The 56,637-nt window shown below is 62.4% G+C and carries 55 protein-coding genes and 1 pseudogene (1 of these 56 only partly in view); 35 read left to right on the top strand and 21 right to left on the bottom strand.

Going from position 1 to position 56,637, the window contains the following annotated elements:
• Positions 1 to 237: the 5' portion of a TetR/AcrR family transcriptional regulator gene (locus EU811_RS07265; RefSeq protein WP_142937821.1), read on the bottom strand. Its footprint begins 507 nt before the window's first position; the window shows 237 of its 744 coding nt (coding positions 1-237); its start codon is at positions 235 to 237; its stop codon lies off the left edge, out of view.
• A 134-nt stretch (positions 238 to 371) separates the two neighbouring features.
• Between EU811_RS07265 and EU811_RS07260 the strand changes: the two genes are divergently transcribed.
• The gene (locus EU811_RS07260; RefSeq protein ID WP_142937820.1) at positions 372 to 1,304 is read left to right on the top strand and encodes an NAD-dependent epimerase/dehydratase family protein; all 933 of its coding nucleotides are present in this window, start codon (positions 372 to 374) and stop codon (positions 1,302 to 1,304) included.
• 217 nt (positions 1,305 to 1,521) lie between these two features.
• Here the strand turns inward: EU811_RS07260 and EU811_RS07255 are convergent, their stop codons facing one another.
• From EU811_RS07255 to EU811_RS07245, 3 genes are all read right to left on the bottom strand, one after another.
• Positions 1,522 to 2,778, bottom strand: coding sequence for an AGE family epimerase/isomerase (locus EU811_RS07255; RefSeq protein ID WP_142937819.1), 1,257 nt, complete (start codon positions 2,776 to 2,778; stop codon positions 1,522 to 1,524).
• Positions 2,779 to 2,993: 215 nt separating this feature from the next.
• Positions 2,994 to 3,776: a DeoR/GlpR family DNA-binding transcription regulator gene (locus EU811_RS07250; RefSeq protein WP_142937818.1), complete on the bottom strand. Its 783-nt coding sequence runs from the start codon at positions 3,774 to 3,776 to the stop codon at positions 2,994 to 2,996.
• Between the two features lie 73 nt (positions 3,777 to 3,849).
• Positions 3,850 to 4,992: a Gfo/Idh/MocA family protein gene (locus EU811_RS07245; RefSeq protein WP_142937817.1), complete on the bottom strand. Its 1,143-nt coding sequence runs from the start codon at positions 4,990 to 4,992 to the stop codon at positions 3,850 to 3,852.
• A 136-nt stretch (positions 4,993 to 5,128) separates the two neighbouring features.
• Here EU811_RS07245 and EU811_RS07240 point away from each other — a divergent pair, with 136 nt between their 5' ends.
• The 9 genes from EU811_RS07240 to EU811_RS07200 all read left to right on the top strand — a co-directional run bounded on the left by EU811_RS07240 (position 5,129) and on the right by EU811_RS07200 (position 14,056).
• Complete coding sequence (locus EU811_RS07240; protein ID WP_142937816.1) at positions 5,129 to 6,028, top strand: carbohydrate kinase family protein; 900 nt, start codon at positions 5,129 to 5,131, stop codon at positions 6,026 to 6,028.
• A 16-nt stretch (positions 6,029 to 6,044) separates the two neighbouring features.
• Complete coding sequence (locus tag EU811_RS07235) at positions 6,045 to 6,929, top strand: aldolase (RefSeq protein WP_142937815.1); 885 nt, start codon at positions 6,045 to 6,047, stop codon at positions 6,927 to 6,929.
• Between the two features lie 78 nt (positions 6,930 to 7,007).
• On the top strand, positions 7,008 to 8,297 hold the full coding sequence (locus tag EU811_RS07230; protein ID WP_142937814.1) for an ABC transporter substrate-binding protein: 1,290 nt from the start codon (positions 7,008 to 7,010) through the stop codon (positions 8,295 to 8,297).
• Positions 8,294 to 9,250 (top strand): carbohydrate ABC transporter permease, encoded by a 957-nt coding sequence (locus EU811_RS07225; protein ID WP_142937813.1) that lies wholly within the window; start codon positions 8,294 to 8,296, stop codon positions 9,248 to 9,250. The genes EU811_RS07230 and EU811_RS07225 overlap by 4 nt, the downstream gene beginning before the upstream one ends.
• Positions 9,251 to 9,254: 4 nt before the next feature.
• The gene (locus EU811_RS07220) at positions 9,255 to 10,070 is read left to right on the top strand and encodes a carbohydrate ABC transporter permease (RefSeq protein WP_142937812.1); all 816 of its coding nucleotides are present in this window, start codon (positions 9,255 to 9,257) and stop codon (positions 10,068 to 10,070) included.
• A gap of 58 nt (positions 10,071 to 10,128) precedes the next feature.
• A complete protein-coding gene (locus EU811_RS07215; protein WP_142937811.1) occupies positions 10,129 to 11,568 on the top strand; it encodes an NAD-dependent succinate-semialdehyde dehydrogenase in 1,440 nt (479 codons plus the stop codon).
• Positions 11,569 to 12,312: a sulfite exporter TauE/SafE family protein gene (locus EU811_RS07210; RefSeq protein WP_142937810.1), complete on the top strand. Its 744-nt coding sequence runs from the start codon at positions 11,569 to 11,571 to the stop codon at positions 12,310 to 12,312. It abuts the gene before it with no gap.
• A gap of 48 nt (positions 12,313 to 12,360) precedes the next feature.
• Complete coding sequence (locus EU811_RS07205) at positions 12,361 to 12,564, top strand: hypothetical protein (RefSeq protein WP_142937809.1); 204 nt, start codon at positions 12,361 to 12,363, stop codon at positions 12,562 to 12,564.
• Positions 12,565 to 12,661: 97 nt separating this feature from the next.
• A complete protein-coding gene (locus tag EU811_RS07200) occupies positions 12,662 to 14,056 on the top strand; it encodes a phosphomannomutase/phosphoglucomutase (protein ID WP_142937808.1) in 1,395 nt (464 codons plus the stop codon).
• A gap of 155 nt (positions 14,057 to 14,211) precedes the next feature.
• Here the strand turns inward: EU811_RS07200 and EU811_RS07195 are convergent.
• A pseudogene (locus EU811_RS07195) lies at positions 14,212 to 14,535 on the bottom strand (DUF1016 N-terminal domain-containing protein); the annotation flags it as partial.
• A gap of 110 nt (positions 14,536 to 14,645) precedes the next feature.
• Here EU811_RS07195 and EU811_RS07190 point away from each other — a divergent pair.
• Positions 14,646 to 17,075 carry an HAD-IC family P-type ATPase gene (locus EU811_RS07190; protein WP_142937807.1) on the top strand — a complete coding sequence of 810 codons (2,430 nt, stop codon included), beginning with the start codon at positions 14,646 to 14,648 and terminating at the stop codon, positions 17,073 to 17,075.
• On the opposite strand, the gene EU811_RS07185 is transcribed toward EU811_RS07190, so the two are convergent.
• Complete coding sequence (locus EU811_RS07185; RefSeq protein ID WP_223941032.1) at positions 17,057 to 17,467, bottom strand: hypothetical protein; 411 nt, start codon at positions 17,465 to 17,467, stop codon at positions 17,057 to 17,059. The two genes, EU811_RS07190 and EU811_RS07185, sit on opposite strands and share 19 nt — an antisense overlap.
• 122 nt (positions 17,468 to 17,589) lie before the next feature.
• Between EU811_RS07185 and EU811_RS07180 the strand changes: the two genes are divergently transcribed.
• The 3 genes from EU811_RS07180 to EU811_RS07170 all read left to right on the top strand — a co-directional run bounded on the left by EU811_RS07180 (position 17,590) and on the right by EU811_RS07170 (position 21,276).
• Positions 17,590 to 19,185, top strand: coding sequence for an alkaline phosphatase D family protein (locus EU811_RS07180; RefSeq protein ID WP_142937806.1), 1,596 nt, complete (start codon positions 17,590 to 17,592; stop codon positions 19,183 to 19,185).
• A 147-nt stretch (positions 19,186 to 19,332) separates the two neighbouring features.
• Positions 19,333 to 19,992, top strand: a complete 660-nt coding sequence (locus tag EU811_RS07175; RefSeq protein ID WP_142937805.1) for a hypothetical protein — start codon at positions 19,333 to 19,335, stop codon at positions 19,990 to 19,992.
• Between the two features lie 48 nt (positions 19,993 to 20,040).
• Positions 20,041 to 21,276, top strand: a complete 1,236-nt coding sequence (locus EU811_RS07170; RefSeq protein ID WP_142937804.1) for a pyridoxal phosphate-dependent aminotransferase — start codon at positions 20,041 to 20,043, stop codon at positions 21,274 to 21,276.
• 24 nt (positions 21,277 to 21,300) lie between these two features.
• Here the strand turns inward: EU811_RS07170 and EU811_RS07165 are convergent, their stop codons facing one another.
• From EU811_RS07165 to EU811_RS07155, 3 genes are all read right to left on the bottom strand, one after another.
• On the bottom strand, positions 21,301 to 22,338 hold the full coding sequence (locus tag EU811_RS07165) for a zinc-dependent alcohol dehydrogenase family protein (RefSeq protein ID WP_142937803.1): 1,038 nt from the start codon (positions 22,336 to 22,338) through the stop codon (positions 21,301 to 21,303).
• Between the two features lie 185 nt (positions 22,339 to 22,523).
• A complete protein-coding gene (locus tag EU811_RS07160; protein ID WP_142937802.1) occupies positions 22,524 to 22,955 on the bottom strand; it encodes a hypothetical protein in 432 nt (143 codons plus the stop codon).
• Positions 22,956 to 22,974: 19 nt separating this feature from the next.
• The gene (locus EU811_RS07155; RefSeq protein WP_142937801.1) at positions 22,975 to 24,957 is read right to left on the bottom strand and encodes a primary-amine oxidase; all 1,983 of its coding nucleotides are present in this window, start codon (positions 24,955 to 24,957) and stop codon (positions 22,975 to 22,977) included.
• Positions 24,958 to 25,079: 122 nt separating this feature from the next.
• On the opposite strand from EU811_RS07155, the gene EU811_RS07150 reads away from it, so the two are divergent.
• Positions 25,080 to 25,670: a TetR/AcrR family transcriptional regulator gene (locus EU811_RS07150; protein WP_142937800.1), complete on the top strand. Its 591-nt coding sequence runs from the start codon at positions 25,080 to 25,082 to the stop codon at positions 25,668 to 25,670.
• Here the strand turns inward: EU811_RS07150 and EU811_RS07145 are convergent, their stop codons facing one another.
• Positions 25,671 to 26,312, bottom strand: coding sequence for a LysE family translocator (locus EU811_RS07145; RefSeq protein ID WP_142937799.1), 642 nt, complete (start codon positions 26,310 to 26,312; stop codon positions 25,671 to 25,673). It lies immediately after the preceding gene.
• A gap of 161 nt (positions 26,313 to 26,473) precedes the next feature.
• Here EU811_RS07145 and EU811_RS07140 point away from each other — a divergent pair, with 161 nt between their 5' ends.
• Together EU811_RS07140 and EU811_RS07135 are read left to right on the top strand one after the other, a co-directional pair.
• Positions 26,474 to 27,886, top strand: a complete 1,413-nt coding sequence (locus EU811_RS07140; protein WP_142937838.1) for an aldehyde dehydrogenase family protein — start codon at positions 26,474 to 26,476, stop codon at positions 27,884 to 27,886.
• Between the two features lie 144 nt (positions 27,887 to 28,030).
• Positions 28,031 to 28,888: a prephenate dehydratase gene (locus tag EU811_RS07135; protein ID WP_142937798.1), complete on the top strand. Its 858-nt coding sequence runs from the start codon at positions 28,031 to 28,033 to the stop codon at positions 28,886 to 28,888.
• Here the strand turns inward: EU811_RS07135 and EU811_RS07130 are convergent.
• The 4 genes from EU811_RS07130 to EU811_RS07115 form a co-directional block, all read right to left on the bottom strand.
• Complete coding sequence (locus EU811_RS07130) at positions 28,885 to 30,267, bottom strand: NAD(P)-binding domain-containing protein (RefSeq protein WP_142937797.1); 1,383 nt, start codon at positions 30,265 to 30,267, stop codon at positions 28,885 to 28,887. The two genes, EU811_RS07135 and EU811_RS07130, sit on opposite strands and share 4 nt — an antisense overlap.
• Positions 30,268 to 30,296: 29 nt before the next feature.
• Entirely contained in the window at positions 30,297 to 31,274 is a 978-nt protein-coding gene (gene trxB / locus EU811_RS07125; protein ID WP_142937796.1) for a thioredoxin-disulfide reductase, read from the bottom strand.
• Between the two features lie 24 nt (positions 31,275 to 31,298).
• Positions 31,299 to 31,721 carry an arsenate reductase ArsC gene (locus EU811_RS07120; protein WP_142937795.1) on the bottom strand — a complete coding sequence of 141 codons (423 nt, stop codon included), beginning with the start codon at positions 31,719 to 31,721 and terminating at the stop codon, positions 31,299 to 31,301.
• Between the two features lie 135 nt (positions 31,722 to 31,856).
• On the bottom strand, positions 31,857 to 32,549 hold the full coding sequence (locus tag EU811_RS07115) for an arsenate reductase/protein-tyrosine-phosphatase family protein (protein ID WP_142937794.1): 693 nt from the start codon (positions 32,547 to 32,549) through the stop codon (positions 31,857 to 31,859).
• A gap of 45 nt (positions 32,550 to 32,594) precedes the next feature.
• Here EU811_RS07115 and EU811_RS07110 point away from each other — a divergent pair, with 45 nt between their 5' ends.
• The 3 genes from EU811_RS07110 (at position 32,595) to EU811_RS07100 (ending at position 34,263) form a co-directional block, all read left to right on the top strand.
• Positions 32,595 to 33,332, top strand: a complete 738-nt coding sequence (locus EU811_RS07110; RefSeq protein ID WP_142937793.1) for an aquaporin — start codon at positions 32,595 to 32,597, stop codon at positions 33,330 to 33,332.
• Positions 33,333 to 33,406: 74 nt separating this feature from the next.
• Positions 33,407 to 33,757 (top strand): ArsR/SmtB family transcription factor, encoded by a 351-nt coding sequence (locus EU811_RS07105; RefSeq protein ID WP_142937792.1) that lies wholly within the window; start codon positions 33,407 to 33,409, stop codon positions 33,755 to 33,757.
• 17 nt (positions 33,758 to 33,774) lie between these two features.
• Entirely contained in the window at positions 33,775 to 34,263 is a 489-nt protein-coding gene (locus tag EU811_RS07100; protein WP_238703330.1) for a GNAT family N-acetyltransferase, read from the top strand.
• A gap of 3 nt (positions 34,264 to 34,266) precedes the next feature.
• Here EU811_RS07100 and EU811_RS07095 read toward each other — a convergent pair whose 3' ends face one another.
• On the bottom strand, positions 34,267 to 36,441 hold the full coding sequence (locus EU811_RS07095; protein ID WP_142937790.1) for an MMPL family transporter: 2,175 nt from the start codon (positions 36,439 to 36,441) through the stop codon (positions 34,267 to 34,269).
• Positions 36,442 to 36,607: 166 nt separating this feature from the next.
• Between EU811_RS07095 and EU811_RS07090 the strand changes: the two genes are divergently transcribed.
• The 5 genes from EU811_RS07090 to EU811_RS07070 all read left to right on the top strand — a co-directional run bounded on the left by EU811_RS07090 (position 36,608) and on the right by EU811_RS07070 (position 40,691).
• Positions 36,608 to 37,120 carry a MarR family winged helix-turn-helix transcriptional regulator gene (locus EU811_RS07090; protein WP_142937789.1) on the top strand — a complete coding sequence of 171 codons (513 nt, stop codon included), beginning with the start codon at positions 36,608 to 36,610 and terminating at the stop codon, positions 37,118 to 37,120.
• 69 nt (positions 37,121 to 37,189) lie between these two features.
• Complete coding sequence (locus EU811_RS07085; RefSeq protein ID WP_142937788.1) at positions 37,190 to 38,005, top strand: methyltransferase domain-containing protein; 816 nt, start codon at positions 37,190 to 37,192, stop codon at positions 38,003 to 38,005.
• A gap of 100 nt (positions 38,006 to 38,105) precedes the next feature.
• Entirely contained in the window at positions 38,106 to 38,465 is a 360-nt protein-coding gene (locus EU811_RS07080) for a YciI family protein (protein ID WP_142937787.1), read from the top strand.
• Complete coding sequence (locus EU811_RS07075) at positions 38,466 to 39,689, top strand: sigma-70 family RNA polymerase sigma factor (RefSeq protein WP_187697095.1); 1,224 nt, start codon at positions 38,466 to 38,468, stop codon at positions 39,687 to 39,689.
• An 18-nt stretch (positions 39,690 to 39,707) separates the two neighbouring features.
• Positions 39,708 to 40,691 (top strand): aldo/keto reductase, encoded by a 984-nt coding sequence (locus EU811_RS07070; protein WP_142937785.1) that lies wholly within the window; start codon positions 39,708 to 39,710, stop codon positions 40,689 to 40,691.
• Between the two features lie 37 nt (positions 40,692 to 40,728).
• On the opposite strand, the gene EU811_RS07065 is transcribed toward EU811_RS07070, so the two are convergent.
• Positions 40,729 to 41,802 (bottom strand): DNA polymerase IV, encoded by a 1,074-nt coding sequence (locus tag EU811_RS07065; protein WP_446698042.1) that lies wholly within the window; start codon positions 41,800 to 41,802, stop codon positions 40,729 to 40,731.
• 169 nt (positions 41,803 to 41,971) lie between these two features.
• On the opposite strand from EU811_RS07065, the gene EU811_RS07060 reads away from it, so the two are divergent.
• Positions 41,972 to 42,595, top strand: coding sequence for a LysE family transporter (locus tag EU811_RS07060; RefSeq protein WP_142937784.1), 624 nt, complete (start codon positions 41,972 to 41,974; stop codon positions 42,593 to 42,595).
• Positions 42,596 to 42,637: 42 nt separating this feature from the next.
• A complete protein-coding gene (locus EU811_RS07055; protein WP_142937783.1) occupies positions 42,638 to 43,003 on the top strand; it encodes a hypothetical protein in 366 nt (121 codons plus the stop codon).
• Here EU811_RS07055 and EU811_RS07050 read toward each other — a convergent pair.
• A complete protein-coding gene (locus EU811_RS07050) occupies positions 42,987 to 44,030 on the bottom strand; it encodes a LacI family DNA-binding transcriptional regulator (RefSeq protein WP_142937782.1) in 1,044 nt (347 codons plus the stop codon). The two genes, EU811_RS07055 and EU811_RS07050, sit on opposite strands and share 17 nt — an antisense overlap.
• 199 nt (positions 44,031 to 44,229) lie before the next feature.
• Between EU811_RS07050 and uriH the strand changes: the two genes are divergently transcribed.
• From uriH to EU811_RS07035, 3 genes are read left to right on the top strand one after another with little or no spacing between them, the layout of a single operon-like run.
• A complete protein-coding gene (gene uriH / locus EU811_RS07045; RefSeq protein WP_142937836.1) occupies positions 44,230 to 45,243 on the top strand; it encodes a uridine-preferring nucleoside hydrolase UriH in 1,014 nt (337 codons plus the stop codon).
• The gene (uriT, locus tag EU811_RS07040; protein ID WP_142937781.1) at positions 45,243 to 46,688 is read left to right on the top strand and encodes a uridine transporter UriT; all 1,446 of its coding nucleotides are present in this window, start codon (positions 45,243 to 45,245) and stop codon (positions 46,686 to 46,688) included. The genes uriH and uriT overlap by 1 nt, the downstream gene beginning before the upstream one ends.
• A complete protein-coding gene (locus tag EU811_RS07035) occupies positions 46,685 to 47,641 on the top strand; it encodes a ribokinase (RefSeq protein ID WP_142937780.1) in 957 nt (318 codons plus the stop codon). Before uriT ends, EU811_RS07035 begins: the two co-directional genes overlap by 4 nt.
• Positions 47,642 to 47,720: 79 nt before the next feature.
• Here EU811_RS07035 and EU811_RS07030 read toward each other — a convergent pair whose 3' ends face one another.
• A complete protein-coding gene (locus tag EU811_RS07030) occupies positions 47,721 to 48,041 on the bottom strand; it encodes a hypothetical protein (RefSeq protein WP_142937779.1) in 321 nt (106 codons plus the stop codon).
• A 100-nt stretch (positions 48,042 to 48,141) separates the two neighbouring features.
• On the opposite strand from EU811_RS07030, the gene EU811_RS07025 reads away from it, so the two are divergent.
• The 3 genes from EU811_RS07025 (at position 48,142) to pabB (ending at position 51,454) form a co-directional block, all read left to right on the top strand.
• Positions 48,142 to 48,747, top strand: a complete 606-nt coding sequence (locus tag EU811_RS07025) for a TetR/AcrR family transcriptional regulator (RefSeq protein ID WP_142937778.1) — start codon at positions 48,142 to 48,144, stop codon at positions 48,745 to 48,747.
• Between the two features lie 110 nt (positions 48,748 to 48,857).
• Positions 48,858 to 49,418, top strand: coding sequence for a low molecular weight protein-tyrosine-phosphatase (locus tag EU811_RS07020; protein WP_142937777.1), 561 nt, complete (start codon positions 48,858 to 48,860; stop codon positions 49,416 to 49,418).
• Entirely contained in the window at positions 49,415 to 51,454 is a 2,040-nt protein-coding gene (pabB, locus tag EU811_RS07015; RefSeq protein WP_142937776.1) for an aminodeoxychorismate synthase component I, read from the top strand. Before EU811_RS07020 ends, pabB begins: the two co-directional genes overlap by 4 nt.
• Positions 51,455 to 51,512: 58 nt before the next feature.
• On the opposite strand, the gene cls is transcribed toward pabB, so the two are convergent.
• The gene (gene cls / locus EU811_RS07010) at positions 51,513 to 52,985 is read right to left on the bottom strand and encodes a cardiolipin synthase (RefSeq protein WP_142937775.1); all 1,473 of its coding nucleotides are present in this window, start codon (positions 52,983 to 52,985) and stop codon (positions 51,513 to 51,515) included.
• Positions 52,986 to 53,083: 98 nt separating this feature from the next.
• Between cls and EU811_RS07005 the strand changes: the two genes are divergently transcribed.
• Entirely contained in the window at positions 53,084 to 54,025 is a 942-nt protein-coding gene (locus tag EU811_RS07005) for an aminodeoxychorismate lyase (RefSeq protein ID WP_142937774.1), read from the top strand.
• A 252-nt stretch (positions 54,026 to 54,277) separates the two neighbouring features.
• Positions 54,278 to 55,732 (top strand): amino acid permease, encoded by a 1,455-nt coding sequence (locus EU811_RS07000; protein ID WP_142937773.1) that lies wholly within the window; start codon positions 54,278 to 54,280, stop codon positions 55,730 to 55,732.
• A 143-nt stretch (positions 55,733 to 55,875) separates the two neighbouring features.
• On the opposite strand, the gene EU811_RS06995 is transcribed toward EU811_RS07000, so the two are convergent.
• Entirely contained in the window at positions 55,876 to 56,358 is a 483-nt protein-coding gene (locus tag EU811_RS06995) for a carboxymuconolactone decarboxylase family protein (protein WP_142937772.1), read from the bottom strand.
• Between the two features lie 9 nt (positions 56,359 to 56,367).
• Positions 56,368 to 56,637: hypothetical protein (locus tag EU811_RS24105; protein WP_238703328.1), on the bottom strand; the 270-nt coding region annotated here is incomplete at its 5' end.

The following is a 56,637-nucleotide window of genomic DNA, read 5'->3' as shown; positions in this document are numbered from 1 at the left end:
GTCGATGAGCAGCAGCGTGAGGAGCTCGTCGCGGTTCTCGACATACCGATAGACGGCAGAGGATACGACGCCTAGATCCCTCGCCACGGCTCGCAGGGAAAGAGCCGCTGCGCCGTGGACGGCGAGGTGCTCACGGCCCAACCGGATGATGTCCGCGATGGTTTGCGTGCGTGCCCGCTCCCTCGGAGTTGGGGGCTTTGCCTTGGCCTTGGCTGCGATGGGTTGGGCTGACGTCATGCCAATAGCTTGCCATAACAGAGAGCGCTGTCAACAAACGAGAGCACCGCTCTTGACTTTCATGGATAGTGCGGTCATTCTGTTTTAGAGAGCACTGCTCTTGTTTTAGATTTCCGAACTATAGAAGGAACCTCATGTACGTCGTCACAGGAGCAGGTCCCGTTGGTTTCACTGTCGCGGAGCAGTTGGCAGAGCAGGGTCACCAGGTGCGCGTCCTTACCCACTCGGGCAGCGGCCCGGATCATCCACTGGTGGAGCGCCTGCGGGTGGACGTTTCAGATCGCGCTCAACTGACTGGCGCCATCACCGGAGCTACCGCGGTTTTCCATTGCATCCACGGCTCCGCTTACCGTGCAGCAGCGTGGGCCGCCGAACTTCCCCAAGCCGAGCAAGTGGTGATGGACGCAGCGGCAGCCGCGGGCGCCGTCGTCGTCTTCCCGGAAAGCCTGTACTCGTACAGCGAGCCGGAGCAGATCATGACCGAATCGAGCCGCCGGGAAGCTTCAGGCGGTAAGCGCGGCATCCGGACAGCACTGCTCGCGGCACGGCAGGCGCATGCGGCCAACACTGTGAGCGTGGTTGCCGGTGATTTCTTCGGGCCTCGCGTGACGATGGCGCATGCCGGCGAGCGCATGGTGAAGCCCATCCTGGCGGGCAAGGCAGTGCAGTTCATCGGGTCCACCAAGCAGCCACATTCCTTCACTTACGTTCCGGACCTTGCCGCTGCCATGATTGCGGCAGCGCATAAACCCGAGCTGTGGAACACCGTACTGCACGCCCCCACGGGCCCGGCCGTAACGCAGCGGGACATGGCCGCAGCGCACGCATCAGCCGCCAGTGTTGCCGCGCCGAAAGTCAGCGCCGTACCCGGGTGGGTGTTCCGGGCGGCCGGCGTCTTCTCCACTGACATGCGCGAACTGGCGGAAATGCTGTACCAGTTTGAGCGCCCGTTCGTGATGGATTCCTCCGACAGTCAGCGGCTGTTGGGGCTTGAGCCCACTGCCCTGCCGGAAGCCGCAGCGGCCACCGTTGCGTGGTGGCGGGGCGCTGCGCTGCAGGCCAAGTAGCGGCAGCTCAGGTGAGGACCGCGAAACAGAAGCGCTCGACGGCGGTGCGAACCCGCCGTCGAACGCTTCTGTTTTAGCCGCGCAGGTCGGTCCCTTGGCAGGGGTTAGTCAAAGTGCTCCCCCGGTCCGCCTTCTCCTTTATTGATGTCAGTGCTCGGAGTTGACGCAGCAGCCTATGGGTCGACTCAAAGGGATCCCTTGGATTCCCTGCGATCCGTTATTTTCCCTGGGCAGCCAGGAGACGTGAGTCCAGCAGTCCTGCCGCGACTGCCGGAGCGAGCCCAGGAGCCAGCGGAAGCCTCGGGACCACAAGGCAGTGCCACAAGTGGTAGATGTCAGCTTTGCCAGACCAGACGGTGGAAGCGACGTTGCCGCGCTCATCCAGCTCCTGTTTCCAGGAACCGTGCTCGTAGTCGATGAACCAGTCCCTTGCGTGGTCCCAGATTCGCTCGTACCACTCGGCGTATGCTTCGTCGCCGGTGGCCATGTACAGCGCGGCCGCGCCCCCGATTGCCTCCACCGGCACCCAGCGAATCCGCGACGTCACCACCGGCTTTCCATCCCAATCCACCGAGTACACGAATCCAGGGTGGCCATCGGGCTCCCATGCGTCGCGGATGGCAGCGTCGAAGAGGCCCCTGGCATCCTCCATCAGCCAGCCTGGAACGTCCATGCTGCGGGCTTCCAGGCCAGCGCGGAGGTGCAAGAGGAGCCGGGCCCATTCCACCCAGTGGCCGGGTGTTCCGCCGTAGGCGCGGAACTGGCTGGCGCGGTCGTCGGTGTTGTACTCAGGGATCGGGTTCCACTGGGAGTCGAAGTGCTCGAAGACCCGGTAATTGTTGTTGCGCGCAAATTTGTGGATGAGCACCTCAGCGATGTGGAGGGCCCGCTCAATCCAGCGGTTTTCGCCAGTTACATCGGCTACGATCAGGTAAGCCTCAACAGAATGCATGCTGGCGTTTCCGCCGCGGTACGCCTCAGTTTCGGTGAACTCCCGGTTCCACGAGTCGAAGCACATGTTGGCGTCGTGGTCCCAGAACTTCGAGTCCGCTATGCGCAATGCCTCGCCCAGCAGTTCCTGGGCGCCAGGACGTTTGGCTGCGACGGCGCTTGCGGCTGCCAGGAGCACAAACGAATGCTGATACCCGGACTTTGTGTCGTTCACCGGACCGTTGTCGTCGACCTCCGCGTACCAGCCGCCGAACTCGTCGTCATGGAACACTCCATTCAGAGCGGCAATACCATGGTCCACCATGGACGCAGCACCCGGGCGCCCCATCAAAGCCGCTACCGCAAAACTATGGACCATACGTGCCGTGATCCAGAGATGGGTTGGTTTGTCGGCCATGACCTTCCCGTAGTTGTCCAGCCAACCAAAGCCCGTGGGGACCTTCGCGCCGGAGGCGAAATTGATGAGCCGGTCTGTTTCCGTTTCGAGCCAACGTGCGTGAGCGGCGCTGTTCAACCACGTCATGTGCATCTCCTCATTAAGTTTGCGGCCACAAGAGGTAGGGCCTGTTCTTATGCTAATCCTTGGTGAGTGAATTCCACCAGATAAAGTTTGTTTTCAAACACTGATTTATTGATGGCGATGCCCAAACGAACGTTTGAGGGCAGGCAGAGCAGAGCTGTTATCAGCGGGTAAACGAATGCCCGGTTGACCGCTCCGTTACGAACGGGGCGGGGGTGTCAGTCAGCGACGATCAGACGGACGTTTGAGGCTGACAAGGCCTCCGCCACTTCCCGCGGCGGCTGAGCGTCCGTAACGAGGATGTCCACGGCATTGAAGGACGCCAACCTGGCCAGCGCGTACCTCAACATTTTTTGGTGGGTGGCAACCACAACCACTTGCTCCGCCGAACCCATCAGGGCCAACTTGGTTGCCCTTTCAACATCACGTTCAATATAGAAACCCTCATCATGGATCCCGCTTACCCCGATGAACGCCGTCTTGGCCCGAAGCCCCTGGACGGCGTTGACCGTCATGGGTCCGTTGAACGCCTGGCTATCCAACAGCAGTTCACCGCCCAGGCAAATGGTCCGGGCAGACGTCAGCTGCAGGCATCTTTGAATCGCAGGAGCGGAATGGGTAATGACGGTGCCCATGAAAGCGGCCGGGAGCTCCTGGGCTATCTGGTAGGTAGTGGTTCCAGCGTCCAGGATAATCGCGTCGCGCTCTGAGATCAGGTCCACACAGGCCTTCGCGACCCTCTGCTTCGCGTCGGCGTCCTCCCGGACGCGTGCCGCGAAATCAGCATTTTGGCCGTGGCCCTCAATGGCACTGACCCCGCCGTGAACCACCTTGACCAGTCCGAGCTTGGACAATGCACGCGTGTCACGGCGGACCGTCATGTCCGACACGTCGAATGTACCGGCAAGATCTGCGGTGGAAAGGAACCCTCGCCTGCCAAGCTCATCCAGAATGGTCTGCTGACGCGGTGTCAGCGGCGCCTCTTCCCGTGCGATGCTCATGGCTTCCCCTTTCCTGACACCCCCCGGCCCATGATCGGCGTGGGAAAGTGTTGTAATTCCAACACAATCTTACTTACTTCTGCGCAAAGACTTCCGTAGCCGTCAATTCAATGGGCCGGCCTTCCACGATGGAGCGCTCCGCCGCCAGGCCCATGCGCACCGACTGCAGCCCATCGGCGACAGTTACATCCACGGGCCCCTCACCCAGAATGGCTTTCCGGTAGCCGAGGTGCTCGTAGTAAGTGGAACCGTGATGTGCCCCGGCAGCCAGGACGGCCTCATCCACGGGTACTTCATGCTTCTCCGGCCCCAGCGGCGAACGCGGGCTGAACTCGACCGTCGCCTCGCTTTCGTCCCCCTCAATCCAGTGACTAGCTGCCACAGGGATCAGTGTTTCGATCTTTGCCGCGTCGCCCACAATGGAGATTCGCTCCTGGAACTTGGACCCTTCGGCGAACATGGACAGCTCCAGCATGGCGCGTCGGCCACCAGCGAAGTCAACTATCACGTAGGCGTTGTCCACCATGTCCGATACCCGGCCATCATAAACCTCATCCAAGTGGTTCACATCGTGTCCCCCACTGGCAAAGACGCGCGTGGGTTCGTCCTGCAAGATGAGGCGCATCAGATCGAAGAAGTGGCAGCACTTTTCCACCAGGGTTCCGCCTGTGCGCTCGGCGAACCGGTTCCAAGCATCCACCTTGTGCAGGAAAGGGAAACGGTGCTCAACGATTGAGAGCATGCGGATGTTACCCAGCTTGCCGCTATGTGCGGCTTGGATGACTTCCTGCACCGGCGGCATATAGCGGTACTCCATTGCAACCCACACGGGTGCCGGGTAAGCGGCCGCCAGCCCCTCGAGCTCGTCGGCTTGCTCTGCACTGGTACACACCGGCTTTTCCACCAAGACAGGAAGGTTAGTGCCGCTGGCAAAGATGTCCTTCAGGATGCCCAAATGTGTGTCGTTGGGGCTGGCAATTACCAGGGCGTCCACAAGCCCCGATGTCAGCAGATCCTGGTGCGAGGAGTAGGCCTGGACTTCGTATCCGATTTCACGTGAGGTCTCTTCAAGCGAGGAAGGAGTGGGGTCAGAGACCGCAGTGATCCGGCTTCCCGGGATGAGCGCGAGATTCCGGACGTGTTCGCGGGCCATGTGGCCGGCGCCGATGAGGCCATAGCGAATGGTTTGGACCGTTTCTCCAGAAGGCAAAGACATGAACTGCTCCGTTTCTCAGCGTTGAGTGAAAGGGATCGACGTTGCATCCCGAACATCACTATACCGAATGTGTTGTTTTTCACACATAGCGTGTGTATATTTTTTCACTACCAGCCCAACTACAACGAGGTGGAACGTGCCCCAACCGTCATCCGGAACCCTGCTTTTCGTCGGGTGTGCCACTTTGGACTCCATTGCCCTGGTACAGGAATACCCCGCCGCCGATAGCCGGACCGTCGCAGAGGACTTTGCTACAGCGGGCGGCGGACCTGCGGCCACGGCGGCTGTGGCTGCAGCCCGAGCCGGAGCCAAAGTCGCCTTTGCCGGCGTCCTTGGTGCCGATGAAGAGGGCGACCGGATCATCGCCGGACTCGAATCCGAAGGCGTGGACACCTCTGCTGTCATTCGCGACCCTCACGTCAACACAGGCGCGAGCGTCATTGTTGTCAGCAGGGCTACCGAGAGCCGGGCGATTGTCACCCGGCCCGTACCGCCAGTCCGTTTTCCTGCAGACGCCCGCTTCCATGAACTCCTGCGCACCGCCGACTGGGTCCACGTTGATCACTTGGGGTGGAACGCCATAGCAAATTCAACCGGCCTAAAGATCAGTGTGGACGCCGGAAACCCTATTCCATCCTTCAGCCCACAAGGCATTGAGCTGTACGTGCCCACCATCGAACGCCTGCGGGCCGAGTACGGAGCCCATCTCACGCCTGAAGTACTGGTGCAAAAAGCAATAGACGCCGGCGCTTCAACCGTGGTTGCCACTGCGGGGTCGGAAGGCGCCTGGGGACTTGAACGGGGCGGCATCCCCTTCCACATCCCCGCAACGCCAGCCCACATCGTCTCAACGCTCGGCGCCGGCGACGTCTACCACGGCGCCATCCTTGCAGCCGTGGCAGCAGGCCTGCCCCTCGCAGAAGCCGCATCATTCGCCGGCCGCACTGCCTCGGCGTCCTGCGCAGGTTTGGACGGGCGTTCCATGATCCCCCGCAAGACCATTTCCCCTGTCCTTACCGCTAATCCCACTCTCTAGCTGAAAGAAGCAGCCCATGAGCAACACAGACCTATCCTCCCTCCAGCGCCCGTCCGGTGCGTTCGCCATGCTCGCCGTTGACCAGCGCGAAGCCATGAGAAACATGTTTGCCGAACACACAGACCAAGCCGTCACTGACCAGGACCTCCGCGACTTCAAACTCGCAGCTACCCGCATCCTCACTCCATATGCTTCCGGCGTCCTCATTGACCGCCAGTTCGCTCTGGATGCCGCCATTGAGGCCAAGGTCGTGGCTGACGGCTGCGGACTCATCGCTTCCGCCGATCATTTCGAGTCTGCCCACGGCGAGCTCGTGGGGGAAGTGACCATAGACAAACTGGTTGATCCCAAGAAGTACGCCGCACTGGGCGTAACCGCCCTCAAACTGCTGGTTCTCTACCGCCCGGACGAGGCCGCCGAAGGGCGCGTCGCGATGGTCCGCGAATTCGTGGAAAGCTGCAAATCCGCCGGACTTATCAGCATCATTGAACCCGTTTCCCGCGCGCCACTGGCAGGAGGCGACTTCGACTGGAACGCAGGAATTCTGGCAGCCGCCAAGGAACTGGGCGATCTTGGAGCCGACCTCTACAAGGCTGAGGTCCCCTTCAAGGGCCAAGCGTCCGAATCAGAGGTCCGCTCAGCTTGCGCCGAACTTACCAAAGCCATCAACGGTCCATGGGTAGTGCTCTCTTCGGGTGTGCCGGAGGAGAATTTCCCGGACGCCGTCCGGTGGGCTTGTTTGGAGGGCGCCAGCGGGTTCCTGTCCGGACGCGCAGTGTGGGCGTCCTGCATCGGTTCCAGTGATGTCACTGAATCCCTGTCCACAGACGCCGTCCGCCGTCTGCAGCGGCTCTGCGAAGTGGTGGACGAAGTGGTCTCTGCACAGCGGACCACCGCCTGACCCGGCGGGGGCATCATGGGTGCCCCTCCCCGATTACCCCAATAACTAGGCACAGCAACACTCAACGAGGAGATTATTGTGAGTCAGATTTCACGCAGGCAGGCCATGGCTGTTCTCGGAGCTCTGGGTTTTGGCGCAACCGCCGCAGCATGCGCAGGACCGGGTGGTTCCACAGCCCCGGGCGGCGCCACGGGTCCGGCCGCTCCTGCCACCGGCGATATCACCGGGAGGGTTTCCTTCGCCCACTGGCGCGGCGAAGACAAGGCAGTGTTCGACGAACTCATCAAACGCTTCGCTGCAATGAATAACGGGGTGGAAGTGGTTCAGGACATCTCCACTTCCAACGATTACAACGCCCAGGGCTTGCAAAAGGTCCGAGGCGCCGCCATCGGTGACGCATTTGCCACCTTCCGCGGTGCTCAGTTCAACAACTTCAGTGAAGCCGGGATCTACACGGAGCTGAAGAACAGCAAAGCAGTTGGGCATTACCAAAAGGGCCTGCTGACGGCAGGGCAGTCGGGTGACAGTCAACTGGGTCTGCCGTATCAGGTGGTCTTCCCCATGCCCATGGCCAATACGGACCTCTTTGACAAGGCCGGCGCGGAGCTGGCTCCAAAGGACTGGGACGCTTTCCTGGCCATGTGCGAGAAACTTGCCTCGTCCGGCGTCGTCCCCATCTCCTGGCCCGGCGGCGACGTGGGAAATGGCGGTCAGCTGTTTAACTGCATGATCGCCAACAACGCTCCCGTAGATGACATGTGCTCGCAGATCGAGCAGGGCAAGCTCAAGTGCACTGATGACTGGTTCATCAAGATGTTGAACCAGTACAAGGATCTGGTTCCATTCCTTCAGCCCAATGCCACCGGCACCGCAGTGGAACCTGCACAAAACCTGTTCTCACAGGGCAAAGCCGCAATGCTCGCCACAGGTTCCTACCACATTGCTGCCGTCCGCAACCTGGGTGCGGCCTTCCCCATCGAACTGGTCTTTCCCAACACCTCCACGGACGGCAATGCCAAGTTTGAGGGCGTCTACAACGCCACGTTCATCCTGGGCGTCAATTCCGCCAGCAAGAATCAGGCAGCCTCGGCAGCATGGATCGATTTCCTGTCCGAACCTGAGAACGCCGGGTACTACGCCAACGAAACGGCACAGCATGTATCCGTCAAGGACGTTCAATACACCAATGCGGACCTCAAGCGTTTGAGTCCATGGCTGGACAAGAAAACGGCCCTGGCCGCCCGCTTCCAGTTCCAAAACCTGGACGTGCGCAACGCCGTCGAAGCCAGCGCGACGGCGGTTATCTCGGGCTCCAGCCCCGAACAAGCAGCTGAAGCAGCCCAGAAGATTGTTGACGAACGGCTATGAGCACCCATACCGGCATGGCTGCCAAACGAAAGGCGCCGGACACCACGACTCCGGCCGCAGCGAAAAAGAGGCGTTCACCTACCCGTGTGAACCCTGCGCTTTACCTGTTCCCGCTGCCCGCGGTTGCCATCATCGCCTTTTTCCTGGTGATGCCCACCCTTCAGGCTTTTCAGTACGCCGTCACGGACTGGAATGGATTCTCCGCGACCTTCAACTACGTAGGCGTGGACAACTTTGTTCGGGCATTCACCAAGGATTCACTGTTCACCAACGCCCTGACCAATAACCTGAAGTTCGTTTTGCTGGTGGTCATCGCACAAACTGTGTTCTCATTGCTGCTTGCGCTGCTGCTGACAAAGAATTCCCGGGGAAACGTGGTGCTTCGTGCCTTGTTCTTCTTCCCCACCATCCTGTCATCGGTGTCTGTGGCCTTCATCTGGAAGTTCATCTACGATCCCAATTTCGGTCTCGCCAACTCGGCTCTGGGCGCAATTGGCTTGGAGGGCCTTCAGGGCTCATACCTCGGCAACAACTCCCAAGCACTGTATTGGGTTGCCGTGACCCAAGTGTGGTTCCACGCAGGCCAAATGATGGTGGTTTACATCGCCGGCCTCCAGTCCATTCCGCGCGAACTGTATGAAGCGGCCGAGATGGACGGTGCCAATAAATGGCAGCAGTTCAAATCCATCACCTGGCCGTTCGTTGCCCCGGCCACGTCCATCGTGGTCGCCTACACCACGGTCCAGTCGTTCAAGGCCTTTGACCTGATCCTGGGTATCGCGGGCAACCCTCCCAAAGGGTCCTTGGACATTCTCTCCACGCGTATCTACAGCACTTTCGCCAACTCGGAGTTCGGATATGCCGCCGCCCAGTCAATCATCTTCATGGGGATGATCGCCTTGGTCACCTGGCTGCAGCGCCGGTTGCTCCGTCTGACCCCGAAGGGGGAATGACAGCATGCTTGCATCAATCAGCCGCCGCGGAATCCTTGCCATCTATGCGGTCATCATCATCGTCCCCATCACCGTGGTCCTGTTCGGCAGCTTCAAGTCCACGCAGGAACTCTTCGAGGGTCCCTTCAGCCTTCCACAGTCCCTTGCTCCCGATAACTTCGCGGAAGTCATTGGCGGCCAGGATCTCGGCTCGTCCTTCCTGAACAGCGTCATTGTCACCGGGATTTCCGTTCCTGTCACGCTCTTCATCGCCAGCTTGGCTGGTTATGCCGTGGCCCGACTGAGGGGCTTCGCGTCGTGGGCCATCTTCGGATTCCTGGTGTTGGGAATGGCCATCCCGGCCCAAGCCAACATGGTGCCGCTGTATGTACTGTTCGGCCGCATCGGCCTGCTGGATAACCTCACCGGACTCATCGTGGCCAACATCGTCTCCACGCTGCCCATTGCCGTATTCATCCTGGGCGGCTTCATGCGGACGCTACCAAAAGAACTCTACGAAGCATGTTCCATTGACGGCACCGGGCCATGGCGGACCTATGTTTCCATAGCGCTCCCGCTCTCGGCGCCCTCGATTGCTGCTGCTGCCATCTTCCTGTTCGTCATCCACTGGAACGAGCTGTTGTACCCCCTCTTGTTCATCCAGTCGCCCGGAAACCGAACCCTTCCCTTGGCATTGCTGAGCTTCCAGGGTGAGTTCCAAACCAATTACCCGCTCTTGTTCGCCGGCGTCATCCTGGCATCGCTGCCTGTTGTGGTGGCCTATGTCTTCCTGCAGCGTTACTTCGTTGCGGGCATTACCGCCGGTGCCAGCAAGGGATGAGGCACCATTCCGGCCGCCGGACAACGCACCTCTCCCAGCCAACGAAAGGCAATCTCAAGTGAACCTGAAATCAGCGCAACACCTGATTAACGGAAGCTGGCACTCCGCCGGAACATTCAAGGACGTAACGGATCCCGGAAACGGGAGCACGGTAGGCGGGGTGGCCTGGGGAACCGCGGAGGACGCGAGCAAAGCCGCTGACGCCGCTGCCGAAGCTTTTGTTCACTGGTCCCGGACGACGGCCCGCAACCGCGCCGACCTTCTCCGCAACGCCGCTGCGCTATTGTCGGAGCGCCGCGACGAACTGGCACATACCCTGGCGTTGGAAGCGGGCAAACGACTCCCCGAGGCGCAAGGCGAAGTGGACTTCTCCGTGGAGTACTTCCGCTGGTTCGCCGAGGAAGTACGCCGCACAACGGGCACCGTCAGCCCACCCGAGCTCCGGGGCCGCCGACACCTCAGCACCAGCAGACCCATTGGGGTAGCCCTTAGCCTCACGCCCTGGAACTTCCCTGTTTCCATCCAGGCCCGCAAACTCGCCGCCATGCTCGCCGCCGGCTGCACCGTGGTTGGCCGTGTCTCCGAGAAGGCACCGCTTGCCGCGACCGGCCTTTTTGAGATCCTGCACGATGCCGGGTTCCCCGCCGGAGTGGTCAATCTGGTGCACGGTCCCTCTCGCGAAGTCACCAGCGCCCTGCTCAAGCACCCCGCGGTCCGCGCCGTCAGCTTTACTGGTTCCACCGGTGTGGGCCGTCAGATTATGGCTTCAGCGTCCGAACGTGTGGTGAGGCCGTTGCTGGAACTTGGCGGCAATGCACCGTTCATCGTCTTTGAGGACGCAGACCTGGACGCCGCCGTTGAGGGAGCAGTACTCGGAAGGCTCCGTAACACAGGGCAGTCCTGCGTCGCTGCAAACCGGTTCCTGGTCCACGACAGCATCGCGGACGAATTCGGCCGGAAACTTGCCGCGAAATTTGATGCCATGACCATCGGACACGGCGTGCCCGATGGTGACGCGCCCGTCCCGGATCTTGGTCCTGTCATCGACGCTGAGCGCGTTACAGCCGTGCAGGCACTGGTGGACGATGCCCTGGGCCGCGGTGCCCGCCGCCTCACTGAACGCACTGTAGTTCCTGAAGAAGGCTCCTTCCTGGCGCCCACACTCCTGAGCGATCTTCCCGACGATGCACCCTTGGTGAGTGAGGAAGTCTTCGGCCCCGCGGCGGGCATTCTGACGTTCTCCACTGAAGAGGAAGCAATCAGGAAAGCAAATGCCACCGAGATGGGACTTGCCGCCTACGTCTGGAGCAACAGCCCCAAGCGTGCATGGGACATCCCCGAACAACTTGAAGCAGGCATTGTTGGAGTCAACGATCCCCTCCCATCCGTGGCCTTCGCACCAATGGGCGGAGCCAAGCAGTCAGGCCTGGGCCGGGAAGGATCAAGCCTCGGCCTCGAGGAGTTCGAGGAGGTCCAGTACGTGGCCTGGAAACCCTAAATGCTGACCACCGGGCTGGTGCTGGGCGCAGTGGTCATCGGCGCCGGGATGCAACGCGTTACCGGCATGGGATTTGCGTTGGTGGCAGCCCCGTTCCTGGTGCTTCTCCTCGGCCCCGTGGAAGGGGTGGTGCTGGTCAACGTCTGCGGAGCCGTGACGGCCGGCGCCATCATTTTCCGCGTGGTGCGGGACATCGACTGGAAGCGATACATGGCGCTGGCCGCCTCGGCGCTTTTGGGGATTGTCCCCGCGGCGTTCCTCATCAGGTACCTGCCGCCGTCGGTCCTGGAGATTTCAATCGGGGTGACCCTGGCCCTTGGCCTGACAGTCCTGCTGGTCATGAAATCTGCTGTCCTGCCCCAGCGTCGTCGCTATCTCTTCACTGCCGGGGGCCTCAGCGGCTTCATGAACACAGCCGCAGGAGTGGGTGGACCGGCCGTCAGCATCTACTCCATGGCCACCCGGTGGCAGCATAAGTCGTTTGCAGCCACCATGCAGCCCTACTTTTTCACCATCGGAGCTTTGTCCCTTATTTCCAAAGCAGTTACCGCACCAGCTTCGTTTCCGGTCCTGCCGCTGACAATGTGGCTAGCAGTCGCCGCTGCCTGTTTGATCGGACTCGTCCTGGGTGATCTCGCTGCCAAACGGGTTTCCACCAGGGCAGCCCAAATTCTCCTGATTATCCTGGCCTATCTAGGAGCAGCAGCCACCATAGTTCGCGGTGTGCTAGACGCCATTGGCTGACCGCCGCTCCAACTGACAGGCCACTCCATCACCATCGAAAGGACCGTCATGTCCCCCGTTTCATCAAAGATCGATTCAGCAAAAGAACGTACCCTGCGGGTCTCTGCTACCAAGGGTGAACCCGTCGCTCTCACGATTGAAGCCTCCGATCCGTTGGCCGTTCGGCTTGAAATTGACAACAACTGCGGCTGCGCCGAAAGCCCTGCAAGAGGCGTGGGCTCGTACACCGATACGGACTTCGGTGGTCGCTGAATTCCGGTGGGGTGGCCCGCCGGCCAACCTGATATTGTTGGTTTTCCAACATCATCCGTTCGCTTCCTATCATTGAGGCGTGCCCGCAAGGAGAACAATGGATCTTTCCTCATCTTTCAAGGCGTACGACGTCCGTGGCTTGGTGGGTGTTTCCCTCACCGATGACGTTGCAGAGGCCATCGGGGCAGCATTCGTGGACGTCCTGGGCCGTGCGGGCAAGACTGTGTTCTGCGGCGGAGACATGCGTCCGTCCTCCAAAGGGTTTGTCTCCGCGTTTTCGCGGGGTGCCGCGGCCCGGGGCGCCAATGTCCACGACCTCGGGCTCATTGCCACCGACGAGCTCTACTTTGCCTGCGGCGCCATGAACGCGGCTGGTGCCATCTTCACAGCAAGCCATAACCCTGCCCAGTACAACGGAATCAAGATGGCCAAGGCCGGAGCTGTTCCCATCTCTTCTGACTCAGGACTGTTCGATATCCGGGACCTCGCCCAACGCTATCTGGACCACGGGTATCCCAAGGCAGAATCAGCGGGGACCGTTTCGCCGCTTGAGGTCCTTGGTGAATATGCGCTCAAGCTGCGTTCGCTCGTGGACCTGACGGGAGTGAGGCCGCTAAAAGTTGTAGTGGATGCAGGCAACGGCATGGCCGGCCTAACAGTTCCCGCGGTGTTGGGCAGCCAGATTCTGGAGGACTTGCCCTTGACTATCGTCCCCTTGTATTTCGAGCTGGATGGCACCTTCCCCAACCACCCGGCCAACCCCTTGGAACCGGAGAACCTTCGGGACCTGCAGGCAGCCGTACTTGCCCACGGCGCTGACCTTGGGCTGGCATTCGACGGCGACGCTGACCGCTGCTTTGTTGTGGACGAGACCGGTCAACCCGTGACACCGTCGGCCATTACCTCCATGATCGCGGTGCGCGAGATTTCAAGGGTTCAAGCAGCGGGCCAGGGCAACCCCGTAGTGATCCACAATTTGATCACGTCCCAATCGGTGCCCGAGTTCGTGACGGCGGCCGGTGGCCGGCCAGTCCGTACACGAGTAGGCCACTCGTTCATCAAGGCACAAATGGCTGAAGAAGACGCCGTCTTCGGTGGGGAACATTCGGCGCACTACTACTTCCGTGACTTCTACAACGCGGACACCGGGATGCTGGCGGCCATGCACGTCCTTGCTGCCCTGGGCGAGCAATCAGCGCCCCTCTCCACGCTGGCACGGCAATACGAGCCGTACTCGGCCAGCGGCGAAATCAACTCAACCGTGGTGGATGTTTCCCAAGCCATTTCGGACGTGCGCGAAAGGTACCAACAAGCGCAGGGTGTCCGCATTGATGACCTTGACGGGCTGAGCGTGATCGCTGAGTCAGGCGAATGGTGGTTCAACCTCCGGGCCTCAAATACAGAAGAACTGCTCAGGCTCAATGTTGAAGCGACCGATGAAATGACCATGGGCCGCATGCGGGATGCTGTCCTGGACATGATCCGGAAGTAGCAACAACTAACAGAAGCGTTCGACGGCGGCCGCGCACCCGCCGTCGAACGCTTCTGTTTGCTTGCTGTGCTTCGTGCGCTGTTAAGCCTGGCTGATGTCGATCCCTGACGCTTGGCGCGTGGTGGCGGGAGTGACCGAAACTGTTGGCGTACCGCCTAAGTGGGCTCGGCCCGCGCCTCGTCAGGTTCTGCCCAGTCGAGGGCAGCCACCAGGTGGTCTTCGTGGTTGTTTGCCTTGTCCAATAGAACGGTGGCGTGACCCCACGGCAATTGTGCAACGGCTTGTTGCACAATTGGATCCGTCCAGGCGGTTGCGAATCCCCGCATATAAAAGAGGTTCCGTCGAGAGAGGCCCTTCATCTCCGGGAACTCTGCACGGAGGTCCTCGGCCAGGCGTCCCATGACCCCGCTCCCCCATTGCTCCACCTGCTGTCGCTCCAGGACAGTCTTCCCGATCGACCAATACAACTCGATCAACTGTGTGTTGACAGAGCAAACCCGCTACTCCCAACACCGGCGACGGCGACATAACCCGCCGCGGCTGGCATACTCAGTCCCATCGCTCCACCGGCTCAACAATGGGGGCATGAGTGCCAAACGATAAAGAACATTCAGTGGCGGCCATCCGACCGGTGGGGTCCTCCGTGCAGGGCCTGAGCACTGCCGAGGTCGCCGAGAGGGTGGCCGCAGGGCAAACCAACGCGTTCGTCCAAGACACCAGCCGCAGCGTCTGGAGCATCGTCCGCGCCAACGTTCTCACCCTGTTCAACGGCATCATCCTGGCCTGCTTCATTGTTCTGTTCGCGATCGGCCGCTGGCAGGATGCCCTCTTCGGTTTCAGTGCCATCGCCAACGCCGTGATAGGCAGTGTCCAGGAGTACCGGGCCAAGCGTGCGTTGGACCGACTGGCCTTGCTGAACGCCCCGCATGCCCGGGTAATGCGTGATGGATCAGAGGCAGACATCGCCCTCGATGACGTTGTGCTGGACGACACCCTTGTCCTGAGGGCCGGGGACCAGGTGCCGGCGGACGGTTTGGTGTCTGGATCACGCGGACTCCAAGTGGACGAATCCATGCTGACGGGCGAATCCGATGCGGTGGAGAAGGAAATCGGGGATCGCGTGTTGTCCGGCTCTGTGGTGGTCGCCGGTGAAGGCTCAGCGGTGGTGGATCGGGTGGGCGCAGATTCCTTCGCCAACTCGCTCGCCGCGGAAGCCAAACGATTCTCCCTTGTAGCGTCGGAGCTCCGCTCCTCGATCGACCGCGTCCTGAAATGGGTCACCTGGTTCGTCGGTCCCGTGGCGTTATTGGTTCTGAACGCACAGATGATTGCCCAGGGCGGGTGGGCAGAGGCCTCGGCAAGTGGAACGTGGCGGGACGCAGCGACGGCGACTATTGCCGCCGTCGTCGCCATGGTCCCACTGGGCCTGGTGCTGATGACCAGCATTACTTTCGCTGTGGGGGCGGTAAAGCTGGCCCGCCAGCAGGTGCTGGTGCAGGAACTGCCCGCGGTGGAAGGCCTTGCCCGGGTGGATATCATTTGCCTCGACAAGACCGGGACACTTACCCAGGGCGACATCGTTTTCGACGACGCGCACCCGCTCACCGCACGTCCTGGTTGGAAGTCGGTGCTGTCCTGGTATGGCGTGCAGAAAGATGCGAACGCAACGGCCCGCAGCCTCGCCGGCCACTTCAACGAGCCAGCCAGCCTCCCGCTTGACCGGGTGCCTTTCTCGTCCGCCCGCAAATGGAGCGCGGTGATTTTCGAGGACGGGATGTGGATCCTGGGCGGCCCGGAAATGGTGTTCCCGGACCGCGACTCCAGCGATCCCGCGAAGCGGCAACTTGCCACCCAAGCCGCAGAACTCGCCACAACCGGCCGGCGCACGCTGGTCCTAGCCCACGGCACGCCCACCGACGACGAGACTGTTCCGCCAGATGCTGTCCCAGTGGTCCTCCTGACGTTCAAGGAGAATATCCGTCCCGACGCTGCGGAGACACTCACGTATTTCGCAGCACAGGATGTGGATGTCCGGGTCATTTCCGGTGACAACCCACAAACGGTGGCCGCGATCGCCCGGGAAGTGGGGCTGAATGCACCTCACGGCTTTGATGCCCGCGAATTGCCCGACGACGACCAGGATTTGCTGGAAGTCATCAACAACAACGTGGTCTTTGGCCGGGTGACTCCAGACCAGAAGAAAAGGATCGTCGTTGCGCTGAAGGGTGCGGGCCGCACGGTTGCCATGACCGGCGACGGCGTCAACGATGCCTTGGCCATCAAGGAAGCCGATATTGGTGTGGCCATGAATTCCGGTGCCGCCGCCACCAAAGCGGTGGCCCGTCTGGTGCTCCTTGACGGCAAGTTCTCGCACCTGCCCAGCGTGGTTGCCGAGGGCCGTCAGGTCATTGCCAACATTGAGCGCGTCTCCATGCTGTTCCTGACTAAAACCGCGTACGCCACCTTCCTTGCCATCGCGTTCGGAATCCTGCTGCTGCCGTTCCCGTTCCTTCCGCGTCAGCTGAGCGTGACTGACGGCCTGACCATCGGCATCCCTGCCTTCTTCCTGGCGCTGCTGCCCAATGCTCAGCGCTACGTTCCCGGTTTCCTGCGGCGCTCACTCACTTTCGCCGTCCCTGCGGGAGTCTCCGTAACTTTGGGGCTGGCCTCCTACGCCCGGCTTGCCGCGAACATGCAAATTCCGGAAGCGGAGATCCGGACCGGGTCCACACTCATCCTGGCGATCATAGGCATCTGGATTCTGGTGGTGCTCTCGCGTCCCGTCACCCGTTTCAAGGGCATGGTCATCGGCGCCATGATGATCGGGCTGGTACTCGTGTATTCGGTGCCGATTGCCCGTGACTTCCTGCAATTCACGGATCCGACGCTGCCCACGGCAGTACTGATCCTGGGAACATCCGTTGCCTGCATCGCACTGATCGAGGTTGTCCGCTTCGTTCACCGCCGTGTTGCCTACCGGGATGCCCAGGAAGCACTACATCAGCGCGTCTCGAAGTAGCGGCGTCCCCGGCCTGCCCACAGCGGCACCAGCACAGCCACCGTTGCGATGGATTGTGAGATCACAGCGGACCAATCTCCGTCCGCGGCAATAATGAGGTCCAGCACGGCAAAAGCCAGTCCGAGCAGCATGACTGCTGTGGCGCCGCGACGGGCTGCTTCGCTTCCCCGCGCAACTCCGGACGCCAGCCCGATCACCAACAAGCCGAACAGGATCATGCCTGCACCCAGCAACGTGATGGGCAAAGCAATGCCGCCGGATTGGGCTTCCGGGGTGTAGCGCAGGAAAATTGTCAGGATTCCCAAGAGGATTTGCGCGATGCCGCCGATGTACATCAGCACCACTGAGAACGTCACCACTCCGGGCCGCTGACGGCTCTCCCCCGTAGTCATGAACTGAGCATAGACGAGCCCTCCTCCACCCCAACCCGGAGTTACACTTTTTGTCACACAATTAACCACTCATTCACGTCTCCCTTGAATCCAGTCAACCCGGGCTTCCTAGGCTCGGTCGTATGGAAAACATCTCCCGCCGATCCCTCATCACCGCCGGACTCGGGGCCGGACTCGTCGCCGCCCTGCCTGGCACCGCCGTCGCCAGTCCCGCCGTAGCGGTTTCAACAGCGGACGACGCCGGTCTCCGCACCCATCCGTTCACACTTGGCATCGCATCAGGCGAACCGTGGCCCGACGGCTTTGTGATCTGGACCCGGCTGGCAGTGAACCCCGTGGCCGAAGATGGCTTGGGCGGCATGCCCTCCCGCAACGTCGCCGTCGCCTGGGAAGTCGCAGAAGATCCGGCGATGCGCCGGGTAGTAGCCCGCGGCGTCGAACATGCCAGAATCGAAACCGCCCACTCGGTGCACGTAGAACTCAAAGGTCTCCGACCCGGCCGGGAGTACTTCTACCGCTTCCGGACAGGACGGCACCTGAGTGAAGTTGGCCGCACCCTGACAAGCCCCGCACCCGGCGAGACCCCTGCTGCGCTGGCCATGGCATTCGCCAGTTGCGCACAGTACGAGCACGGCTACTTCACCGCGTACAAGCGGCTGGCCGAAGACCACCCGGATCTGGTGCTGCACCTCGGCGACTACCTCTACGAGTACAAAAAGGACAGCTACGTGATCGGCGGCGGCAACCCCCGTGATCATGAGGGCCCGGAGACAGTCAGTCTCGCGGGTTACCGCCAGCGGCACGCCCAATACAAGGCCGACGCCGATCTGCAGGCTGCGCACGCAATCGCGCCTTGGCTGGTGGTGTGGGATGACCACGAGGTGGACAACAACTGGGCGGACGAGATCCCCGAGAACAGCGACCCCGGCCAGCTCAACGACACCACGGAGCACTTCCGGCAGCGCCGCTCCGCAGCCTTCCAGGCGTACTACGAAAACATGCCGCTGCGCGCGTCATCGGTTCCGGCTGGATTCGACATGAAGATCTACCGCAGCATCCAGTGGGGCCAGCTGGCCAACTTCCACATGATGGACACCCGCCAGTACCGGGACGACCAGCTCGCCGGGGACGGCTGGAAGAAGAACGTGGCCGAGCGTCTGGACGAGAACCGCACCATCACCGGTGCTGAGCAGGAAAAGTGGCTGCTGGACGGATTCAAGAACTCCACGCAACGCTGGGACATCCTGGGCCAGCAGGTCTTCTTCGCCGAACGGGACCGCGACAAGGCGCCGAACATCGACGACGTCTCCATGGACGGCTGGGACGGCTATGCCGCTTCCCGCCGCAGGATCACCCAAGGCTGGTTGGACGCCAAGGTGCGCAACGCCGTCGTACTCACCGGCGACGTTCACCGCCACTGGGCCACCAACCTCAAAGTGGACTACAAAGACCCTGCCGCAGCGGTGGTAGGAACAGAACTGGTGTGCTCGTCCATTACCTCCACGGGTGACGGCACAGGATCCACCACCGACCCCACCATGGCCTGGAACCCGCACCTGAAGTTCTACAACGACAACCGCGGCTACGTGAACACTCGCATTACCAAGGAGGCCATGACCGCGGACTTCCGTGTACTGGACTATGTCACCACGCCGGGCGCCCCGGTCAGCACCAAAAAGTCGTTCACCATCAAAGACGGTGTACCGGGACTCTCCTGAATTTTTGTACAGATAATGCCCTCCTGCGGCGGCCTTAGGGGCATTATCTGTACAAAAACCCGGGCATGCGCCGTGCGCTACGGGCATCTCCGGGAGTAGCCTTGTTCCAGTTGAATTAGTGGATCTCCGTCCGGCTGGGGTTCTTCCGTGGGCCATGTGCAATCGTCGCTGTCCGACCTCCTGGGGGTACTTTCCGACGCCGTCGCCCCTCAACACGTAAGGTTCGACGACGGGTCCCCCACCGCCGTCGTTCCGCCACCCGACGCTCCGGTCACCGTACGCGCCGTAACCCTCAACAGGGTTGGGCGGTCACGCCGCGACGGCCCGGCACTGGATCTGGAGCTGAAGGTGGCCGTTGAATGCCACGGCCCTGAGCAGTTGGACAACATGGAGCAACTGCTTCTGGCTGTGGAACTCCATGGCCAGTACTCAGTGGTGTCCAACGGCGAGTTCCGGCCTGCGGAGTATGACGGCGCAATCGGGCAAGGGCTGGGTTTTCTGGTCTGCATCCCTGTATCCCTCCGCTTCGAGGAACCGTCGGATCCGCCCGCACAGGCGGCAGTGGGCAACGCGGCTGCCGGACGCCGCATCCGGGGACGACTGGTGGATGGCCACAACAAGGGCATCTCCGACGCCTACATCCACGCGCATTCATCGGCTACTGCCGCCGTCAGTGACGCGACCGGGCACTTTGAGGTCCTCGCTTCAGCGGACGATGTTCAGCACTTCGCTGTTGCTGTGGACGGCACTGAACGGGAAGTTTCGGCAAGCACCCGGCGCCTTCCCGTGGTCATACGCTGGGTCTGATTCCGGAACAGTTTGCTCACCCGGGCCGCTGCCATGAAAAGATCAACCATGCGTCCGATGCAGCACTCCAGCAAACTTCAGAATGTCCGCTACGAACTCCGTGGGCCCATCCTCCAAGCGGCCAAGGCCATGGAGGCCGAGGGGCACCGCATTCTCAAAATGAATCTGGGTGACACGGCACCGTTTGGACTGGAGGCACCGGAGTCTGTTGTGGTGGATATGATCCATCACCTTCGCGGCGCACAGGGTTACAGCGACTCCAAGGGCATTTTCTCCGCCCGCACCGCCATCTCGCAGTACTACCAGACGCGCGGACTGATGACGATCGGCGTCGAAGATGTCTTTGTTGGCAACGGCGTCAGCGAGCTCATCTCCATGACCCTGCAGGCGTTCATGGAGAACGGCGACGAAATCCTCATCCCGGCACCCGATTACCCCTTGTGGACTGCGGCAGTGACCCTGACGGGCGGCAAACCCGTTCACTACCTATGCGATGAGGAGGAGAACTGGTGGCCGGACATGGCGGACGTCGAAGCCAAGATCACCCAGCGCACCAAGGGCATTGTGATCATCAACCCGAACAACCCCACCGGCGCCGTCTACCCCCGGCACATTCTGGAACAGTTCGCGGACCTGGCCCGTAAGCATGACCTCGTTCTGTTCTCCGATGAGATTTACGAGAAGATCCGCTACGTCGATGCCCCCCATATTCACACGGCCTCGGTGGTGGAGGACGTCTGCGTCTTGACCTTCAGCGGGTTGTCCAAGGCGTACCGCATGCCCGGATACCGGGCAGGTTGGGTTGCTGTTACCGGCCCCCGAACGGCAACCGCTGCTTACCGGGAGTCTTTGGAACTGCTGGCCTCATTGCGGTTGTGTGCCAACGTCCCGGCCCAGCACGCAATCCAGACCTGCCTGGGTGGGTACCAAAGCATCGAAGCGCTCATCCGTCCTGGCGGAAGGCTCCGCGACCAGCGGGACCTGGCGTGGAAGCTCCTCACCGCGATCCCGGGCGTCAGTTGCGTTCCCGCAGCGGGTGCCATGTACCTGTTTCCTCGCTTGGATCCCGAGATCTACCCGATTGCCTCAGACGAGAAGTTCGTCCTCCAACTCCTGCAGGAACAGAAAATCCTGGTCTCGCACGGAACGGCCTTCAATTGGCCCACGCCGGACCATTTCCGGTTTGTGATCCTGCCGGCTACGGAGGACATTGAGGAAGCGGTGCGCCGGATCGACCATTTCCTCGCCGCGTACCGGAACCGCCCCGCGGACTCACCCAAGTAGGTCGCATTTCGGCGGCGCGAGCAGTTACAGGGCAGGGTCAATCATGGTCATGCCAGCGGGGTTGGCTTGGTCGAACCCGGGCAACAGTGCAGCGGCGTCTTCCAAGCCAATGGTGCGTTCGATCAGCAGCTGTGGATTGAGCGCACCCTGTTCAATGAGCGCCATCATGCCCGGATAGTCCACAGCGGCCATACCGTGACTGCCCAAGAGGTCCAGTTCCCAGCCGATCACACGTGCCATGGGTACTTGCGGGTTACCGTCGACTGACGGCAGCAAACCGATCTGGACGTGCCGGCCGCGCCGTCGAAGGCTCAGGATCGCATCGGCGCAGGTCTGTTCACTTCCGACGGCGTCTACCGCCACATGGGTGCCTCCGCCGGAGAGGGCGTTGACTGCGGCCGGGATATCCGCACCATCGGCGAGCACCGTATGGTCGGCGCCCAACCGTGCGGCCACGGCCAGGGCCTCGGGGTTCCGGTCCACGGCAATGACCTTTGCTCCCATGGCCTTGGCAATCATCACAGCGCTGAGCCCCACTCCGCCGGCGCCCACCACGGTCACCCACTCGCCAGCCTTCACCTGGGCACGGGCTGCCAGCGCACGGTATGCCGTGGCGAAGCGGCAGCCGAGGCTTGCCGCCGTCGTGAACTCAACACCGTCAGGAATGGCAACCAAGTTGCTGTCCGCAGCGTGCAGGGCCACAAACTCGGCGAACGATCCCCAGTGGGTGAAGCCGGGCTGCTGCTGGTCCGGGCAGACCTGCGCCTCGCCGGCCAGGCACCATTCGCAGGTGCCGCACCCGCAGACGAAGGGGACGGTGACGCGGTCGCCGACTTTCCAGCGCTGAACGCCTTCTCCGACGGCGTCGATCACCCCGGCGAGCTCGTGACCTGGCACATGGGGCATGGCGATGTCATCGTGGCCGGCCCAGGCATGCCAGTCGCTGCGGCACATGCCTGTTGCCAACACTCTCACCACCACACCTCCCGCGGGAGCCTGGGGTTTGGCGACATCCCTTACGTCGGGCTGGGTCCGGACTTCATCAAAAACTACTGCGCGCACTGACCGACTCTAGCAATTGGCGGCCGCTGTCACACTTTCGGTGCCCACCATGCCCCGCATCAACATCGGCCGCAGCAACAAGACCTTTCCCCTTTGCCCCTTCTTTGGTTCTCCGGCATGGTCCTCGACCCCGAAAACCGGGCTTTGCTCCAGCAAAGATGGGCCACTTCGGCGGCAGGTGTGGGTCAGCCTGCCACCCGACGCCTCAGGCGCGCCACCAGCGTCGCGGCGAGTAACGCCGTCGTGATTTCCAGCCCGATAACCAGCAACAATCCGGCCGCGCCGGAGGTATCAACAGCGTTCGACGTCGGCCTGCCGCCGTGGACGTGTCCGGCACCTCCCGCCCCAAGCAGCAGGACGGCATGGAGTCCCACCATTGCCAATGCGGAGATGGTCACTTGATGGAGTGCGCCCACCCGGCTGTGGCGCCATATGTGGACCGTGCAGGGGACGCAGACGGCGGCCAACGCGATCATGAGGATGCCCAGCCAGACGTCGTGGTGTCCTGAAGCGGCGAGCCACAGGTGCACCAGGCACGAGACTGCCGTGAGCGCTGCGCAGATCCGGGGGTGCAGGACGGGCCCGGCTGACCGGACCCGTCCCGCCGTCGTGGTCATTGTGTGTCCCGGAGCGGTTCTAGTGGCAGTGCCCGGCGGGCTGGCTGTGATCTTCTGATTCGGCTGCCGCGCCTGTGCTGTGGCAGCTCGAACCCGAGGCGCTGGCCGGCACGTCCAGAACCGGGCTGCGGTCAAAGAAGCCTTCCGGCCGGAGTTTGAAGCCGACGGTATCCACGGGCATGATGGGCCAGTCCTCGACGCGCGGGAAATGCGTGAGGCCGAAGGTGTGCCAAAGGACGATGTCCTGACCGTCAATGTCGCGGTCCTGGGCAATGTAAGCCGGCAAGCCGGCGCCGCCGGAGTGTTGATTCACGAAGTCGCCCGTGGGGTAGCGTTCCTCGTCGGCGTAGCGGGTGACCCACACGTCCTTGGTGGCGAACGCTGCGCGCTTGGCGATGGACGAACCGGGATCGGCCAGCAGCGTGGGCTGGTTCTGGGCATGGAGTTTGTAGCCGACCGGCTCACCCAGACGGTTTTTTGATTCCGGGTTGGAGATGATCCAGGTGCGGCCTGCACGGGCGTCGGCTTCCCGGACGCCTTCGGATTCTTTGGTCAGGAGTGTGCGCTTGCGGGAGAACGCGTTGCCGCGCTCGTTGCCTGCGCCCATGGCCTGGCGGACTACGTCTTCTTCCTCCACGCGGTTGGTGAAGCCGTCAATGGCCATGTCCAGGCGCGCGCTGAAGAGGTGCTGGTGGAAGGGGGCACCGAGGCCCGGGGCGAGTTGGGAGATGTTGTCCGAGCCGCCTTCCGGGAACGCGCTGGTGAAGACGACGCCGGTGGCCTTGGCTTCGAATTCGATGGTGCCGTCCAAGTAGAGGTACCAGTAGAAGCCGTAGTCGTAGTTGCCGATAGTGGTGAAGAAGGAGATCACCAGGCGGCGGTTGCGGCGGGTGTAATTGATGCCGGTCCACAGGTCTGAGTGCTTGGAGAGGATGCCCCAGTCTTCCTCGTGCATGCAGATGCCGTTGCGGATTTCGCGGGGGTTGCCGAAGGCGTCGCTGATGACAGGGCTGAGGTAGGTGATGTCGCCCAGGCAGTCGCAGCCCAGTTCCAAAGAGTTGGCGTACTGGCCCACCAGGTACTCGCCGGTGTCGAAGTAGTTCTGCCAGGACCTGATGGGCGAAGGATCGCCGTAGGGAACCACCATTTCGGCGATGGAGGCGCGGTTGATGATGGGCCTGAGCCGGTCACCGTCCTGGAAGGCAAGGTTGTGGAGGACAACACCTTCGCGGACATCGAAGCCGACGTCCACGCTCCACTTTTCCCATTCGACGTGGTTGCCACCTGTGACGGTGAAACTGGGGCCCTCCGGCTGGGTGATGCTGATGGGCTTTTGCGTGGTGCGGAGCGGTCCAGTCAGTTCAGGATCCGTGTAGTTTCCGTGCTCTGCCGGGATCGGCATGACGCCCAGATCGATGACCTGGGTGACTTCCTTGTTGACCACGTCCACGTAGGCTACGAGTCCATCCACGGGGTGTGCCCAAGCACTGTCCTCCGGGAAATCCTGAACGAAGGCGAGGCCACGCAGGATGCGACGGCCGCGTTCTTCTTCATACTCAAAGACGCCAGCGGACAGCGGAGCAACACGGACCTTGGTGACGTCCAGGTCCCGGGCATCGAGGGCGGCGAGCCACCGCTCATCGGTGGCGAGGAGTGTCTCCACCACTTCGAATTCCTCCTCCAGGACAGGGAGTTCGCCGGAGACCTTGGTGTCGAGCTCTATGGAGGAGAGGATCTCGCCGCGGGTCACGGAGACGAGGACGTCAGTGGGGGCGCCTCCGGAGATGTCGTGGAGGAAGACGCGGAAACGGCGGTCCTGCTCTGACTGGCCTCGGGCCGGGTCCACCAGTCCCAGATAGGCGATGCGCTTCTCGGCGCCTAGGTGTCCGGCGGCCTGCAGGATTCCCTGGACCTCAGAGATCTCGGCGCCTGTTGCCAGGGCGTACTGCGTTTCCACAATGGCGACGGCGTCTGTTGCTGTCTCAGATGATGTAAGCGTCATGGCTGCCTCTTGTCCGGGACCTGGAACGGTCAGGATTTATTTTCTATAGATGTAGAGAATAACCAAAACGTAAGATGGGTCACAAGACCTTTTCGCCGATTATTTTCCCGGGAGCCCGCCCAGTGCCAAAGATTGTTGACCACGATCAACGACGCCTCGAACTAGTTGACGCGACTTGGCGGATCATCGCGAGGCTGGGCATGGAAGGTGCAACCATGCGCGAAATCGCCGAGGAAGCAGGCTTCGCCAACGGCGCCCTCAAGCCCTACTTCCCCACCAAGGACCTCCTGCTGACGTCGGCGTTCGCGCACGTCTTCAACCGCACCAACCAGCGCATCGCCACCATGACGGATGGACTCTCAGGAGTGGCGGCACTCCGCGCGTTCTGCGCCGAAGTCCTGCCGCTGGATGAAGAACGCGTCAACGAAGCCCGCATCGTGATTCCGTTCTGGCAGAAGGCGCTGAACGACGCTGACATGGCAGCACTCCACAGCGATTCCATGAGCCAGTGGCATGCCACCATCACGGCTCATTGCGCAGCAGCCCGGGCGGCCGGTGAGATCAGCACCCCTATCGGGGACGCCGCCGTCGCCGACCACCTGCTCAACATGATGCTCGGCGCACAGATCGTGGTGGCATTGTCCCCGGCTGAACATTTTTCGCAGGATCTTGCGGGGCAGTTGGATAACTATCTGGCGCTACTCGCGGCGTAGCTAGCTGGTCGCGCCGGAAGCCACGACTCCAACGCCCAGCCCGGCGATCACACCGCTACTGACACGCTCGACGACGGAACTCACCTTGGGACGCTTGAGCCACCTCATCGCCTTGAACGCGACGACGGCGATCATCGACAGATAGGCGAAGGCGATGACAGCCACCACTACACCCAGGATGAGGGAGGTTCCCATGGTGTCGCCACCGTGCGGGATGAACTGCGGGACCACAGCCAAGTAGAACAGGCCCACCTTCGGGTTGAGCAGCGTGGACAGCGCCCCCGCCCCCATGGCCGAAAGCCGACTGTAAGGGAGGGGCGCGTCCGCGATTGTTCCGTCGGCGCCGGCTTTGGCTGCCTTGCGGGATTTGATGAATGACGAAACGCCCAAATACAGCAAGTACAAGCCGCCCGCGATCTTGACCCAGCGGAACAGTTCCGCGGATTGCTCAAGGATGGCGGCTAGGCCCACTCCCACCAATGCAGCCCAGGCTATGGCGCCAACCGCAGACCCTGCCGCCGCAGCAATGCCCGCACTGGGACGGTTCAACGCGATGCGCAGGACAAGGAAAGTGTCCGGCCCTGGCGTCACGGAAAGGACGAGGCATAGGCCGGCAAAGGCAGCGAGGGAAGCAAGAGTCACAAGCTCGATTATCAGGCACCGGCCCCGCTTCGGAAAGCGTTCGCTTCCGGTCAAGGGCTGTTCGTGCATAGACAAGGTCCACGCACGTGGCGCCCGCCACACTGGAAACATCGCCGCGTGCCTCACTGGCCGCCAAGAATTACTACATGAGCGGAGTACCAATGGAGACTTACGACGCCCTGCTGGCCTCGATCACCCCGGCCCCCGGCCAGAACAGCCGCACCATTTTTGACCCGGCGACGGGCGAGGCCGTCGGCGAAGCACCGGTTCACACTGTCGAGGACCTCGAATCCGCCATCACCGCGGCCGCCGCTGCCCAACCCGCGTGGGCTGCTCTGGGCCACGACGCCCGGTCCGCCGCGCTCATGAAAGCCGCCGACGCCGTCGAACGTTCCGCCGAAGAACTTGCCCAGCTGCTCTCCCGCGAGCAGGGCAAGCCGCTGAACGGCCCGAACGCGCGCTTCGAAGTCGGCGCCTGCGCAGCGTGGCTCCGCGCCACGGCCGCCACCCCGTTGGACCCCGAAACCGTAGTGGACGACGGCGAAACCCGCGCCGAACTGCACTACCGGCCCATCGGCGTCGTAGGTGCCATCGGCCCGTGGAACTGGCCCATGATGATCACCGTCTGGCAGATCGCCCCGGCCCTGCGCATGGGCAACGCCGTAGTGGTCAAGCCCTCGGAATACACTCCCTTGTCCGTGCTGGCACTGGCTTCGATCATCAACGAAGAGCTGCCCGAAGACCTGCTGTCCGTTGTCTCTGGCGGGCGCGATGTCGGCGAAGCGCTGGCCTCGCACGATGCCATTGGCAAGGTCATGTTCACCGGCTCCACCGCCACAGGCAAGGCGATCATCCGCTCGTCCGCTGACACCGTCAAGCGGCTCACACTGGAACTTGGTGGCAACGACGCCGGCATCGTCCTGCCGGACTCGGACCCCAAAGCCATTGCCGAGGGCCTGTTCTGGGGTGCGTTCATCAACACCGGCCAAACCTGCGCCGCCCTTAAGCGCCTGTACGTCCACGAATCCCAGTACGAGGCCGTCTGCAACGAGCTCACCGCTGTTGCTGCTGCGATGCCCATGGGTGTTGGGCTCGATGAGAACAACGTCCTTGGCCCGCTGCAAAACCGGCAGCAATTCGACATCGTCGCCCGGCTGGTGGAGGCCGCCCGTGACTCCGGCGCGCGTATCCTGGTGGGCGGAAACCCCGACGCCGACGCACCCGGCAACTTCTACCCCACCACCCTGGTGGCCGACATCGACAACGACAACCCGCTGGTGGCCGAGGAACAATTCGGACCCGCCCTGCCGATCATCAAATACAGCACCGTTGACGAGGCAGTCGCCAAAGCGAACGCGCTCGACGTCGGCTTGGGCGCCTCAGTCTGGTCCTCCGACTTGGGTGCCGCACGGGAAGTGGCTTCACGAATCCAGGCCGGCACCGTGTGGATCAACAAGCACGGCGCCGTGGACCCCCGCGTCCCGTTCGGCGGTGCCAAGCAGTCCGGCTACGGCCTGGAGTTCGGCGCCGAGGGCCTCAAGGCCCTGGGCGTCCCGCAGGTCATCAACGGCTAACCTTCCACCCAACTGAGTCGCAGCAGAGCGCGTTTTGAGCACCCAAAACGCGCTCTGCTGCTACATAGATGGGGTCTTAGGGTGTCCAGTCACAGGGTGGACGCGGTTGGGAGGCCGGGCGCTCTGCGTGTAACCATGAGCATCATGGCCCAGAAAATTGCGTACCAAGGTGAGCGGGGAGCCAACTCGGATCTCGCGTGCAAGGAAATGTTCCCCGACCTCCAAAGCGTTCCATGTGCGAGCTTTGAGGACGCATTTGAGCTGGTGTCCACTGGCGAAGTGGATCTGGCCATGATCCCGATCGAGAACTCCATCGCCGGGCGTGTGGCCGATATCCACGTCCTTCTCCCCCAGTCCAAGCTGCAGATCGTCGGCGAGTACTTCTTGCCCATCCGTTTCGACCTTTTGGGAATCCCGGGCAGCACCATTGAAGGCGCCACGGAGGTCCACAGCCACATTCACGCCTTGGGGCAGTGCCGCAGGATCATCCGGGAAGCCGGCCTCAAGCCCGTCATCGCTGGTGACACCGCAGGCTCAGCCCGCGAAGTCCGGGACTGGAACGATCCCCGGAAACTGTCCCTCGCTCCGCCGCTCGCCGCTGGCCTCTACGGGCTTGAGGTGTTGGCCTCCGGTGTGGAGGACGATCCCACCAACACCACACGCTTTGTTGTTCTGGCCCGTGAACGCGAGCTTCCCACCAAGGAAGAACTGCCCGGTCCAGCGATCACCAGTTTTGTTTTCCGAGTCCGAAACGTTCCGTCGGCGCTTTATAAGGCACTGGGCGGTTTTGCGACCAACGGCCTCAACATGACGCGGCTCGAAAGCTACATGGTGGGCGACGAATTCGCCGCCACCATGTTCCTTTCCGACGTCGAGGGGCACCCTGCGGATGCTCGTCTCCGCCGTGCACTGGAGGAACTCGAGTTCTTCACCACCGAGGTTCGGGTCCTTGGTGTTTACGCCGCCGATGGTTACCGCGAACGGAACACCGTCAGCGCCTAGTCCAGGTTGGCCCCGGAACGGCCGTGAGCCAATCCCGTGGGGATGCCAATGAGCACCGGTTCCGGAGCGGAGCAGCAACCGCCGGACTGCTCGCCCTCCGAGGACTGAACTGCGGCAGGCACGTCGCAGCTGGTACCGGCGTCGGATGAGCAGACACCGGTTTCGGGTAGCTCCAGGTGCACCGTGTCAGCCGCCGCCTGATCCCCGCCCAGCGCGGCAGCCACGGAACGGACCTGCTCGTAGCCGGTGGCCAACAGGAAGGTGGGTGCACGGCCGTACGACTTCATGCCCACGATGTAGAAGTCCTTCTCCGCGTGGGCGAGAACCTTCGCGCCGTGCGGCGGGACAGTGCCGCAGGAGTGGAATTCGGGATCGATCAGCGGGCCCAGTTCCGTAGGGGCTTCAACAGCAGGGTCCAGGTTCAGGCGCAGTTCCCGGAGCATGTCCAGATCGGGGCGGAAGCCTGTACAAGGGACGACGACGTCCGTCACCACACTGCGACCGTCACCGGAGGATACGGTCACGTCGTGCTCCGAATCGACCAGCGAGTTGATGCCGAAGCTTGTGTGCAGTTCGATCGTGCCGGCATCCACCAGACGGCGAAGCCGGGAGCCGAGCTGTCCGCGTGCGGGCAGGCCGTCGGCATCACCGCCGCCGTAGACCTTCTCCGGGGATGCACCGCGGATGGCCCAGAGAATGCGTGTTTCGGGCTCTGTCCTGGCCAGTTCCGCGAGGTTGATCAGCGTGTTCGCTGCGGAGTGGCCTGCTCCGACCACCAAGACACGTCGGCCAGCGAACGAGGCCCGATCGCGTCCGGAAACATCGGGAAGGGGTGAGGAGATCCGGTCTGATGCGCGGACCTCACCGATAGCAGGTAACCCTGACGTACCAAGGGGATTGCGGGTGGACCAGGTGCCGGAGGCGTCGATGACAGCCGACACGGTGTAGTCGCGCACCTCCCCATCAGCGTGTTCCACTCGGACCATAAACGGGGTGGTGTCGCGGTCGCGCACGTGGGTTTTATCGAGGCCGGCGCGGGTAACCGCGGTGACGCGTGCGCCGGTCTGCAAACGGGAGGCAACGGCCGGGTGTGCTGCCAACGGACTGAGGTACTTATCAACAAGTTCGCCGCCGTAGGGCAGGGCGGTCAGCCGAGGCGACTCCCAGCCCGTGGGCTCCAGCAACCGAACTGCCGCTGCGTCGAGGTTGAATCGCCACGGGGAGAACAACCGTATGTGCCGCCACTGCTCAATCGCTGAACCCGCTGACGGCCCGGCCTCGAAGATTATCGGCTCCAGACCCCGCTCCAGCAGGTGGGCCGCTGCAGCCAAGCCGATGGGGCCAGCGCCGATCACGGCGACAGGAAGGTTCTCAACCATGGGTAACTCATACCTCCGTTGGGTAAAGCTCAGAAGTGGGTGGGCTCTTCGACCAGTGCTGTTGCAATGCTGTCGGCGTCGTCCAGGGCAGCGAGGTAACGCTCAGCGTCGAGGGCGGCAGCGCATCCTGTGCCCGCCGCAGTGATGGCCTGGCGATAGCGGTGATCCACGGCGTCGCCACACGCGAACACACCGGTGAGGTTGGTCATGGTGGTTGGCGAGGCCACCTTGATGTAGCCCTCGGCGTCGAGGTCCACTTGTCCCTCCACCAGTTCTGTTCGCGGCAGATGACCGATGGCTACGAAGATTCCTGTGGCAGCCTGCTCTCGGGTTTCACCGGTACGCGTGTCCTTGAGCGTCACCCCAGTGACCTTCGTGTCTCCATGGATGGCCGTGATAGCCGAGTTCCAAGCGAAGGTGATCTTGGGATTGTCCTTGGCACGCTGCGCCATGATCCGGGATGCCCGCAGCTCACCCTTCCGGACCACTACCGTGACGGACTTCCCAAAGCGCGTCAGGAACGTCGCTTCCTCCATGGCGGAGTCACCACCACCAACAACGATGATGTCTTGCTCACGGAAGAAGAAGCCGTCGCATGTGGCGCACCAGGATACTCCGTGGCCGCTGAGCTTCTTTTCCTCCGGAAGACCGAGCTCCTTATACGCCGAGCCCGTAGCGAGAATGACGGCAGGTGCCTCGTGGGTCTCACCGGCTCCGGTGACTACGCGCTTGAGGTGAGCCTTGAGATCAACCTCAGTGACGTCGTCGAACACTATCCGGGCGCCGAACTTTTCCGCTTGCTCCTGGAGTCCATCCATGAGTTCGGGTCCCTGAATACCGCCGGGGAAGCCGGGGAAGTTTTCCACTTCGGTGGTGTTCATGAGGGCGCCGCCGGCGGTGACGGAACCTGCCAGAACCAGGGGATTCAAGCCGGCACGGGCTGCGTAGATCGCCGCTGTGTAGCCAGCAGGGCCGGACCCGATGATGATGAGTTGTTCGTTGCTCACGGGAGTTGCTCCTGGTAGTCGGGGTTACTTGGCCGCGGGGATCAGTGACGCGATAAGGCCTTCGATGCGGGTCTTGATATCGTCGCGGATCGGCCGGACCGCGTCCACACCTTGCCCGGCGGGGTCCTCAAGAACCCAGTCCTCGTAGCGCTTGCCGGGGAAGTACGGGCACTCGTCTCCGCAGCCCATGGTGATCACGACGTCTGATTCTTTGACGGCTTCAGTGGTGAGGACTTTGGGGATCTCGGCCGACATGTCGATACCAAGCTCAGACATGGCTTCCACCGCGGCGGGGTTCACCTTGTCTGCGGGCTGCGAGCCGGCTGAACGGACCTCAATGGCACCCTTGGAAAGGGTGGTGAGAAAAGCTGCGGCCATCTGTGAGCGCCCTGCGTTGTGAACGCAGACGAACAGAACGGACGGCTTCTTAGCGGTTTCGGTGCTCACGGTGTTCTCCTGTGTCAGTTGGGTCTGGTCGGGATCGATCCGCACCAATGCCGCGATGTGTCATATCGATAATCATCGATGCATTGAGTATCGGTCCATAGATTGATGATTGTCAATATATTGAGGGCTGCAGAGCTAGGCGGCACGCAGCCGGGGGGCGAGATCGTGGACTCGGCGTGAAATGTCGGCGAACGCGTCCTCAAACGCTTGCTCGCTATCAAGTCGCACCGGATCCGGAATGGACCAGTGGATGCCCTGGAGTCCCGGCAGCTCCTCGTGGGCGTTATCGCAGACGGTGATCACCAGGTCTTCGGCACCCGCTACGTGGTCGATCAAGCGGGGCTTGACGCCCTCAAGGTCCAAGCCGTGGCGGCGGGCAACATCCACGGCACCGGGTGCCACATGTTCGGCCGGATGCGTTCCCGCCGAAACCGCTGGGATGTCACTAGCCGTTCGCCACAGAGCGGTAGCCAGTTGCGAGCGGGCGCTATTGCGGGTGCACACAAATAAGACGCGCCGCGCCCCGTGCTCGCGGCCGGGAGTGAGGCCTTCCAGAGCGCCGGGCGCCAGACGAACATAGCTTCGGCGCTTGTCAGCTTCGGAACGATGCCGCACCGCCAGCCCCGCGAGTTCCATGGATCGCAGATGGTGCGACAGCAGATTCGCCGGAATCCCCAATTCCGATTGCAGCTCCGTGGGCGACAGGTCCCCCAAGGTGAGCAGGTCTACGATGCGGAGCCGCGCAGGGTCACTCAGGGCCGCGTACTTGGCGGCTCTCTCCAGAAGAGCTGCCCTCTCCAGAGGGCTTGAGCTTTGATCAATATCCATTGATTCAATTTTGACTGAACTACTTTCATCAGTCAAGCTGTCTTCATGACTTCTTCCCCGACCGCCCTCTGGCGGCGCGCCCTCGCCGAAGCACTGGGTACCTGCCTGCTGGTAGCCGTAGTCGTCGGCTCCGGCATCGCGGCCCAGCGGCTCTCCCCGCATGACGTCGGCCTGCAGTTACTGCAGAACAGCACCGCCACCGTGCTCGGGCTGACCGTCCTCATATTGGTCTTTGGACCCATCAGTGGCGCGCACTTCAATCCGGCGGTGTCACTGGTGGACTGGGTTCTGGCCAGGCGAACCGGCAGCGGGCTGTCGCTAGGGGAATTAGGCGCGTACATTGCGTCGCAGACTGCGGGCGCCATCTGCGGCAGCGTGCTGGCGAACGCCATGTTTGAGGTGGGTACGTCAATCTCCAGCAAGGAGCGCACAACTCCGGGCCACCTGTTGGGCGAAATCGTGGCCACGGCCGGACTTATTCTGCTGATTTTCTCCCTCGCCGCAACCAAACGTGGCTTCTTGGCAGCCCCAGCTGTTGGTGCCTACATCGGGGCGGCTTATTGGTTCACTTCCTCGACGTCCTTCGCGAACCCCGCGGTCACGGTAGGACGGGTCTTCAGCGACACCTTCGCAGGGATCGCACCCGCCTCCGCGCCTGGATTTGTTCTGGCGCAGTTGGTTGGCGCTGCCATAGGACTGGGACTTTTGGCGATGCTGTTCCCCACGGAATCGCGCGCACCAGAGGACGTCGTAGTACCGCACCCAGCGGACAAGCACGCATGACCCACCCTTACGCTCGGGGGTAATGCCCAAGTAAAGGACATTGATAGCCGTCAATGTAGGCGCATAATGGGTTCATGACCGCCTTACCAATACTGCAAGCCGCCTCGGAGCAAGACTGCTGCGAAGCAACGGGCCACCCTGCCCTGAATGCGGATGAAGCCAAGCGGAAGGCAACGGTTTTCAAAGCCCTCGCAGACCCTAACCGGCTGCGGCTTCTGTCCATGGTCAAGGCTGAACCGTCAGGAGAATCCTGCGTCTGCGACCTCACTGAGCCACTGGGCCTGGGACAGCCGACGGTGTCGCACCACCTGAAGATCCTTGTGGATGCAGGCTTGCTTCACCGGGAGAAGCGCGGCACGTGGGCGTATTACTCCATGGTCCCGGGCGCATTGGACAGTGTAGCCGGCGCCCTGGCCGCGCTGTGACGGTAGCGCTGAGGGCTATGGAGCCCAAAGACTGGCGGGCAGTCAGGGAGATCTTCCAGGAAGGAATCGACACCGGCTACGCCACTTTCGAAACAAATGCCCCCGAATGGCCCGCCTTCAACAACTCCAGGCTTCCGGACCACCGGCTGGTAGCGGTCAACGAGACTGGGGTGATCCTCGGCTGGACCGCAGTCTCACCGGTTTCCTCGCGTCCGGCCTACGCCGGCGTCGTTGAGCATTCCATCTACGTTGCGGGCGCTGCACGCGGCCACGGCGTTGGGAAACTCCTTCTGCAGGCCCTGGCTGCTTCCACCGAGGCGCAGGGAATCTGGACCATCCAGTCCAGCATTTTCCCGGAGAACGAGGCCAGCCTTCGACTCCATCAAGCCAATGGGTTTGCCATTGTCGGGCGGCGGAACCGTATTGCTCGCGTGAGCACCGGACCCGCCGCCGGACAATGGCGCGACACCCTGCTGCTAGAGCGCCGCTCGCCCGTCATTGACTGACGCTTACCGCCCCACCGACGCCTGCTCCTCCTCACGAGGACCCACAACGTCCGTGGAAGACTCACGCGCAAGCTTGCTCGGCCACCAGATCTTGCTGCCGATGTCGTAAGCCAGCGCGGGCACCAGCAGGGATCGGACCAGCACCGTGTCCAGTAGCACGCCGAATGCCACGATGAAGGCGAGCTGGACCAGGAACATGATGGGAATGACACCGAGGGCTGCGAACGTGGCCGCCAGGACCACGCCGGCAGAGGTGATCACACCACCGGTGACGGCCAGTCCGCGCAGGATGCCCGGACGTGTCCCATGTTTCAAGGATTCTTCCCGGACCCGACTCATGAGGAAGATGTTGTAGTCCACGCCGAGGGCCACCAGGAACACGAAACCGAACAACGGCACAGTGGCGTCGGCACCGGAGAATCCGAACACCCCGTTGAAGACCCAGGCGGAAACTCCCATGGCGGCGCCGTAGGAGAGCACCACGGACAGCACCAGCAGCACCGGCGCCACCACGGAGCGCAGCAGGAGCATCAGGATGAAGAGGATGACCACCAGCACGATCGGGATGATGACCACCAGGTCGCGCTGGGCTGTGGTGTTGGTGTCCAGCGCAGTTGCTGTCACGCCGCCCACCAATGCTGCGGAATCAACCTCGCGAACAGCCACACGCAACGACTTCACGGCCTCTTCAGCCTCAATCGAGTCTGCCGCCGAGTTCAACGTGGCATTGATGAGGACCCTGCCGTCGCGAACTGCCGGCTCAGCAGGAGCGCCGGGGGCACCGGTGATGGGAACATTTCCGTCAGCCAGCAGGTAGGCGTCACCCACGCCGTCGGCTGCTTTGACCTTGTCCAGGACCTGCTGCGCGGAACCTTGTGAGGCGACCACGACGGCGGGGCTGCCGCTACCGGCGTCGAAGTGGCGCGCCAGCGCTTCCTGCCCGTCCACGGCGTCGGACGCGGAAAGTATGACATCCGTTTGCGGAACCCCGTTGGCCTTCAACTGCAACAAGCCTGTGGAAGCGACCAGGAGGAGAAGGACCGAAGCCACCCACACAACCCGCGGGCGCTTGGAGACCAGACGACCCGTGGCGCGCCACAGACCCTTTTGCCCCTCAAGGCCGGTGACAATCTCCGGTTCGCGTTCGTCGTCGGGCAGCAGCTTGGGCCGGAAGGGCCAGAAGGCCGAACGGCCCAGCAACGCCATGAGCGCGGGCAGCAGCGTGAGCGCAGCGAACAAGGAGCAAAGAATACCTGCGGCGGCTACAGGTCCCAGCGCCTTGTTGGAATTCAGATCGGAGAACAGCAGGCAGAGCAGCGCAATGATGACAGTGGCCCCGGAAGCGAGGATGGGCTCGAAGGAGGCCTTCCATGCCGTGATCACCGCTTGGGTGCGGTTGGTGGTGTGCGTGAGCGCCTCCCGGAACCGCGCCACGAACAGCAGCGCGTAGTCCGTCGCGGCGCCAATGACCAGAATGGACAGGATGCCTTGGCTCTGCCCGTTCAACTGAATCCAGCCGGCCTTCGCCATTCCAAACACCAGAAGGATCGCGGCGCACAGGGCAAACACGGAGGTGAGCAGCACTGCGATTGGCAGCACCACCGAGCGGTAGACCAGCAGCAGGATTACGAACACGGCACCCAGGGCAACCAGCAGCAGGATGCCATCAATTCCACCAAAAGCGTTGACGAGGTCGGCGGTCAGGCCTGCCGGACCAGTGACAAATGCCTTCATGCCGTCCGGCGCGCCGGGCTGCACGACGTCACGCAGCTCCTGGACTTTCTCCCGCAGCTCATCCGAGGACGCCATGGGGACAACGAACTGAACTGCCTTGCCGTCTTGCGACGGGATGGGCCCAACGACGGCGCTCCCCAGCTTGAGCGCCTCAATGTCGGCTTTCAGCTGGGCTGCTTCGCCCAGCTGCGCGGGGGTGAAGGAAGCGTCGCTCTCGATGATGACAATTGCCGGGATCTCTTCGGAGTCCCGGAATTTGGCCTGCCAGTCAGCGGCTTCCGTGGCTTCGGCGCCAGCGGGAAGGAAGGAAGCTTGGTCGTTGGACGAGACCTCTTCCAGCCGGCCGAACGTGGGGCCGCCGATTCCTGCGATGCCCAGCCAGGTGATGACCAGCACCACTGGTATCAGCCAGCGCAGCCAGAACGGTATCTTCTGCGAGTTCATGAGTCCTTCTTTTGGTGGGAGTGCTTGAGGGCTTTATTCCATCATAGATTATCTCTATGATGGAACTATTCCAAGACCTCAATACTATTAATGCCGGAATCCCCTATGGCTGGGAGTAATATCCGGAAGGCAGTAATCACATGACAACGCTGGCAGGAGGGCGGACATGTCGAACCCCACAGACCCGCGCCCCGGCGAGGGGCGCCCCGAAAACGCGGCTCCCCAAGAACTTGTGCGGCTCCTCCAGGACTTCACCCTCGAGGCCAACCACTATGTAGATGCCGCAGGTGGCCGGAACGACATGCACCGCACGGACCTCAACGCGCTGGCCGTCATTATGCGCCACTCCGCAGCGGGCAAGGTGGTCACCCCGGGTGTTCTCCGCGCCGAACTCCGGCTCAGCTCCCCTGCCACTACCGCATTGGTTGATCGCCTGCACGCCTCCGGACATGTGGTGCGCGAACGACTCGGGACGGACCGCCGGCAGGTCCAGTTGCAGATGACCCCTAAGGCGTACCAGGACGGAAGCGCCATGTTCATGCCGCTCGCCATACGCATGGGTAAGGCAATGGCCGCTTACAGCCCTTCGGAGCTGGCGCTGGTGACCCGGTTCATGACTGACATGGTGGAGGCCACCCTCGCCGCCCGCGAAGAAGCGGCCGAAGCGGAACCCAACTGAGTCGCATTTGTGCGCGTTTTGAGGGTCCAAAACGCTCACAAATGCGACCCAGTTGGGTAGCGTTTCCCTATGAACGCGCAGCAGCCTGAAGATGTCTATACCCACGGGCACCACGAGTCGGTTGTCCGGGCCCACGCCTCACGGACGGTCCAGAATTCGGCCGCGTTTGTGATTCCCCATCTCACCCCCGGAACGTCAGTTCTCGACGTCGGGTGCGGACCCGGCAGCATCACCTGCGACTTCGCGGGGCTGGTCGCGCCCGGGCAAGTGATCGGCTTGGACCGGTCCGCCGACATCGTGGCACAGGCCGCCGAACTGGCAACCGAGCGCGGCGTGGACAACGTGACCTTCCAGACCGGCAACATCTACGATCTCGACTTTGAGGACGAGTCCTTCGACCTCGTTCACGCACACCAGGTCCTCCAGCACCTGACCGACCCCGTCGCTGCCCTCCGTGAAATGCGCCGAGTGGCGAAACCCGGCGCCATAGTTGCGGTCCGCGACGCCGATTTCCACGGCATGAGCTGGTACCCGGAAGTCCCCGAGCTGGACGACTGGATGGAGCTCTACCAGAAGATCGCCCGCCGCAACGGAGCAGAACCCGACGCCGGCCGTCGCCTTGTTTCGTGGGCCCAGCAAGCAGGATTCACTCAGGTAGCGCCCACCAGCAGCAACTGGCTCTACGCCACCGCCCAACAACGCGCGTGGCAGTCCCGGGTCTGGAGCGAACGGGTGCTGCACTCAGCGTTCGCCGAGCAAGCCTTGGAGTACGGTTTCGCCAACGAGGCCGACCTCGCCCGGATCGCTGCAGGCTGGCACCGCTGGGGAGCCTCCGACGACGGCTTCTTCCTCATTCCCAACGGCGAGGTGATCGCTCGGGCATAATCTCCGGAAAAAGTTTGCCGAACCATGTAGAAATGCCGCCCGCAGTTCCGACCCATGAGTGAAAGCACCCACAAAGGGCGCCCCTCACAAGGAGTTTGAGATGAAATACATGATCATGATGTTCGGATCTGCCGAGGGCATGATGGAGACCGCTGACCCTGCATGGATTCAGGAAATGATCGGATTCATGATCCAGATCGACAAGGACCTGACCGAATCCGGTGAGATGGTGTTCAACGCGGGCCTCGCCGATGGCAGCACCGCGAAGCTCGTCAAGCAGACCCCCGACGGCGTCATCACCACGGACGGACCCTATGCCGAATCCAAGGAGTCGCTTGTTGGGTATTGGGTGGTCGATGTTGCCAGCGAAGAACGCGCGGTGGAGATCTGTTCCAGCATTGTGAAGTACGCGCGGGTAGTCGAACTCCGCGCAGTTCAGGAAGCGCCGCCGGAGGTCTAACTGGGTTCCCCGCCGGACGCACGAATCGAGGACCTGCTGCGCACTCTGGCGCCGCAGGTCCTCGGCGTGCTGGCACGGACGCACGGCCAGTTCGATGCCTGCGAGGATGCCGTCCAGGAGGCACTCCTTGAGGCCTCACTGCAGTGGCCTTCCGGACTCCCGGACAACCCGAAGGCATGGCTGATGGCTGTCGCGTCACGCCGGCTGGTTGATTACTGGCGAAGCGAAAGCGCCCGCCGCGCCCGCGAGGAACGTGTTGCGGCCATGGACGCCGACTTCCACTACAGCTCAGTTTCGGAAGCCGACGACACCCTCACCCTGATGTTCCTCTGCTGCCACCCCGCGTTGTCCGCACCATCGCAACTCGCCCTAACGCTCCGGGCAGTTGGAGGACTCACGACGGCGGAAATCGCCTCAGCTTTCCTGGTCCCCGAAGCGACCATGGGTCAGCGCATCAGCCGTGCGAAGCAGGGGATCCAGAAGGCAAGAGCCACGTTCACCATGCCGCCGCCTTCCGAGCGCAAGGCAAGGCTCGGCGTCGTACTTCACGTCCTGTACCTGATCTTCAACGAAGGCTACGCGGCCAGCTCGGGTCCGTCGCTGCAGCGTGAGGAACTCACCACTGAAGCCATCCGGGTGACGCGCCTGCTCGTTGCCATTGCGCCGCGAGAGCTGGAGGCGACTGGCCTGCTGGCACTGATGCTGCTCACCGATTCCCGACGCTCAGCCCGTGCGTTGGCGGACGGAACGCCTGTGCCGTTGGCGGAGCAGGACCGACGCCTCTGGAACCGGGATCAGATCGAGGAAGGCATCGCGCTGCTGTCCTCCGTGCTGGGTCGCGGGGCCGCGGGGCCTTATCAACTTCAGGCCGCCATCGCTGCCGTTCATTCGGAGGCTGCCTCCAGCGATCAGACCGACTGGCCTCAAATTCTGGCACTGTACACAGTGCTTGAAGCCGTGGCACCCAGCCCCGTGGTCACGCTGAATCGCGCGGTTGCCGTGGCCATGGTGCATGGTCCGGCCGCCGGGCTTGAACTGTTGGCGGGACTGGATACGGCGCTGGGCCGCACACACCGTTTGGACGCCGTGCGGGGCCATCTACTGGAGATGTCCGGCGCCTATGTGGAGGCCCGCGCAGCGTACCTCTCGGCGGCCAAGAAGACAGGAAGCCTGCCCGAACGAAAGTACTTAATGGGAAAAGTAGCGCGGATGGACGAGCAGTAACCCCATATAGTCGAAACCATGGAACAACGCATACTTGGCAAGACCGGCCGATCCGTCTCCACCATCGGACTGGGAACGTGGCAACTGGGAGCCGACTGGGGTTCCGTCACCGAAGAGGACGCCTTTGCCGTCCTTGAAGCCTCGGTGGAAGGCGGCGTCAATTTCTTCGACACCGCAGACGTCTACGGCGACGGGAGGAGCGAGCAGTTCATCGGCCGCTTCCTCCGCGCCAACCCGGACACGGACATCACGGTTGCCACCAAGATGGGCCGCCGCGTGGATCAGGTCCCCGAAAATTACACCCTGGAGAACTTCCGGGCATGGACCGACCGCTCGCGGCGGAACCTGCAGCAGGACACCTTGGACCTCGTTCAACTGCACTGCCCTCCCACGCCCGTCTACAGCAGTGATGAAATCTACGATGCACTGGACACCCTGGTCAGCGAGGGCGCAATCCGCAACTACGGCGTCAGCGTTGAGCGCACCGATGAGGCCCTCGAAGCTATCAAGCGCGGAAACACCGCATCCGTTCAAATCATCCTCAACGCCTTCCGCCTCAAGCCCCTGGATGAGGTGCTGCCGGCAGCGAAGGAAGCGGGCGTTGGCATTATTGCAAGGGTGCCGCTGGCCTCCGGTTTGCTGTCCGGGAAGTACACGCCGGACACCGAGTTCCCTGAAAACGATCACCGCAATTACAACCGCGACGGGTCTTCCTTCGACGTCGGTGAGACGTTCTCAGGCGTCGATTTCGCAACCGGCGTCAAGGCCGCGCAGGAGTTCAGCGGATTAGTGCCCGACGGCGTCAGCACCGCCCAAGCTGCCCTCGCCTGGGTGATCGCGCAGGACGGTGTCACCTCGGTCATTCCCGGTGCACGATCCGCTTCGCAGGCAGCGGCAAATGCCGAGGCAGGCGGCCTGCAGTCAGTAGGCGCCGGGCTCACGGACGGGGTCCAGGACATCTACGACCGTTACTTCCGCGCAGCGATTCACCCGCGCTGGTAGCTGCCGGGCCGCCGTCGGGCGTTAACGTTCGACGGCGTCACCAGCCGCCCCGCGTCGGCGTATGTCCCTTTCGGGCTTCTTCAGGCATCGGCATCTCTGCCCGCAATCCGAGGAGCCGGATGGGACGGTCCGGCTCGATTTTTCCGCTGAGCTCCAAGGCCTGCGCAAGGACTTCCCCGCGGTCGAAAGTCTCGGGAATCTTCCTGGCGTAGGTCTTGGTGACGAACGGTGCGTAGCGGACTTTCAGGGTCAGCCCGATCACAGGGCGTCCCTCCGCCGCGACGTCTTCCAGGACGCGGGCGGTCAGTTCCTTGATGGCGTCGCTGATCTGGGCGGGCGCGGTGAGGTCCTGTTGGAAGGTGGTCTCGCGGCCATGTGCCCGGGCCACCCACGGAGTGTCATCCACTTCGCTGGAACCCTCACCGCGTCCCAACTGCGCGTACCAGGGGCCCATCTTCGGACCGAATTCCGGGACGAGATCCTGGGGATTGCACGCGGCGAGCTCAGCCACCGTGGTGATGTGGTGCTTTGCCAGCCGTTGGGACACTTTGCTTCCAATGCCCCACAATTCCTTGGTGGGCTTGTCGCCCATGACGTCCAGCCAGTTCTCCTTGGTCAGCCGAAAGATGCCTGCCGGTTTGCCGAAATCCGTGGCGTTCTTGGCACGGACCAACGTGTCGCCGATGCCTACACTGCAGTGCAGCTGCGTTTGCTCCAGGACGGCGGCCTGGATCTGCTTGGCGTAGGCGTCCGGATCCTCCGTTTGGATGCCCACAAAAGCCTCGTCCCAGCCGAGCACTTGAACCGTGGCTCCCGGCTGCGCGCGCAGCGTGGTCATCACCACGTCCGAGGCCGCCAAGTACGCCTCCTGATCAACCGGCAGGATGATGGCGTCCGGCACTTTCCGGGCTGCGATCCTGAGGGGCATCCCGGAACCGACGCCGAACGCCCTGGCTTCATAGGACGCGGTGGACACCACAGCCCGCTCCGTGGGGTCCCCCCGGCCTCCTACGATGATCGGTTTGCCCGCGAGCTCGGGCCGCCGGAGTATCTCGACAGCGGCAATGAACTGGTCCAGATCGACGTGCAGCACCCACGGGATTCCGCTCACGGCACCAGTTTGCCCTAAGCCGCGGCTTGGGCTGTAGCTTCCTGACCCACTTTGAGGTCCGGGAGCGCCATAATCAACCCATTCCGGGTGCATTCCGTGGTCAGCGCCGCCAAAAGAGGTCAGGAAGCAACCCGTCCAAACCACCCACTTCACGGGCATAAGCTGAGATGTGCAGTTTTCACTCTGGCTGGCCCTGGTTGGCGCCGGCACCCTGATCAGTTTCACTCCCGGCGCCGGTGCCATTTTCACCATGAGCAACTCGCTCAATTCCGGCTTCCGACGCTCCATCTGGGGCATCCTTGGTCAACAGGTGGCCTTGGTCATCCACATTGTGATCGTCGCTCTGGGCGTTGGCGTGCTGGTGTCCAACTCGCCGGTGATCTTCAATGTGATCCGCTACGCCGGCGCCGCATACCTGGTGTACCTGGGCATCCGGCAGTTCCTGCACAAGCCGGACCTGGACAAGGAAGAGGTTGAGGACAAGAAGAACGAGTCCGCCCTGTCCATGTTCCAACGCGGCATCTGGGTGAACCTGCTGAACCCTAAAGCCATTGTGTTCTTTCTGGCCTTCATGCCCCAGTTCATTAGGCCAAACGAACCCCTGCTTCAGCAGTATGTGGTGCTCTCTGCAACGGTGATTGTCATCGACATCATGGTGATGTGGTTCTTCTTCGCCCTCGCAGCCCGGTCCTTCCAAAGATTCACCCATGACCAAAAGGGCCAGAAAGTCCTCAACCGCGTCTTTGGCTGCTTGTTCGTGTTGGTCGGCATCCTGCTGGCAGTTATCCACTAGCCACGGCGCGTCATAGCAAAACGCGGTGCTACCGTCGAAGCCATGGAATCCGATTGGATCGAACACCGACGAGCTGACGATGGCGAGCACGTGGGCTGGATGAAGCCGGTAGACGATGGATTCGTCGCCATCGACCTTCTGGGACGCCCCAGGACGGAGACGGTGGACTGGTTGAGCGCCGAGGAAACTCTTGATGAACTCGGGCTGCGCTACCTGGCCGACCCTCACGAATTACTGCTCGACGACGGCGGTTGGCTTCGCGTGCGGATCGCCGAGGTTACGCCCTCCGCTGTCCGCGTGAAAAAGGAAGACTGGGGCGATATGACTGCGCCGCAGATTTACTTCACGGTGTCGCTACCCATCACGGAGGACCAGCTTCGCCCGCTGTCACCTAGCCAAGAGACGTAGATCCCCGCACTACCAACGAACTTTCTAGCGTCACATGTGGCTCTGCCAGCGGTAGGCCTTCCATGAGTCCCCGCAGTTGTTCCCCGGCCTTGCGCCCCAGCGGTGTGGCCGGCAAGTGGACGGTGGTGAGGCTGGGGTTGCTGGTGGCTGAGTACGGCAGGTCGTCGAAGCCCGCCACGGCCAACTCCTCAGGAATCTGGACACCCTCAACGCGGGCTTCCTGCAGCACGCCATAGGCATGCGTATCAGTACCGCAGACGACGGCAGTAACCCCCTCGCGCTGCCACTCCGGCCAGGCGTCGGCGAACGCGGCAGCGGCAGCACCGACGTCGATCGGGGTGCTGATGACATGCCCGTCGGCCACTAAAAGCCCACAGGCTGCAGCCTCCGCCAAGAAGGCCTCACGGCGCAGTTGGAACGTGGCAGTGCCGGTGATGCCGTCCACGTAGGCGGCCCGGGTGTGCCCGGAAGCAGCGAGGTGCCGGGCAAGCTCGCGGGCGCCCTGGGCGACATCAAGGTTCACGGACGGTGCATAGGACTCGAGCCCCGGGGCATCCAGCAATACAAGGGGCGGGGCTGCAGACAGGTCTTCCAGGAATTCCGCACTGGGTGCGCCCACCAGCAGTCCGGCAGGGCGGAGAGCCAGCAACTTGCGGACGTCATCAGCCTGCGGTGATTCACCGGCGTCGGTCACGGAGAGCAGCAGCTGATACTCGGAACCCAACGATTCCCGCACCCCCGCGATGACGTTGGCAAAGAAGGGGTTGGACACATCCGGCGTCACAAGTATGACGATTGAGCTGACCCCGCGGGCCAGCGAGCTGCCGATGCTGTCCACCACGTAACCAAGTTCAGCAATGGCGGAACGAACACGGGAGATGTTGTCGTCGGATACCCGCCCCTGGGTTTTGCCGTTCGCCACCAGGGACACGGTAGCCGTGGAAACGCCTGCGCGGGCGGCCACCATCGCGGCCGTCACGCGGTGCGAGCGGGGCGCGCGGCCATGGCGCCGTTCCAGGGATTCCATGCATCGATCGTAGCGGCTCCAACCAGTCCTGACCTGCGAGAAGGCATCAAGCGCTTGACGTTGAAGGTTCAAAGGTCACGTTAAGCGTTTGACGTAAGCAGCTAAGTAGTGCCAGAATCTCCCTGAATGCATACTGCCCTGCCCGGGAAAGTTCCAGGCAGGCCCCAATGACGTGGAGAAAAACGTGGACCCCAACACCATGACGCCCGCACCCAGGAAGATCATTCTTGACTGCGACCCTGGCCATGACGACGCAGTGGCATTGCTGCTGGCGCACGGCAACCCGGACATCGAACTGCTGGCGGTCACCACCGTGGTGGGCAACCAGACCTTGGAAAAGGTCACCCGGAATGCCCTCTCCGTGGCCACCATTGCCGGCATCATGGGAGTCCCCTTCGCCGCCGGCTGTGACCGCCCCTTGGTGCGCACCATCGAAACGGCCCCCAGCATCCATGGCGACTCCGGCATGGACGGACCGGAACAGCCTGAGTCCGCCATCGAGCTGGACCCGCGCCACGCCGTCGATCTCATCATTGAAACCGTCATGGCACATGAGCCGGGCACCGTCACTCTGGTCCCCACAGCGGGCCTCACCAACATCGCCATGGCTGCCCGCAAAGAGCCCCGCATCGTTGAGCGCGTCAAGGAAGTTGTCCTCATGGGCGGCGGCTACCACGTGGGCAACTGGAGCGCCGTAGCGGAGTTCAACATCATCATTGACCCTGAAGCCGCGCACATCGTCTTCAATGAGAAGTGGCCCGTGGTGATGGTGGGCCTCGATCTCACGCACCAGGCCCTGGCCACCGACGAGGTGGTGGACCGCATCGCGGCCATCGGCACCAAGCCGGCTAAGTTCGTCATGGAACTCATGGATTTCTTCCAGAAGACCTACAAGGACGCCCAGGGCTTCGACTTCCCGCCGGTGCACGATCCCTGCGCCGTTGCCTACGTGATCGACCCCTCGGTCATGACAACCCGCAAGGTCCCCGTGGACATCGAGCTCCAAGGCAAGCTCACTCTCGGCATGACCGTGGCCGACTTCCGCGCGCCTGCGCCGGAGGACTGCCACACCTCCGTGGCCGTGGACCTGGACCACAAGAAGTTCTGGGATCTGGTCACCGACGCGATCGAACGGATCGGCGAACCAACGCTCGACGGCGGCGCTGACGCCACCGCTGCTGCTGAGACCGTTCTGGCTGGAGAGGCAAAGTAATGTCCTCCCCCGCAACCGAATCCACATCCACCCGCGGCAACGTCACCGCCCTCATGGTCGCCCTGCTGGCAGCCTGCGTGGCCTTCCAGCTCAACGCCTCCATGCTCAGCCCGGCCCTGGTGACCATGGGCAACGAACTCAAGACTGACCAGGCCACCATCGGCCTGTCCCAGACCTGGTTCTTCACAGCCGCAGCCCTGTTCTCCCTCTTCCTCCCGCGCCTGAGCGACATCGTGGGCCGCAAGAAGATCCTTGTGGGCATGATGCTCCTGATGGCAGTGGGCTCGGTCATTGCCGCACTGGCCCCGGACGTCACCTGGCTCTTCGTTGGCCGCATCATTCAGGGCGTCAGCGGCCCCACGGTTCCGTTGTGCCTGATCATGCTCCGCTCCGCGGTCAGCAACCCCCGCAAGTACGGCACCCTCATGGGCCTCATCACCGCGGTCAACGGTGGCGTGGCCGGCGTGGACTCCTTCGTGGGTGGCTACTTCGCTGAGAACTTCGGCTTCCGCAGCATTTTCTGGCTCATGGTCGCCCTGGCCCTCGTTGCCACCGTGCTGATTGCTGTCCTGGCCGGCGAAAGCAAGCCTGCTGCGGGTTCCACCATGGACTGGCTGGGTGTGTTCTGCATTGTGATTGCCGTGGGCGCTTTGCTGACAGCCTTGAACGAGGGCGCCAAGCTTGCCTCCGCCTTCGACTCCGGCACCATGACCCTCGCGGTGGTCCTCACCGTGATCGCCGCCGTCGCGTTCTATGCGTTCTGGACCGTTGAAAAGAGGGCCAAGCAGCCCATGGTGGAAACCGTGCACCTGCGCCAGCGCTCCACGTGGGCACCACTGCTGACCACCACGCTCACCATGACCGGCATCTTCGCGGTCATCAACGGCATCGTCCCGGCCTACGTGCAAGCAGCGGATCCGGGCTTCGGCGTTGGTCCCACAGAGATGTCGCTTATCATCCTGACTCCATACGCGCTGCTGGGCTGGCTCTTTGGTCCGATCAGCGGCCGACTGGCACCCGTGCTCGGCTACACCAAGGTCCTGCGCATCGGCCTGCTTGGCAGCTTGGTGGCGCTGGCGATCATCGCGTTCTTCGGCCTCAACAACCTGCCCATGATGATTGTGGGAACGGCCTTGCTGGGCATCATGTACGCCGGTACCGTCAACATCATGCTCAACGGACTGGGCGTGGTTCTCTCCCCGCAGGGCAACCCGGGCTTCCTGCCTGGCATGAACGCCGGCGCCTTCAACCTCGGTGCCGGGCTGAGCTTCCTTGTCCTGCCCGCGGTCCTCGTGGCCACCGCTTCGCTCAATGATGCCAAGGCGTCCTACCTGACCGTTGTTGTGGTGGGACTCGCCATCACCCTGGCAGCCTTCGCAGCCTCACTCCTGATCCCCAAGCCGGTGGACGCAGAAGTGACCGAAACCGAAAAGGTGACCGCATGACCAGCGCACCCAAGGCGGGAATCGTCGTCGTCGGCTCCCTGAACGCCGACCTCACCATCTACTGCGACCGCCTCCCTCAACCCGGCGAGACGGTCCACGGCAACGGTTTCGCCGTCAATCCCGGCGGCAAGAGCGCCAACCAGGCCGTGGCTGCCAGCAAGCTCGGCGGTCAGGTCAGCCTGATCGGTGCCGTGGGAGACGACCCCAACGGCACTATGCTCCTCGACTCGACGGCCAGCGCGGGAGTGGACGTGTCCCGCGTCCGACGCTCCGACGTCGCTACTGGCGTTGCGGTCATTTCCGTAGACGCCGGCGGTGAGAACAGCATCATTATTTCCGCAGGCGCCAATGGGACCTTGCGGCCAGCGGACGTCACGCCCGACGCCTTCCAGGATGCAGCCGTGGTGTGCCTCTGCCTGGAGGTGGAGACGGATACCGTGATTGCCGCCGCCCAAGCAGGGCACGACGCCGGTGCGACCGTTCTGCTGAACCTCTCGCCTTACGCGGAGGTGCCGGAGGCTTTGGCTGGCTTGAGCGATGTGCTGCTGGTGAACGCGCACGAGGCGTCGTTGTTCCTTGGTACCGAAGCGGACATTCCGGACGCCGCTGCAGAGGCGGAGGCGTGGGAGCCGGTCAGGAGCCAGTTCGCCGACCGTGGGTTGCAGCGGGTGCTGGTGACCCTGGGGGCGCATGGCTCGGTGGTGCTGGACTCGCTTGCTTCCAGCGGCGAAGACCAGATCACCCGCATCGCCCCTACGCGCGTTTCCGCAGTGGACACCACGGGTGCCGGTGATGCCTTCACTGGTGCTGTGGCTGCTCGCTTGGCAGCTGGTGAATCCCTCGCAGATGCTGCATCTTTCGCCTCGGTGGCTGCGGCCTTGGCTGCCACGAAGAAGGGTACGCAGGCCGCCTACCCAACCATCACCGACGTAGAACAGCTGCGGGGCGCTTAGTCTTAGCCCCTCACCCAACTGGGTCGTATTTAAGCGCGTTTTGAGCCGTCAAAACGCGCTTAAATGCGACCTACTTGGGTTAAGCGGACTTGCGGGCTGCTCGTTGGGCCGCCCGCTCTACTGCCTTGCGGGACAGGGCTCCGTGGCCGGCCATGAGGCGGGGAACCACAACATACACAGCGGCGGGAACCACCAGGGCTGTGAGCAGCAGCGCCCGCAGCACCGGGTGGAGCGGCTCCATGATGGGACCAAGGAGCAGCATGCCGATGGACACCAGCGGGAAGATGGCCAGCCAGGTGATGAGGGCCCGCATGTGAACGGACGGCGCTTTCGGACGGGCAGGGGCGGCCGGGGCCGCTGGGGTTTCAACGGCGATGTGGGAGCTTGTTTGTGTCGTCATGGCATTCTCCAACTAAACGGTTGCTTTTGGCTTGGAATTACAATAACCCCACTCTCCAACAAATACAACCATCCAGTTGGAAACTGGTAATATGACTCCTATGGCATGGGACACAGAGCGAACCAAGGCGCTGCTTCTAGAGGCGGCTACCAGTGAGTTTTGCACCCGCGGATTGGCCGGCGCCCGCATTGATCGCATCGCGGCGGAGGCCGGGGTCAACAAGGAGCGGATCTACCAGTACTTCGGCAATAAGAACGCGCTCTTCGACGCCGTGATCGTCGCCGCCCTCAGCTCCCTCATGGACGAAGTACCCATCGAAGGCAGCGGACCCGAAGCCATGGCGGACTACGCTGGCAGGCTCTTCGACCACCATCAGCAAGATCCCACGGCCCCACGCCTCCTGTTCTGGGAAGGACTGGAACGGGGCACGGAAGTGGTGGGGCTGCCAAAGCGGATGGCCAACTGCGCATCCAAGGTCAACAGCACCATCGCCGCCCTCCCCGGCGTCTCCAGGGAAGATGCAGGGGATCTCCTCATCACCATCGTGAGCCTGTGCGACGCCGCCCCGGTACTCCCGGCACTCGATGGACTGATGGCCGGCAACGACCCGGGCCGCGCGCAAAGGCGACGCGCCGCCGTCGTACGTACCGTCTACTTGGCGGCTGCAGCGCTTGCCGCCGAGGCGCAGGAACCGGCCCGCACCTAAGCGCAACCCGCCTGCCCGCACGGCCCGTCGTGACAACTTTGACACGAAAAGTGACTTAGTTGTGAAGTTGCCCCTAGCCAAGAGGGGGCGCCATGAACCATGCTTGCTGAATGTACTCAACGACGAGCCCATACCGCATCATCACGGTCTGCACTGGAAACATCTGCCGCTCGCCCATGGCAGCGCTCATGCTCACCGAAGCCTTCGGCGCGGAAGGGCTCGGCGAACTCGTGGCGGTGGACTCCGCGGGCACTACGGGCTACGAAGTTGGACACCCCATCGACCCCCGCGCCGCACGGGTTCTAACGGCCCAGCACCTCGCGTCCGAGGACCACGTTGCCCGCGAGTGGCGGCGTGAATGGTACGCCGAACGGGACCTGATCCTGGCACTGGATGTTGACCATTTCGGCTGGCTTCAGGAAGGGGCCCCGGATCACGCCTCCCTCGGAAAAGTCCGGATGCTCCGCAGCTTCGATCCCCACATGGCAGGCCGCAGCTCCCTTGACCTCGGCATCGAAGACCCTTGGTACGGCGGCCACACGGACTTCGACAACACGTGGACGCTCATCAACGCCGCCATCCCAGGGATCGTGCAGCACGTCAAAGCAGCCATCGCAGCGTCTCATGACGCGAAAGCCCCCGAGCCCCAGCAGGTAACCTCTATGACATGACCCCTGCACCCGTGATCATCGCAGTTGACGGCAGGTCCGGCGCAGGAAAGACCACGCTGGCCGTTGAGCTGGCGGCCCGATTGCGGCAACACCATAAGGTTTCGCTGTTCCACCTGGAAGACATCTACCCCGGCTGGAACGGCCTCATGCCCGGCATTGAGCGCTACGTGGGCACGGTCCTGAAGCCGCTCAGCGAAGGCATGGCGGCAGAGTGGACCAGCTGGGATTGGGACAAGCACTACGACGGCGGCCTGAACGTTACGCTGCCAGCCGAGATCGTGATCGTTGAAGGGGTAGGCGCGGCGGCGGACGCCGCCCGTCCCATGCTGGACGCCGTGGTGTGGGTGGAAGCCTCCGGCGACGAGCGCCGTCGTCGGGCTTTGACTCGTGACGGAAGCACCTACGAACCGTACTGGGACAGCTGGGCCGCCCAGGAGGATGAGTGGCTTTCAAGCGACCAGGTGATCAGTGCCGCTGACATTCGGGTGCAGAACCTTGCCGACGGCAGCGCTCCGGACGATGTCCTCCGAACCCTGATGTACCTGCCTTCGGTTTCTTCGATTTTGTCGCCGGAACTCAGTGCGCGGCGGGGACTTCAGCTGCGATCCGAGCGCCTGGACGCGACGCCCGACGCTGAGCTGCTCTTCGCCTCCCTCTACGGCAAGTCCACCAACGCTGTGTGGCTGGATTCTTCCAATGCCTCCGCCGTCGCCGGCCGTTCCCAAGCGGCAGCCCGCAGCCGCTTCAGCATCCTGGCTGACGACGGCGGCACGTTCGGCCAGTCGGTACTGCACCGCTCCGGAACCACCCAAGTGACCGCCGGTTCCGCCTCCGTCAGAACCTCCGGGCCGTTCTTCCGCTGGCTCGATTCCGTCTGGGGCCGCCGGGCCGTCCGCGCGCCCAGAGGTTACGACGGACAGTTCACGCTCGGCTGGCTCGGATACCTCGGCTACGAACTCAAGCGCGAAACCGGCGGGAATGACGTCCCCTCCCACACCCCGGACGCCGCCTTGCTCTTCGCCGGCCGGGCTGTGGTGGTGGATCATCGCGAACAGACTGTCTGGCTGCTCGCCTTGGAAGCGCCCGACGCCGAGGAATGGTTGCGTGCGGCCCGCACCGCCGTCGAGGCTTCAGTCTCCCCCGCTGCCGGCCTCGCGGTCTCTTTCAATCCGGAGCCTGCCGGCCTTGAGTTCGTCAGCCGCGACTCTGCCACTGACTACAAGCGCAAAATCGCGGACTCGCAGCACCAAATCAGCGAAGGTAACTCCTACGAGATCTGCCTTACCACCACGCTGGAAGCCCCTGCCGGCGGCCTGGACCCGTGGGCGAGCTACCTGGCACTACGACGCCGGAACCCGGCACCGTTCGCCAGTTACCTTCGGTTCGGCGAATTGGTGGTGGCAAGTACGTCACCTGAGCGGTTCCTGCGCATTATGTCCGACGGCGGCATGCGCGCCGAGCCGATCAAAGGCACCCGCGGCCGGTCTACTGACGCTTCCGAGGATGCTGCATTGCGGCACGACCTCGAGACGTCGCTGAAGGACCGCGCGGAGAACATCATGATTGTGGACCTGCTGCGCAACGACCTCAGCCACTTCGCCATCCCGGGTTCCGTGACGGTCAGCCGGCTGTGCGCCATCGAGAGCTACGCCACCGTCCACCAAATGGTGAGCACCATAGATGCGCACCTTCGTCCGGGTGCTCCGCGGGCGGAAGCCCTGGCTGCAGCCTTTCCCGCAGGGTCCATGACAGGTGCCCCGAAGATCAGCACCATGGACATCCTTGACCAGCTCGAATCCGGGCCCAGGGGGATCTACTCCGGCGCAATCGGCTACTTCTCACTGAACGCCGCAACGGACCTCGCGGTGGTGATCCGCACTCTGGTGGTCAATCCTGACGGCAATGGCGGGCGAACCCTGTCCCTCGGCGTGGGTGGGGCCATTACTGCGGATTCCGTGGCTGATGACGAGTACGAGGAAATCCGGACCAAGGCATACGGTGTGCTGTCCACGCTGGGTGCTGACTTCCCCGCCTGAGTTTTTGTACAGCTAATGCCCTCAAGAACGTCTCTAAAGGGCGTTAGCTGTACACAAACTACTGGAGCGTGGCGGTCAATCTGGCCACGTTATCCACATACTTGGCAATTGGGGGTCTATCCATCCAGTCGTCCAACGTAAGCTCCTTGGAAACCTCGCGATACGTGGATTCAACCGTCCGCATGAGGTCCACGGTTTCGGCGCCCAAGAGCATCACCGAAACCTCCATGTTCAGGGAGAAGGAGCGCATGTCCATGTTGCTGGAACCGAGAACGGCCACTTCGTCATCGATGGTGAAGTGCTTGGCATGGAGGACATACGGCGCCCGGTACAGGTAGATCCGCACTCCTGCGTCCAACAAGGCTTCGTAGTAGGAGCGCTGGGCGTGATGGACCAGGAACTGGTCGCCCTTCTCAGACACAAAGAGCTCCACATCCACACCCCGCTGCGCAGCGGTGGTGATGGCGTAAAGCAAGGAGTCATCAGGAACGAAGTACGGGCTGCAAATGGAGATTCTGTGCTGCGCCGAATAGATCAGTGTGTTGAACAAACGAAGGTTGTTCTCAGTGGCGAACCCCGGACCGCTCGGCACTACTTGGGCGGTGACGTGCCCTGGAGAAGGCCGGCTTGGAAGGCGCAACTGATCCTCAAGCGACTCATCGGTCTCGCTGAGCCAGTCCGTGGCGAACACTACATTGAGGGTTGCCACGATTGGCCCCTCGAGCCGGGACATGAGCTCAACCCATTTACGGCCCACTTTGTGGTGTTTGGGATTGTTGTAGGACGGTTCAATCAGGTTCTGGGAGCCGGTGAAAGCAATCTCGCCGTCGATCACCATGATCTTGCGGTGGTTCCTGAGGTCCGGACGCCTCCACTGACCATGGATAGGCAGCAGCGGAAGCATTCGCTTCCATTGGATCTTGCCTGCCTTGAGCCGGCGGATCAGGCGACGGTACCCCTTGACCCGCAGCGTTCCAATGTGGTCGAAGAGCAGCCTGACGGTGACACCCCGCTCAGCAGCTTTCTCCAGCTCAGTGAGCAGTTCGTCCGTCACGGAGTCGCTGCTCATGATGTAGAACTCGGCGTTGATGTAGGTCTTGGCACCCTTCACCGCTTGAGCCATGGCTGCGATGGATTCATGGTAGCCGGGGATCAGTTCAACCTTATTGCCATCAACCATGGGCAGGGATCCCAGGCGATGGTTCAGCTCACCGGCCGACTTCACCCATTCCGGACCCGAGTAGACGCTCACCGGATCCGCAAGATCGGACGTCACCGCCCGGACACGCCGGTTAACTTCTTCCTGCTGCTCACGCCGCCGCTTGGACAGCTTGAAATTGCCGAAAAGGAGGAAGAGGACAAACCCTACGGAAGGGATGAGGAACACAGCCAAAAGCCAGGCCATGGCCGTGGTGGGGCGCCTGTTACCGGGAATGATGCCCAGAAGGACGATCCGCATGACCACTTCCGCGATGGCCCACGCACCCAGTAACCAGGTCCACTCCTGGCCAAAAGGAAAAGGAAAGAGCACCTGCAAACCCCCACGCTCCAAGAACAACAGTGACCTCAGCCTATCCGGCAAAGTCTTGCGCAAAGTCATCCGCAACGGCACCGCACTAAGCTGGGACCATGACTTCCTCTGCCCCGACGGTCCTTGTTTTCCTGGACCCGGCCTTCGAAAACGGACGCATTGCCGACTCCAGCCAGCCCCAACTCATGGCTACGGACCTTGGCGCCACCCGCGGCGATGGCGTGTTCGAATCACTCCTCGCCGTCCAGGGACGCCCCCGTAAGGTGCAGGCCCACCTGAACCGCTTGAGCGGTTCGGCCGCTGCATTGGACCTGGTGCTTCCGGAGCAGGATGCCTGGCGCAAGGCGATTGATACCGCCATCAGCGAGTTCCGCGAGGTCCACCCGGCGCCCACTCCGGAGGAAGACGAAGTTGTCGTCAAGCTGATCGTGACCCGAGGCGTCGAAGGCGCAGCCAGCCCCACATGCTGGGTGCAGGCTTCCCCGTCACCGGCGGGCAGTCGGCGGCAGCGCGAGACGGGCATCGACGTCGTCCTTTTGGACCGCGGCTTCGACACCGAAGCCGGCGAGCGCGCGCCGTGGCTGTTGCTGGGCGCCAAGACGCTGTCCTATGCGGTCAACATGGCTGCGCTTCGTTTTGCGCATAAGCAAGGCGCAGATGACGCAATTTTCACCTCCACGGACGGCCGCGTCCTGGAAGGCCCCACCTCCACGGTGTTGCTGGCTCACCTTGAAACAGTGGACGACGGCGAAGGGTCCGTCAGGACTGTCCGTCGCCTCATCACCCCGCAGCATGACAGTGGAATCCTGCCCGGCACCTCGCAGGGGGCGCTGTTCGCAGCGGCGAAATCAGCTGGCTGGGAGCTCGGCTACGGGCCGCTGGTCCCGCAGGACCTTTTTGACGCCGACGCCGTGTGGCTGATCTCGAGCATCCGTTTGATTGCTCCCGTGAATCACATCAACGGCAAGGAAATCGGTACGCCAGCTGTTCGGAAGCAGCTCACTGCAGAGCTCAACACACTGTTTGCGGGCATCGAATAAATTACGGGCTTCGAATATTCGCTTGCGTTGCTCCGCTGGGAATCTAGCAGGCAGCAAGCAGAGTAAGCGCTCGAATGACTAAATGATTAGTACTTCTTGCCCTCAGCCTTGAGTTGACCGCGCCTTGAATCGCGTTTCTTAGGCTCCTTGAAATGGTGATTCGTCATGTGATGAATCTTGTAATCGTGTTAGTTGGATCACGTCCGACTGGTACTACTTCTGACTTTGCTGGCTAAACTTCCCGGAGGGAATATGGGACTCAGCTCCCCCACAGAAGCCGAAGCATCGGCAACCGAGGCGCAGTCTCAGACTGATGCCTCCCAAACAGGACTCCGCCGGTCCATGGAGGCCCGGCACCTGGTCATGATCGCCATGGGCGGCGTCATCGGCTCAGGCCTGTTCGTTAGTTCCGGATACACCATCGCCACCGCCGGCCCCTTGGGTGCGGTCCTCGCCTTCCTCATTGGCGCAGTAGTCGTCTATTTGGTGATGGCATGCCTCGGGGAGCTCGCTGTTGCGTTCCCCGTCTCTGGTGCCTTCCACATTTATGCCGCCCGGACCATCGGCCCGGCCACTGGCTTTGCCACCGCTTGGCTGTACTGGCTCTGCTGGGCAGTGGCTCTAGGTTCCGAGTTCACCGCGGCAGGCTTACTCATGCAACGGTGGTTTCCGGGCGTCGACGTCTGGATTTGGTGCTTCATCTTCGCCACCGTCCTGTTCACGCTGAACGCCATTTCATCGCGCGTCTTTGGTGAATCGGAGTTCTGGTTCGCGCTCATCAAGGTTGCCGCCGTCGTCGGCCTCATCATCCTGGGAGGTGCCGCCTTGGCGGGATTCCACCCCTTGGCCCCCGGCGAGTTTCCCTCCTTCGGCGAGAACTTCACCACGCCTGACGGGTTGTTCCCGAACGGATTCACCGGCGTCTTCGTCACCTGCCTGGCGGTTTTCTACGCGTTCTCGGGTTCCGAATTGATCGGTGTCGCCGCAGGAGAGACAGCCAACCCGGGCGCGAACATCCCCAAAGCAATGCGCACCACAGTCATCAGACTCATGATCTTCTTCGTTGGAGCGATCGTGGTCATCGCAGCTACCATCCCGTATGAACAAGTCAGCGTGGACGAGAGCCCGTTCGTCACAGTCTTCTCCATGCTGGGCATCCCCTATGCGGCGGACATCATGAACTTCGTGATCATCACGGCACTGCTGTCCGCCGGCAACTGCGGGCTCTTCTCCTGTGCCCGCATGCTCTTCTCGCTGGCCGATGAAGGCCACGCACCCAAGGCATTCCGGAAGTTGACCAAGCGCGGGATCCCCATGGTGGCCCTCTGCGTCAGCATGCTGGGTGGCCTTGCTTCACTGATCAGCAGCGTAGTGGCGGCTGAAACAGTTTACTTGGTACTGGTCTCCGTAGCCGGTTTCGCCACCGTTGGTGTGTGGATGTCCATTGTCGCTTCACACTTCGTCTACCGCCGAACGTTCATCAAAAACGGTGGCGACCTTTCAACGCTCCCTTACAAGGCTCCACTGTTTCCGCTGGTTCCGCTCCTCGCGTTCGCGCTCTGTTTGGTGTCGTTGATCGGCATCGCGTTCGACCCCAACCAGGTGGCTGCACTCTTCTTTGGGGTTCCGTTCGTGGGCGCCTGCTACGCCATCTTCTACTTCAAGTACGGGCGGCGGCGTTCGCTCAAAAAGGCGGTTGACGCTTAGGCCTCCATGTAGTGGGCTGCGGGCCTTCACCACCCACATTGAACCCGCGGCACCCCGACACACCGTGCAAGTGGCGTGTCGGACGATTTTTCCGCCCCAAAGTAGGTGGTGGCGGCCCGCGGTTTGGAAGAAAGGCTGCCGATCTATTTCTTGGCGACCCGCACGGGGTGCTCACTCAAAATTGAAAGGCGGTTGAAGGCATTGATCCCGATCGCCGCCATGCACAGGACGCTGATCTGCTCGTCGCTATAGTGCTGGCGTGCTTGCTCGAAAAGTTGAGGGCTAGGCCTCGACGAACTCATGCGGGTGATCTGCTCAGCAATCTCCATGGCCACGGCCTCAGCCGGCTCAAACAACTGCACTTCCTTGTACACGGCAACGAGGGACAGCCGTTGTTCCGTTTCCCCGAATTTCAGGGCCCTCCGGTGGTGAAGGTCAAGGCAAAAGGCACAGCCATTGATCTGCGAGCACAAGTAGTTGATGAGTTCAAGGGTGCGTCGCGGGATGCCAAGCCGGTCGGCTTCATCTACCAGCTGCTGGGAATAGTGGCTCAGTGTCGCGTAAAGATCCGGCTGCTGCTTATCCAGATAGCCGGCCAGACGTGGTTTTGTTTCCTGTTCGGGCATGCTTGGAGCCTAGCGCAACGGGGGTTCCTGCCCACGCTTCAGCTCCTGAATGCGCAGGCGCAAGAAGATGATAGCGAGCACCAAGGCGTAAATCACCAGAGCCGCGACAGCCACCATCAGCAGGGTGTAGAGAATACCAACAAGTGAAAACAAGAAAACCCCCAATTTTGCGGCGGCAGGGTGCCGGACCGAAGTATCAGATGCTAGCAGCCCCCATGAAAACCCGCGGGACGTGAGAGAGGATCCGCCCAAAACCCGCGGGATGAACTGGTCCCCGAT

The organism is Arthrobacter sp. TS-15 (assembly GCF_006964045.1).
Taxonomy (GTDB): Bacteria; Actinomycetota; Actinomycetes; order Actinomycetales; family Micrococcaceae; genus Arthrobacter.
The sequence above is the reverse complement of the archived record's forward strand: the minus strand, read 5'-3'. Positions and strand labels throughout refer to the sequence as shown.

Excerpts from the sequence above, each read along its gene's own strand:
- EU811_RS07260 (WP_142937820.1), top strand. The coding sequence starts at position 372 with ATGTACGTCGTCACAGGAGCAGGTCCCGTTGGTTTCACTGTCGCGGAG.
- EU811_RS07255 (WP_142937819.1), bottom strand. The coding sequence starts at position 2,778 with ATGACGTGGTTGAACAGCGCCGCTCACGCACGTTGGCTCGAAACGGAA.
- EU811_RS07250 (WP_142937818.1), bottom strand. The coding sequence starts at position 3,776 with ATGAGCATCGCACGGGAAGAGGCGCCGCTGACACCGCGTCAGCAGACC.
- EU811_RS07245 (WP_142937817.1), bottom strand. The coding sequence starts at position 4,992 with ATGTCTTTGCCTTCTGGAGAAACGGTCCAAACCATTCGCTATGGCCTC.
- EU811_RS07235 (WP_142937815.1), top strand. The coding sequence starts at position 6,045 with ATGAGCAACACAGACCTATCCTCCCTCCAGCGCCCGTCCGGTGCGTTC.
- EU811_RS07225 (WP_142937813.1), top strand. The coding sequence starts at position 8,294 with ATGAGCACCCATACCGGCATGGCTGCCAAACGAAAGGCGCCGGACACC.
- EU811_RS07220 (WP_142937812.1), top strand. The coding sequence starts at position 9,255 with ATGCTTGCATCAATCAGCCGCCGCGGAATCCTTGCCATCTATGCGGTC.
- EU811_RS07210 (WP_142937810.1), top strand. The coding sequence starts at position 11,569 with ATGCTGACCACCGGGCTGGTGCTGGGCGCAGTGGTCATCGGCGCCGGG.
- EU811_RS07205 (WP_142937809.1), top strand. The coding sequence starts at position 12,361 with ATGTCCCCCGTTTCATCAAAGATCGATTCAGCAAAAGAACGTACCCTG.
- EU811_RS07200 (WP_142937808.1), top strand. The coding sequence starts at position 12,662 with ATGGATCTTTCCTCATCTTTCAAGGCGTACGACGTCCGTGGCTTGGTG.
- EU811_RS07185 (WP_223941032.1), bottom strand. The coding sequence starts at position 17,467 with ATGACTACGGGGGAGAGCCGTCAGCGGCCCGGAGTGGTGACGTTCTCA.
- EU811_RS07180 (WP_142937806.1), top strand. The coding sequence starts at position 17,590 with ATGGAAAACATCTCCCGCCGATCCCTCATCACCGCCGGACTCGGGGCC.
- EU811_RS07170 (WP_142937804.1), top strand. The coding sequence starts at position 20,041 with ATGCGTCCGATGCAGCACTCCAGCAAACTTCAGAATGTCCGCTACGAA.
- EU811_RS07160 (WP_142937802.1), bottom strand. The coding sequence starts at position 22,955 with ATGACCACGACGGCGGGACGGGTCCGGTCAGCCGGGCCCGTCCTGCAC.
- EU811_RS07155 (WP_142937801.1), bottom strand. The coding sequence starts at position 24,957 with ATGACGCTTACATCATCTGAGACAGCAACAGACGCCGTCGCCATTGTG.
- EU811_RS07140 (WP_142937838.1), top strand. The coding sequence starts at position 26,474 with ATGGAGACTTACGACGCCCTGCTGGCCTCGATCACCCCGGCCCCCGGC.
- EU811_RS07135 (WP_142937798.1), top strand. The coding sequence starts at position 28,031 with ATGGCCCAGAAAATTGCGTACCAAGGTGAGCGGGGAGCCAACTCGGAT.
- EU811_RS07130 (WP_142937797.1), bottom strand. The coding sequence starts at position 30,267 with ATGGTTGAGAACCTTCCTGTCGCCGTGATCGGCGCTGGCCCCATCGGC.
- EU811_RS07115 (WP_142937794.1), bottom strand. The coding sequence starts at position 32,549 with ATGGATATTGATCAAAGCTCAAGCCCTCTGGAGAGGGCAGCTCTTCTG.
- EU811_RS07110 (WP_142937793.1), top strand. The coding sequence starts at position 32,595 with ATGACTTCTTCCCCGACCGCCCTCTGGCGGCGCGCCCTCGCCGAAGCA.
- EU811_RS07105 (WP_142937792.1), top strand. The coding sequence starts at position 33,407 with ATGACCGCCTTACCAATACTGCAAGCCGCCTCGGAGCAAGACTGCTGC.
- EU811_RS07100 (WP_238703330.1), top strand. The coding sequence starts at position 33,775 with ATGGAGCCCAAAGACTGGCGGGCAGTCAGGGAGATCTTCCAGGAAGGA.
- EU811_RS07095 (WP_142937790.1), bottom strand. The coding sequence starts at position 36,441 with ATGAACTCGCAGAAGATACCGTTCTGGCTGCGCTGGCTGATACCAGTG.
- EU811_RS07090 (WP_142937789.1), top strand. The coding sequence starts at position 36,608 with ATGTCGAACCCCACAGACCCGCGCCCCGGCGAGGGGCGCCCCGAAAAC.
- EU811_RS07085 (WP_142937788.1), top strand. The coding sequence starts at position 37,190 with ATGAACGCGCAGCAGCCTGAAGATGTCTATACCCACGGGCACCACGAG.
- EU811_RS07080 (WP_142937787.1), top strand. The coding sequence starts at position 38,106 with ATGAAATACATGATCATGATGTTCGGATCTGCCGAGGGCATGATGGAG.
- EU811_RS07070 (WP_142937785.1), top strand. The coding sequence starts at position 39,708 with ATGGAACAACGCATACTTGGCAAGACCGGCCGATCCGTCTCCACCATC.
- EU811_RS07055 (WP_142937783.1), top strand. The coding sequence starts at position 42,638 with ATGGAATCCGATTGGATCGAACACCGACGAGCTGACGATGGCGAGCAC.
- EU811_RS07050 (WP_142937782.1), bottom strand. The coding sequence starts at position 44,030 with ATGGAATCCCTGGAACGGCGCCATGGCCGCGCGCCCCGCTCGCACCGC.
- uriH (WP_142937836.1), top strand. The coding sequence starts at position 44,230 with ATGACGCCCGCACCCAGGAAGATCATTCTTGACTGCGACCCTGGCCAT.
- uriT (WP_142937781.1), top strand. The coding sequence starts at position 45,243 with ATGTCCTCCCCCGCAACCGAATCCACATCCACCCGCGGCAACGTCACC.
- EU811_RS07035 (WP_142937780.1), top strand. The coding sequence starts at position 46,685 with ATGACCAGCGCACCCAAGGCGGGAATCGTCGTCGTCGGCTCCCTGAAC.
- EU811_RS07030 (WP_142937779.1), bottom strand. The coding sequence starts at position 48,041 with ATGACGACACAAACAAGCTCCCACATCGCCGTTGAAACCCCAGCGGCC.
- EU811_RS07025 (WP_142937778.1), top strand. The coding sequence starts at position 48,142 with ATGGCATGGGACACAGAGCGAACCAAGGCGCTGCTTCTAGAGGCGGCT.
- EU811_RS07020 (WP_142937777.1), top strand. The coding sequence starts at position 48,858 with ATGTACTCAACGACGAGCCCATACCGCATCATCACGGTCTGCACTGGA.
- pabB (WP_142937776.1), top strand. The coding sequence starts at position 49,415 with ATGACCCCTGCACCCGTGATCATCGCAGTTGACGGCAGGTCCGGCGCA.
- EU811_RS07005 (WP_142937774.1), top strand. The coding sequence starts at position 53,084 with ATGACTTCCTCTGCCCCGACGGTCCTTGTTTTCCTGGACCCGGCCTTC.
- EU811_RS07000 (WP_142937773.1), top strand. The coding sequence starts at position 54,278 with ATGGGACTCAGCTCCCCCACAGAAGCCGAAGCATCGGCAACCGAGGCG.
- EU811_RS06995 (WP_142937772.1), bottom strand. The coding sequence starts at position 56,358 with ATGCCCGAACAGGAAACAAAACCACGTCTGGCCGGCTATCTGGATAAG.